This window comes from Humidesulfovibrio sp., assembly GCF_031082295.1.
In the GTDB taxonomy this organism is placed as follows: Bacteria; Desulfobacterota; Desulfovibrionia; order Desulfovibrionales; family Desulfovibrionaceae; genus Humidesulfovibrio.
In genome coordinates this window covers 1-56,196 of record NZ_JAVHLD010000011.1, presented here as the reverse complement: position 1 = coordinate 56,196, position 56,196 = coordinate 1, and the positions used below count along the sequence as shown (strand labels likewise).

The window sequence follows — 56,196 nt, the reverse complement described above, 5'->3', positions numbered from 1 at the left end:
GGGTCCGGCGAGAAGGACACGCCCGGCAGGTTCTTCAGCACCCGCACCGCGCCCGTGAGGATGAGCCCGGCCAGGAGCGCCACGCGGGCCAGGCCGAAGGGCGTCAGAGCGTGGTCGCGCCGCCATTCGAGCAGCCAGCGGGTGGCGAGGTAGCTCACCAGGGTCAGCAGCGCGATGGCCCCAAGGTAGTGCAGCTTGTGGGTGAGCCAGAAATCCCCCAGCCAGGCCAGGCCCGGCACGGCCACAATCCGGTAGCGGCTGGCGATGGGCATCTGCATGGTGCCGCTGACGGCCAGCAGGGTCACGATGAGGACATAGGCCCAGGGCAGGCGTCGCGTAATGGGCAGGCTCATGACCAGGGCTCCTTGCTGTCGGCCGGCTTGTCTGTGTCCAGTGGGATGGACGGCGGCCGTTCGTTCTTGTCGCCATCCGGGCGGTCATCCTTGTCATCGCCCGCCAGGCGCGAGCCGATGCGCAGGGCGCCGGCCACAATGCCGGCCACGGGCGCGAGCAGGGCGGCGTAGGCCATGCGGGTCTCGTCGGCCATCATGTCCGGCGCCTTGGCGAAGTCCGGTTTGCCCGGCCCTGTCGTCACCGCGGCGTCCAGGATGTCGAACGGCACGGGCGAGACGTAGAGCGAATTGGTGCCGCCGTTCTCGGTCTCGCCGTAAATGTAGCCGTTCATGTTGCGGGCCAGGGCGCGGGCCTTGGCCACGATCTCCGGGCGTGGCCCGATCTCCTGCACTCCGTAGGGGCAGGCCTCGATGCAGGCTGGTTGCTGCCCCTTGGCCAGTCGGTCGTGGCAGCGGTCGCATTTGTACATGACGCCGTTGCCCGCAAGGCTTGGCAGCAGCTTCAGGTACAGGCCAACGCCGGTCTGGCGCATAGGAATTTTCCAGGGGCACACGGTCTTGCATTTGGCGCCGCCCAGGCAGATTTGGTCGTCGATGCGCACCACGCCGTTCTTTTCGCGGGCGGCGGCCCCCCAGGGGCACAGGTTGGCGCAGGGCGGGTTCTGGCAGTGCATGCAGCGCCGGGGGATGTGCACCTCGAAGGGCTGGCCCAGGTACTGGCCCCGCGCAGACTGGATGTACAGCCAGTTGTACGGGGTGAGGCGCTCCGTGACCTGCCGCTTGGTTGACCAGTCTTCCGCCTTCACTGTGGATGGGTACATTGTGGGGAAGGGGCGCGTCGGCTCGGGAAACTTGTGGGCGTTGGCCTCGCGGCAGGCATCGACGCACGCCCCGCAGCCCACGCACTTGCTGAGGTCGTGCAGGGTGGCCAGTTCTTCTGTCCCGGCGGTGGCGCCCGCAGGCGTCTGGGCCGAGGCGCTCCGCGGCAGCACGAGCCCCAGTCCGCCAAGGCCAAGGGAGGCCAGGAAGCGGCGACGCGAGAGGTCTGGCTTTGCTGGTGAGGTCTTTTTCACGACAGCTCCTGTTGGTTGGTCTCGATGACCAGCAAAGTATAAGCCTAAATATCCGGAAGGCAACCCCCCGGGGGTATGCATTCTTTGGAAGGCGGGTTCCTCAGGTAAAAGTGACAAAATTGTTAACGTTTGCGAGTGGGTGCGCTGGACAATCGCAACGAATCCGAGTACGCAGGCCATTGAGTTTCCGGGTTTGCCCGGAGGAGGGCGCGAAGAATCGTCGGCGTCCTGCCACAGCATACTGAAGTGAGTGTAGAGACTATGACCAAGACTGCGCAACTGATCATCGACGGCAAGACAATCGAGCTGCCCATCGTCGAGGGCACCCTGGGCGACCGCGCCCTGGACATCACCAGGCTGCGGGCCGACACCGGGTTCATCACCTATGACCCGGGTTACGTGAACACCGGGCCGTGCAAGAGCGCCATCACCTTTGTGGACGGCGAAAATGGCATCCTGCGCTACCGCGGCTATCCCATTGAGCAGATAGCCGATCGGGGGTCCTTCACCGAGACGGCCTGGCTGCTCATCTTCGGCCAGCTGCCCACGCGCGACCAGCTTTCGCGCTTCTCCGCCGGACTCTGCGCCGAGGAGCTTCTGCACGAGGACCTTCGCCACCACTTCGAGGGGTTCCCGCCCAACGGGCACCCCATGGCGATGCTCTCGGCCATCATCAACTCCCTTGGCTGCTACCACCCGGACCTGCTCGAGATCGAGAGCAGGGGCGAGTTCTACCTCGCGGCCTCCAAGATCATCAGCAAGGTGCGCACCATCGCCGCCTTCAGCTACCGCAAGAGCATGGGCCTGCCCTTCATGTACCCGAATCCGGCCCTGTCCTACTGCCGGAACTTCCTGCACATGATGTTCTCCATCCCGAACAGGCCGTATGACCCCTCGCCCGAGGCCGTGCGCGCCCTGTCCCTGTTCCTGACCCTGCACGCGGACCACGAGCAGAACTGCTCCTGCTCCACGGTGCGCATGGTAGGCTCCACCCAGGCCAACCTCTTCGCCTCTGTTTCGTCCGGCATCTGCGCGCTCTGGGGGCGGCTGCACGGCGGCGCCAACGCGGGCGTGGTGGAGATGCTTGAGCACATCCGCGACGGAGAGAGCTCCCCGCGCGAGGTGCTGGAAATGGTCAAGCAGAAGAAGTTCCGGCTTATGGGCTTCGGCCACCGCATCTACAAGAACTTCGACCCGCGTGCCAAGATCCTCAAGCGGGCGGCCCACGATTTGCTGCTCAAGCTGGGCAAGCTGGACGAGCTCATGGACATCGCCATGGAGCTGGAGCAGCTGGCCCTGGCTGATCCGTACTTCGTGGAGCGCAAGCTTTACCCCAACGTGGACTTCTATTCGGGCATCATCCTGCGCGCCCTGAACATCCCGGTGCAGATGTTCCCGGTGATGTTCGCCATCGGCCGCATGCCCGGCTGGATCGCCCACTGGTACGAGGAGCACCTGGAAACGACCAAGATCCACCGCCCCCGGCAGGTTTATACCGGCCAGGTGCTGCGCGATTACGTGCCCATCGACGAGAGATAGGCGGAGAAGAACGGGCTGAAGTCCGGCGTCTGGCAGGAAAATTCGCCCACTGGAAAAAAAGTCCTTGCCAAGCATGCCCGATGCGGCTAAATGCTTCTCTCGCAACAACGGCTCAGCACTGTCTGGCCGATGAATGCCGAAGTGGTGGAATTGGTAGACACGCTAGGTTCAGGGTCTAGTGGTCGCAAGGCCATGGGAGTTCGAGTCTCCCCTTCGGCACCAAAAGAACAGAGCCGCAATCCGAAAGGGTTGCGGCTTTTTCGTTGTGCGGGCGTGTCATCGCAGCGCGCTTCTCCTCCGCCTTGCCGCATCCGGCAAGTGTTTGCGGGAAATATCACAGGCAAGCCTTTACGTGGTCCTGTTCTCAGGCTAATATCTCCAAGATGAATGATGCTGGAGGTTCCGTCATGCTGCGCCCTGTCCATCACGCCCTGTTGTTTGCAATTTTCCTCCTCATGCTTGTGACTGGAGCTTGCGCCCCAGCCCCGGAGCCCTGTGCCGACAAGTTGGGGTGTGTGGACCTTGAGCCTGATGAGCCCCTGAAGCTCGGCGTCATCCAGGCCCTCACCGGCAAGGTGTCGGCCCTGGGCCAGGAGCAGATTCGCGGCTTGGAGCTGGCGTTGGCCCGGCGCGGCGACAAGATCTTGGGCCACAAGGTGCAGCTCTTGACCGAAGACTCCGGGTGCAACCCCGAGGGAGGCGCCAACGCCGCCCTCAAGGTCGTGGCCGACCCGAAGGTTCTGGCCATCTTCGGCACCACCTGCTCCGGCGCCGCAGCCTCGGCGGCGGCGGTCATGTCCAAGGCCGGCCTGTCCATGATTTCCGGCAACAACTCCGCGCCATTCCTCACCGCCATCGGCGGCCACCGCGCGCCGAAGTGGCAGGCGGGCTATCTGCGCACCGCTCCCAACGAAGAGTCATCCGGCCCTGCCGCCGCCCGCTTCGCCTTCGAGAAGCTCGGCATTCGCACCGCGGCCACCATCAACGACGGCGACATCTACACCCGTGGCCTGACCGACGGCTTCAGCCAGGAGTTCATGAAGCTCGGCGGAAAGATCGTGCTGGAGGCCACGGTGAACAAGAACGACACGAACATGGAGCCCGTGCTCACCTCCGTGGTCAATGCCAAGGCCGAGCTGGTGTTCTTCCCGCTGTTCCAGCCCGAGGGAAACCATGTGCTGCTCCAGGCCAGGAAGATGCCGGCCCTGGGCAAGACCGTGCTTATGAGCGACGGCTCGCTCATCGAGGACAGCTTCCTTAAGGACGTGAAAGATGCTGCCGTGGGCATGTATTTTGTGGGGCCGACCCCGCCGCGCAAGACCCCTGGACTGGAAAAGCTGGTGGCGGAGTATGTGGCCAGGTACCACATCTCGCCGCCCACCGATTATTACGTAACCGCTTACGACGCTGCGGACATCCTCTTTGCGGCCATTGAGAAGGTGGCGGTGAAGGGCAAGGACGGGCGTTTGCGCATCGGTCGCCAGGCCCTGCGCGATGCCCTGTATGCCACGTCGGGCAAGGCCGGGCTGTCCGGCCAGCTCACCTGCAACGAGTTTGGGGACTGCGCGGCCCAGAGCTTCAACGTTCTGCGGTTGGCTGACCCCGCTGGCGGCGTGGAAGAACTCAAGCGCAACGTCGTCTTCACCTACGCCCCGGGACAATGAGCTGGCTCAATTCCTTATCGCGCTTTTGGCACAGCCTGAGCATCACCGTCAAGTTCAGTTGCGCCTTTTCCCTTTTCCTTGGCCTGCTGCTGCTTGAGGCATTGGTTGGCTATGGCGCGATGAAGCTGGTCTTGCAGGCCGAGGACGAGATTCTGGCCAGCGTGGAGATCCGGCAGCGGGTCTTTGAAATGGACGGCGAGCTGGAGAAGGCCCGTCGGATGCATCGCGACTTTTTCCTTCAGTACCCTGAAATGGGATACGAGCGGGCTCATGAGCGGTATTTCCTTCCTGCCAAGGCGGTCATCGCCCGGGTTGTCGCCTTGAGTGAGAACCTGCGCCAGTTGGTGGCGGTTTCAAGCGTCAGCGTGGCCCTGCGCGAGCGCAACAAGGACATCACCCTGTACCTGTCCACGGCACAGCGCTTCGGCGACAGCTTTGAGGAGATCGTTCAGCAGGTGACGGTCCTTGCCGCTCCTGGCACCGGGCTGCTGGGCCAGTTGGAGCAGCTGGGCGAGAGGCTGGCGGTCCTGCTTAGGGGCTCGGGCGCACCCTACGGTCTGTTTATGGAAATGGACCACCACTCCCGCGAGTATCTTATTACGCATCAACGCCCGAAAATGCAGATGGCCTTGAACGATGGCTTTCGGCTTGGGCAATCGCTTGCCGCCGCGCCGGGCATCAGCTCCCCGCAGAGGGCCGAGGCTGAACGGTTGCTGCGCGAATACCTTGCCGTGGCCGGGCGCATTCCGGACGTGGACGTGAAGATACACGGCCTGTTCAACGATTTTGCGCTGCAGGCCCAGTCAGTCGATCCCATTTCCCGCGACCTCAAGGCCCTGGCCGCCATTGAGGTTGACCGGGCCAGGGCGCGCATTGAGAGCGTCAGCCGTCTGGCGACGGTGACCATCGCGGGCACGGCCCTGGTGGGGCTGGCGTTCGCCCTGGTGATGGCGTGGCTCATCCGCGGCACGGTGACGCACAAGATCGTGGCCTTGACCCAGGCTGCCTCGCGCCTGCGGGCGGACACGTTGGAGCCGCTGCCCCAGGCGCAGGAAGGCGATGAAATCAGCGTCCTGAACGGGACCTTTGGGTCGATGGTCATGCGCATGCAGGATCTTGTGGCGAACCTGGAGCTGAAGGTGGACCAGCGCACGCTGGAGTTGGCCGCCGCCAACGAGAAGTTGGAGCAGGCCGTGCTGGAGCTTGACGAGAAGAACAAGGCCTTGGAGGTCATGACCCGCACCGACCGCCTCACCGGCCTGGCCAACCGCCGCAGGCTTGAGGAGGCTATGCAGACCGAGGTGCTGCGCGCCCGGCGCTACGGCAAGCCCTTTTCCATCATTCTGCTCGATATCGACCACTTCAAGGAGGTCAACGACATGTTCGGGCACCAGGCCGGCGACAACGTGCTCATCGCCATTGCCGGCTTGCTCACCCGCACCGCCCGCGAGACGGACGTGGTGGGCCGTCATGGCGGCGAGGAGTTCCTGCTGGTCTGCCCGGAAACGGAGCTCAAGGTCGTGGCCGCACTGGCCGAGCGCCTGCGCCTGGAGTTCGCCGCAACGGACTTCCCGCTGGTGGGGCGCATCACTTCAAGCTTCGGCGTGGCGGAGTTCATCCACGGCGACAGCGTGCAATCCCTGGTCGAGCGCGCGGACAAGGCCTTGTACCGGGCCAAAAACGCGGGACGAAACTGCGTTGAGGTGGATGTGCAGCAAGGCTGCTAGGGGTTGCCGACAACCATGCTTTTGCCATCCTGTTTTGACGTGCTTGCAACCTACCGTTTTATTTAGCATAAAAAACATCTTTCCCCGCCGCATGGTTTTGGGGTAAACAGATTGGTTCTGATGTTTGAGAATCCGGCCTGGCGGGATGATTGTTCCCTCCACGGCTTTACGAGCGAGGTTCACCCATGCCCCTGTGCAGCATTGAGGAAGCCATCGAGGACATCCGGCAGGGCCGGATGGTCATCATGGTGGATGACGAGGATCGCGAGAACGAGGGTGACCTCGTCATCGCCGCTGAGAAAACCACCCCTGAAGCCATCAATTTCATGGCCAAGTTCGGACGCGGGTTGATCTGCCTGGCCATGGAGCCCGCCATGATCGACCGGCTGGAGCTGCCGCTCATGGCGCAAAGCAACCAGTCCAAGTTCGGCACCAACTTCACCGTGTCCATCGAGGCGCGCGAAGGCGTCACCACCGGCATCAGCGCCTTTGACCGCAGCCACACCATTCTGACGGCGGTGGCCGACGGCGTGAAGGCCACGGACATCGTGACCCCCGGCCACATCTTCCCCCTGCGCGCGAGAAGCGGCGGCGTGCTGGTGCGCGCCGGGCAGACCGAGGGCAGCGTGGACATCTCGCGCCTGGCCGGGTGCAAGCCCGCCGGAGTCATCTGCGAGATCATGCGCGAGGACGGCCAGATGGCCCGCATGCCGGACCTGGAGCTCTTCGCGGTCGAGCACGGCCTCAAGATCTGCTCCGTGTCCGACCTCATCAAGCACCGCATGAAGTTCGGCGGCAAGGCCGTGACCAAGATCGCCGAGGCCGAACTGCCCACCCGCTGGGGCCAGTTCAAGACCGCGGCCTTCACTTCCGAGGCCGACAACCGCACCCACATCGCCCTGTTCAAGGGTGATATCAGCCCGGACAAGCCCGTGCTCGTGCGCGTGCACAGCGAGTGCCTCACCGGCGACGTGTTCGGCTCCATGCGCTGCGACTGCGGCGACCAGCTGGGCGCCGCCATGTGCATGATCGAGAAGGAAGGCTCGGGCGTGCTCCTGTACATGCGCCAGGAAGGCCGGGGCATCGGCCTGGGCAACAAGATCAAGGCCTATCACCTGCAGGACGCGGGCTACGACACCGTCGAGGCGAACGCCAAGCTGGGCTTCCAGCCCGACCTGCGCGAGTACGGCACCGGCGCGCAGATCCTGGTGTCGCTCGGCGTGTCGCAGATGCGGCTGATGACCAACAACCCCAAGAAGATCGTCGGGTTGGAGGGCTACGGCCTGAAGGTCGTGGAGCGCGTGCCCATCGAGATGGCCGCCTGCGAGGTCAACCAGCGCTACCTGCAGACCAAGAAAGACAAGATGGGCCACATGCTGCACAATCTGGGCGACGCGGAAAAATAGCGCAGCCCACGCAATAACTTTGACCTTTCCTGAACGGAGGACGACCATGGGCCATATCAAGACCGTCGAAGGACAGCTGGACGCCAAGGGGCTGAAAGTGGCCATTCTGGCCAGCCGTTTCAATGATTTCATTGTGGACAAGCTGGTGGGCGGAGCCGTGGACGCGCTCGTCCGTCACGGCGCCAGCCGCGAGGATCTGACCATCGTGCGCATCCCCGGCGCGTTTGAGATGCCGGTGGTGGCCCAGAAGCTCGCCAAGTCCGGCAAGTACGACGGCCTGGTGTGCGTTGGCGCGGTTATTCGCGGCGCCACCCCGCATTTTGACGTCGTGGTCAACGAATGCGCCAAGGGCCTGGCCCAGGTGAGCATGCAGCACGGCATGCCGCTGGGCTTCGGCGTGCTCACCACGGACAACCTTGAGCAGGCCATCGAGCGTTCCGGCTCCAAGGCCGGGAACAAGGGCGTCGACGCCGCCATGGCCATGCTTGAGACCGCGCGCGTTCTCGCGCAGCTCTAGGCCGAGGAGTCATTGGTGACAGCAGCGCCGGACAAGCGCAAGGGCTCGCGCAGACAGGGCCGCACCCTGGCCTTCCAGGTTCTCTTCGGCATGGGCTTTGTGCCCCAGGAGAGCGAAGCGGCAGTGCGCCTGGCCTTCAAGCGCAACCCCGCCGTGGAGGAGTGCGAGCTGGAGGACGCCAAGAGCTTCGCCTCGCAGCTGGTGCAGGGAGTGAGTGAGCATCTGCCGGAGATCGACAAGATCATCGGCAAGCATTCGGACCATTGGAAGATCGGGCGCATCGGCAAGGTCGAGCTGGCCATCCTGCGCCTTTCGCTCTTTGAGATTCTGCACCGCTCCGACATCCCGCTCAAGGTGGCCATCAACGAGGCCATCGAGCTGGCCAAGGGCTACGGCGACGAGAGTTCGCGCGCCTTTGTCAACGGCATCCTGGATGCCGTGGCCAGGGCCGTGGACGAGGGGCGCTTCGGCATTGAAAAGAAGATCGACAAGAAGGCCGAGGCGAGTTCGGGCGCCACGTCGAAGGACACGTTGACCAGGGCGGCAAAGTAGCCGCCTGTTTCCGGGAGTAGCAGATGGGCTTCGGCAAATACGATCCGCAGCAGGTTGAGGACAAGTGGCAGGAGCGCTGGACCGAGTCCCGCTGCTTCGAGGTGGAGGCCGACGCCTCTCGCCCCAAGTACTACGTTCTGGAGATGTTCCCCTACCCCTCGGGCAAGATCCACATGGGGCACGTGCGCAACTACTCCATCGGCGATGTGGTGGCGCGCTACAAGCGCATGCGCGGCTTCAACGTGCTGCACCCCATGGGCTGGGACGCCTTCGGCCTGCCCGCCGAGAACGCCGCCATCAAGAACAAGACCCACCCCGCGGCCTGGACCTACTCCAACATCGCCGACATGCGCACCCAGCTCAAGCGTCTGGGCTACTCCTACGACTGGCGTCGCGAGATCGCCACCTGCCGCCCCGAATACTACAAGTGGGAGCAGCAGTTCTTCCTCCAGATGCTGGAGAAGGGGCTCGCCTACCGCAAGAATTCGCCCGTGAACTGGTGCGAGAACTGCAACACCGTGCTGGCCAACGAGCAGGTGGAAGAGGGCAAGTGCTGGCGCTGCGACGGCGAGGTGGAGCAGAAGCAGCTGGAGCAGTGGTTCTTCAAGATCACCGCCTACGCCGAAGAGCTCATCGACGACCTGAAGCTGCTTGAGGGCGGCTGGCCCGAGCGCGTCATCACCATGCAGCAGAACTGGATCGGCAAGAGCGTGGGCGCGCAGCTGACCTTCCAGGTGAAGAACTCCGACACCACCATCGAGGTGTTCACCACCCGGCCCGACACCCTGTGCGGAGCCACCTTTATGAGCCTGGCCGCCGAGCACCCGCTGGTGGAGAAGCTCATCAAGGGCTACGGCAAGGCGGACGAGGTCCGCGCCTTTTGCCGCGAGGTGGCCAATATGGACCGCATCAAGCGCGGGGCCGAGGACCTGGAGAAGGAGGGCGTGTTCACCGGCGCGTACTGCGTGAACCCCCTCACCGGCAGGGACATGCCCATCCACGTGGCCAACTTCGTGCTCATGGGCTACGGCACCGGCGCGGTCATGGCCGTGCCCGCGCACGACCAGCGCGACTTCGAGTTCGCCAAGAAGTACGACCTGCCCATGCAGGTGGTCATCCAGCCCAAGGGCGAGACCTTGGATCTTTCCGCCATGACGGCCGCCTACGTCGACCCCGGTGTGCTGGTGAATTCCGGCCAGTTCGACGGCCTGCCCAACGACCAGGCCAAGCAGGCCATCGTGGAGCACCTAGCCGCCACCGGTCTGGGCAAACCCACGGTGAACTATCGGCTCAGGGATTGGGGCGTCTCGCGCCAGCGCTTCTGGGGCGCGCCCATCCCGGTGGTGCATTGCGACGCCTGCGGCGTTGTGCCCGTGCCGCTCGACCAGCTGCCCGTGCGTCTGCCCGAGGACGCCCAGGTGCGCGACGACGGCCGTTCGCCCCTGCCCCTGCTCGAGAGCTTCGTCAACACCACCTGCCCCAAGTGCGGCGGCGCGGCCAAGCGCGAGACCGACACCTTCGACACCTTCATGGAGTCCAGCTGGTACTTCCTGCGCTACACCTCCGCCCGCAGCATCGACGCGCCCTTCGATGCCGATGCGCTCAAGTACTGGACGCCCGTCGACCAGTATATCGGCGGCATCGAGCACGCCATCCTGCACCTTTTGTACTCGCGCTTCTTCGTCAAGGCCCTGCGCGACCTGGGCTACACCGACCAGGCCGAGCCCTTCAAGCACCTGCTGACCCAGGGCATGGTCTTGAAGGACGGCGCCAAGATGAGCAAGAGCAAGGGCAACGTGGTGGACCCCAACTCCATGATCGGCCGCTACGGGGCCGACGCCACCCGCCTGTTCATCCTGTTCGCCTCCCCGCCGGAGAAGGACCTGGAGTGGAGCGACGCGGGCATTGAGGGCGCGTACCGTTTCCTTGGGCGCATCTGGCGCCTTGCCGAGGAGCTTTCCGAGGCCGGCGCGCTCAAGCCCATCGGGCCGGTGGCGCCCCTGTCCGAACTGGGCGGCGAGCTCTCCGGTCCGGCGAAGGATCTGCGCCGCAAGGAACACGACACAGTGCGCAAGGTCACGCGCGACATGGAGAACAAGTTCCAGTTCAACACGGTCATCGCCGCGCTCATGGAACTGGTCAACGAGATCTACGCCCTGAAGGACGGACTGAAAGGCACGCCGCAGGGCGATGGGATGCTGTCCTCGGCCCTGTCCACGGTGCTGACCCTGCTTTCGCCCGTGGCCCCGCACCTGTGCGAGGAACTCTGGGGCTGCATGGGCCACAAGGAGCACCTGGCCACCATGCCATGGCCTGACTTCGAGGAGTCCGCCCTGGTGCAGGACGAGATCGAGCTGGTGCTCCAGGTGAACGGCAAGGTGCGCGGGCGGCTCATGGTGCCTGCGGACGCCGACCAGGAAGCCGTGCGCCAGGTGGCCATGACCCACGAGAACGTGTTGCGGCACCTGGAAGGCAAGTCCATCAAAAAGCTCATCGTGGTGCCGGGAAAGCTGGTCAACGTGGTGGCCAGCTAAAAAGCGCCGGGGAGGTGCCGCATGCGCGGGATGAAGCGTGTATTTGGCCTTGTGCTGCTGCTTGCGGCCACGTGGACCCTGTGCGGCTGCGGCTACACCTTCACCGGCCAGGGGACGGTTCTCGGGCCGGACCCGGACGCGGTTTCGCGTCTGGACCCCGCTTTCCGCAGCATGGCCATCGCTCGGGTGGAGAACCCCACCGTCGAGCCCTGGCTTGAGCCGCGCCTGCGCTCCCTCATCCGCGACGAGTTCACCAAGCGCAGGTTCATCACCTGGACGGACAAGGACAAGGCCACCTCGCTGCTGACGGTCGTCATCAAGAAGTTCACGCGCTCGACCATGGTGGCAGGCCAGCAGGACCAGTCCGTGAAGCTCAGCACCGGGCTCACCTTGACCTTCCAGGTCAAGCGCGCCAGCGACGGCGCGGTCCTGTGGGACTCCGGCGAGCAGGCCCAGACGGAATCCTTCTTTCCTGGCGACTCCGACGGCGCGGACCTGCGCGTCACGGATCTGGCCGTGCGCCGCATGGCCGACCTCATGACCGAGAACTACTAGGAGCCTGCCCATGCTCCGACCTCCGGGCGCTTCAAAGCCGCCTCGACAAGCATCGGCCAGCCCGGCATCGGCCAGCCCGGCGCTTGGCCGCCACGGCATCCGCTTCCTGGTCTGCCCGGACGCGGAGCTGCTGCGGCGGCAGGCGGCGGCGCTGGTGGACGGCATGGGGCCTGGTTGCGTCCGAAAGCTATTTTGGGGCGATGAGGACCCCTTTCCCCCGGCCTACTGGGGCGAGCTGACCACCCAGAACCTGTTCTCCACCCCCACCGTGCTCCTGCTGCGCCGGGCCGAATCCCTCAAGGCCGAGGTGTGGGACCGTTTGGGCGAGAACCTGAAGAATACTGCCAGCACGGTGCTGCCGGTGTTCTGCCTGGAGGGCGCGTGGAAGGAGGGCAAGGCCGCTGTGCCGAACTTCCTGCCCAGGCGCGCCTTTTGGCAGGCCGCCGAGCAGAACAAATGGGTTTGGCAGTCCCCCGGCCTCACCGACGCCTCCCTGCCGAAATATCTCGACGCTTGGGCCGCGGAGCGCGGCCTGACCCTGAACCCGGCCGCACGCACGGCGTTGGCGGAGGCGCTCCCTCGCGACGGCCTGGCCGCCGGGCTTGAACTCGACAAGATCGAACTGGCCGCCGGGGACGGGAAGATCATCACCCCGGACTTGGCGCTTCTTGTGGCCCCTCACGGCGACATGGAGTTCTTCGATTTCATGAAGGCTCTGGCGGAGTCGTCCAAGAGCCCCCGCGCCGCCCGGGAGGTCTGGGCGCGCGTGCTGGACGACCACCTGCGGCCCTCGGGCGACAAAATCCTGTTCCAGCTTTTGGGCTATGTGGCCTGGCAGGCGCGCCAGCTGTGGATGCTCTGCGAAGGCGAGGGCGCCAAGGTGCGCATGCGCCCCAGCGACAAGCCCGCCATGCAGAAGATGGCGCAACGTCTGGGCCGCGCCGGCATCGCCAGGATCATCGAGCTGACGCTGGACGCCAACCTGGGGGTCATCGGCGGCACCAGGCGGCCCGATGACGCCCTGGAGAGCTATGTGGCCGAGCTGGCCGAGCTCATGGGCGGCGGGATGCCCCAGGCCACGCCGGGGAGGCGTGGGTGAGCCCGCCCAAAAAGGTCGCGGCCAAGGCGCTCAAGGCCGCCGAGAGTCCCCCCCCGCATTACCTGGGACATCGCCAGCGCCTGCGCGAGAAGCTCCAGGCCGAGCCCAAGGCTCTTGCCGACTATGAACTCCTTGAACTCCTGCTGGGGCAGGTGCTGCCCCGGCGCGACACCAAGCCCCTTGCCAAGGAGCTGGTGGCGCGTTTCGGCTCCCTGCGCGAGGTCATGCTCGCCGCGCCCGAGGCCTTGAGCGAGGTGTCCGGTTTCGGTGAGTCGCTGTGCGGGCACTGGGCGCTGCTGCGCGAGGTGTTCACCCGCGTGGGAGAGGCGCCGGTGCGCGAGAAGCAGGTGTTCTCCGGGCCGGAGGTGGTGGCCGAGGCCGCGCGTGCGCGCATCGGGCATCTGAAGGTGGAGGAGTTCTGGGTCGCGCTGGTGGACAACAAGAACCGGCTCATGGCCTGGGAGCGCGTGGGGCGCGGCACCGTGGACCAGACCGCGGTGTACCCTCGCGAGGTGCTGGCCCTGGCCCTCAAGCACTCGGCCTCGGGGCTCATCCTTGCGCACAACCATCCCGGTGGCGACCCCAAGCCGTCCCAGGCGGACCTGGACCTCACCCGGCGCATCAAGCGCTCGGCGGAGGAGCTTGGCCTGCGCGTGCTGGACCATCTGGTGGTCACGGAGGGCGCGCACTTCAGTTTTCAGGACGCCGGGTTCTTGTAGGCGGATAACACTTGTGCTGCCGAATGTTTCGCTGCGATTTAAGCGCGATGTAAAACGAGTGATAAATTATAAATTTAAAGTTTCTTGTCATTGCATTGCAGGTGCATATAAAAAATCAGTTTTGTCTCACGTGATTCTTGCTGAGGCATAAGTGCTGTGTCAAAGATATTTGCATTGGCATGTTAACAAAGTAAAACGGTAGCCAGGAATTCTTCCTGCCTACCGTTTTTTCGTCAAATTCCAGTGCACGTGTCCGACGCAAGAGTCGTATCGTCTATCTCAATGAATCTGCAAGAAACTGCTATTTGAGCACTAAAGCCGCTTTTCCTTGTACGCAGAAGCCTCGAAACCTTTGCGGCCAGCCTATTCTAGAGAAAGACTAGAAAATCTCAAAGTTCCCTTCTAGATATTTTCCCCGCCCTCGATCATCTTCAGGCGCTCTTCGATGCGTGGGGCCGCGCGGCGGTAAACGTCGTCGGCCAGGCTTTCGCCGACCTTCTCCAGTTCCACGGCCAGCTTCGGCTGCAGCTTCACGACCTTCTGCATGCGCGGGTCGCGACCCACGCTGATGAGGAAGTCCACGTCAGCCTGGGTCAGGTGGCGCTGGAACACGGCGGCCATGTCGCGCAGGGAGCGCTCCGTGGCGCTGGCAAGCTCCTTGCGCAGCTCCTCCTGGATGATCTCCAGCGACCGGGCAGGAACCTCCTCGCGCTGGGACCGGATGAAATCAACGATGGCCGCCAGCTGGCGGTCCACGGAGATCTCCATCATCTCGCGGTAGCCGAACAGGTCGATGTAGGTCAGCACGTCCTCCACGCGAGGCAAGTCCTTTTGGGACTGGGCCTTGGGCGTCTGGGAGACGGCGGCCAGGGCAGGGGCGGCCAGGCTCAGGGTCAGGGCAAGGGCGAAAAGAGTGCGACGCATGGAACCTCCGGATATTTTCCGCAGGCAAACATGTATTGGCGCGGAAGGCAAGGCCGGGAACGCCATGGCGACTAGCGCAGCACCGGAAGGATGAGCCTGCTCGGGTGCTCGGCGTCGTGGTGGATGGTTATCACCGCTTTGCGCACGGCGCTTGAGGTGGTTTCATCCTTTCCGGTCTGGAGGTTGCGGGCCATGCCCGGATACCAGCTGGCGCACAGGACCACGCGGATGCGGTCGCCCTTGCGGAAGGTGTTGGCGGTGAGCAGGTTGTCCAGGTTCAGGCGATAGATGCGGCCCGGCTCCAGCAGGCGCTTTGCGTTGCGCTGGCGGGGCGTTGCCTCGCGCAGGCTCGCGCGGATGACCTCCGCGCCGGAGTCCATGAGGTTGTAGACCTCGCCCTTGGTCTCCACATCAAGGAGCTTGACGTAGAGGTCGATGTCCGGCGCGTCGGTGGAGACGTAGATTTCCGCGCGGATGTGCCCGGCCACGGCCATGTCCCGCTTGAGGGGCCGGGTCTGGAAGAGCAGGATGTCGCCGCCGGGGGTCAGACTCCGTTGGTCCGTGGGGCCCAGCTCCGAGCCGGGTATCTCGCGCACGGGCTTGTCCGGGTCGGCCACGAAGGAGCTTGAGGAGGGGCCGGGCGGCGGCTCCGCGTGGGCGAGCCGGTTCACGACGCTGCCCTCGCGCCGTGGGCCGAGGTGGATCGCATAGGGCTTGGCGCTTGCCGGGGGCCAGGTCGACTCCTCGCGCCAGCGGTTTTCGCCCATGAGGAAGTAGCGCACGGGCTTGGGCGGCGGGCTCTGCGGTTTCTGGTCGCGCACGTGGCGGTCCATGAAGTCGAGCACCAGCGCGTCGTAGTCCAGGTGCGCCGTGGTGTCGAATTCGCGGGTGCCGTAGTCGCGCTCGCCGGTGACGGCGGGGATGCCGTGGGACCAGGGGCCGAGCACGAGTTCCGTCCGCGCATCGTGCTGGCCCATGCGGGCGGCCAGCAGGCCCAGGTGGTTGGCGATGGCCCCGTGGGTGCTGAAGGCGTCGTCGTGCCAGCCCGAGAGGTTCAGCACCGCCGCGGTGACGCGGCCGTAGCGTCCGGCCATGTCCGCGAAGTCCCACCAGCGGTCGCCGCGCGGGTGGCGCAGCCATTCGGCGTAGAAGGGCGGAGCGCCGCTGGCGGGTTGGGTCAGGTCCGGCTGGGTGAGCAGCGGCAAATGTCCCTCGAAATATTCCGTGCCGCGCCGACGCCAGTCCGCCCAGGCCTCGCGCGCGGTCTTGGGGCCGGGCAGGCGCTTGCGCGCGCGCAGGTCCGGGGCGATGGCCAGAAGCGCCCAGCGCGCCCAGTCGGTGTCGAAAATACCGGCGGGATACACGGCCTCGCGCAGGCTGGCGTAGGTCATGGCCGGGGCCATGGCCTTGAGGTGCGGCGGCTGTTCCAGGGCGGCCAGCCACTGGACCGAGCCGGGATAGGACAGGCCGAAGGTGCCGACGCGGCCGTCGCACCAGCCTTGGCGCGCCACCCACTCGATGGTGTCGTAGCCGTCGCGTCCCTCGTTCCTGTGCGGCTCGAACTCGCCGCCCGAGTCGAAACGGCCGCGCACGTCCTGAATCATGACGGCGTAGCCGCGCTTGAGCGCAGCGAGCGCAAAGCGGTGTTCGTCCTTGTCCGTGGCCTTGCCGTAAGGAGTGCGGCAAATGAGCGCCGGGAACGGGCCTTCGCCGGCGGGCCGCCAGAGGTCCGCGCGCAGGATCACGCCGTCGCGCATGGGAACAGCCACATTGGTTTCGTGGATCATGGGCGTCTCGGCGTGGCCGCCAGCGATGGCCAGGGTGGTGCGAAGGAGCAGGGCGAGGCCGCAGAGCAGGGTCCTGGCGAGAAGGGATGCCAGGCATGGAGATGCGCGGCTCGTCACGGTGGACCTCCGCCGTGGTCGGCTCTAAGTGGCGCGCTCCAGCTGCTGGCCGGTTTTGCCGAAGCGGCGCTGGCGGCCCTGGAAGTCTTCCAGGGCGCGCTCCAGTTCCTCCGGGCCGAAGTCCGGCCAGAGGGTGTCGGTGAAGTAGAACTCGGAATAGGCGGCCTGAAAGAGCAGGTAGTTCGACAGCCGGAGCTCGCCGCTGGTGCGGATGATGAGGTCGGGGTCGGGCTGGCCCGCTGTGTAGAGCTCCGCGGCGAAGGCCTCCTCGGTCAGGGCTTCGCCCTGGACGCCCTTGGCCGACAGGGCGCGGGCGGCGCGCAGGATCTCCTCGCGCCCGGAATAGTTGAGCGCCAGGTTGAGCGTCATGGTGGCGCATTTGGCGGTCTTCTGCATCACGTGGGAAAGGGCCTGGCGGGCGATGAAGGGCAGGCCGTCGAACTCGCCCAGCACCTTCAGGCGGATGTCCTGGTCGAGCAGGTTCTTGAGTTCGCCCTTCAGGTAGTCCACCAGCAGGTCGAAGAGCAGCCCGACCTCTTCCTTGGGGCGCGACCAGTTTTCACGCGAGAAGGTGTACAGGGTCAGGTGGCGCACCCCGAGCTCGCGGCAACGCGTGACGATGGCCTTGGCCGCGCGGGTTCCCGCTCGGTGGCCTTCGCTGCGTTGCAGACCACGGGCGGTGGCCCAGCGGCCGTTGCCGTCCATGATGATGGCGACGTGCGCAGGCACGCCAGCAGGGTCGAGCATCAGCTACAGCTCCAGGATTTCCTTTTCCTTGGCGGCGAAGACCTCGTCGCATTTCTTGATGGTCTCGTCGGTGAGCTTCTGCACTTCATCGGTGAGCCTGTGCTGCTCGTCCTCGGTGATTTCCTTGTCCTTCTGCAGCTTCTTCAAGAGCTCGTTCAGGTCGCGGCGGACGTTGCGCGCAGCCACCTTGGACTCTTCGGTGAACTTCTTGGCCACCTTGACCAGGTCCTTGCGGCGGTCCTCGGTCAAGGGAGGCATGCTGATGCGGATCATCTTGCCGTCGTTGACCGGGTTAAGCCCCAGATCGCTTTTCAGGATGGCCTTTTCCACTGCCCCGAAGGCGGCTTTGTCCCAGGGCTGGATGGTGATGGTGCGGGCGTCGGGCACGGAGAGCGAGGCGATCTGGCTCACCGGCGTGGGGGTGCCGTAGTAGTCGGCCATGATGGGCTCGATCAGGGACACGGAAGCCCGGCCCGTGCGCAGCCGCGCGAATTCCTTGGAGAGGCTGGCGAGAGCCCCGGCCATGCGTTTTTTTCCGTCTTCGATGACAGCGTGCATATCAGTTCCCTCCTTCGACAATTGTTCCGACGGTTTCGCCCTTGATGACGCGGCGGATGTTTCCCTGTTCAAAGAGGTTGAATACAATGATCGGCAGGCGGTTGTCACGCGCCAGCGAGATGGCCGTGGCGTCCATGACGCCCAGGCGCTTCTCCAGGGCCTCCATGTAGGTCACGGTGTCGTAGCGCACGGCGTCCATGAACTTGCGGGGATCCTTGTCGTACACGCCGTCAACCTTGGTGGCCTTCAGGATGGCCTCGCACTTGAGTTCCGACGCGCGCAGGGCGGCCGCGGTGTCGGTGGTGAAGTAGGGGTTGCCGGTGCCCGCCGCGCAGATGACCACGCGCCCGCGTTCCAGGTGCCGCACGGCCCGGCGGCGGATGTAGGGCTCGGCCACTTCCTTCATGGAGATGGCGGTCATGACGCGGGTGTCGCAGCCGATCTTCTCCAGCGCGTCCTGCACGGCCAGCGCGTTCATGACCGTGGCGAGCATGCCCATGTAGTCGCCCTGGGCGCGGTCCATGCCCTGCTCGCTGGCGGCCATGCCACGGAAGATGTTGCCCCCGCCGATGACAAGGGCCACCTGCACGCCCATGCTGGCGATGTCTGCGATCTCGCCGCAGAAGATGCCGCTTGCCTTGGGTTCGATGCCGAACTTCTGTTCACCTGCCAGGGCCTCGCCGCTGAGCTTGAGCAGTACGCGTGAGTAGCGCAGCTTATCCATGTCATCTCCTGGCTTTTGCGGGTTGATGCGGCCTGGGGCGGCGGCATGAAAAGAAACGGGCCTTGCGGCCCGTTCCAGATTTCCTATTCCTCCGCTGCATCCGCCTCGGCGTCCTCGCCAAGGACCATGCGCGTAAATCGCCCTATCTGCATGTTCTCGCCGAGCACGGCGATGAGCTCGTTCAGGAGCTCCTTGATGGTCTTCTTGTCTTCCTTGATGAAGGGCTGCTCAAGCAGGCAGACCTCGGAGTAGTACTTCTTCAGGCGGCCTTCCACGATCTTCTCGGCGATGGCTTCGGGCTTGCCCTCTTCCATGGCCTGGTTCTTGAAGATTTCGCGCTCTTTGGCCAGCAGGTCGGCGGGCACCTGGTCGGGGCTCACGCACAGGGGGCTGGCGGCAGCGATCTGCATGGCCAGGTCCTTGGCGAACTCCTTGAACTTGTCGCTCTTGGCAACGAAGTCGGTCTCGCATTTCAGCTCGACCATGACGCCGATCTTGCCGTTGTTGTGGATGTAGGAGCCGATGATGCCCTGGCTGGTGGCGCGGCCGGCCTTCTTGGCGGCCTTGGCCAGGCCCTTCTCGCGCAGGTAGGCGATGGCCTTCTCTTCGCTGCCGCCGCACTCGACGAGGGCTTTCTTGCAATCCATCATGCCTACGCCGGTCTTTTCGCGCAGGACTTTCACCGCATTGGCGCTGATCTCAGCCATGGCTTACTCCTCTCCGCCTTCGGCGGCCTTCTCTTCGGCCTCGGGGGCGATGTCCTTCGGGGCGTTCTTGGCGCCGCCGGGGGTGTTTTCCTTCAGCACCGCGGCGCCCTCGATGCAGGCGTCGGCGATGTGGGTGGCGAACAGCTTGATGGCGCGGATGGCGTCATCGTTGCCGGGGATGACGTAGTCGATCAGGTCCGGGTCGCAGTTGGTGTCGACCACGGCCACGACCGGGATGCCCAGCTTGCGGCATTCCTTGACCGCGATGTGCTCGCGGTTGGGGTCGATGATGAAGGCGGCGCGCGGGGCTTCGGTCAGGTCCTTGATGCCGCCGAGGGCGTCGTTCAGCTTGACCACTTCGCGGCCCATCTGGACGATTTCCTTCTTGGGGAACTTGTTGATGGTGCCGTCGGCGAACATGGCCTCCAGGCTCTTCAGGCGGTCGATGCTCTTCTTGATGGTCTGGAAGTTGGTGAGCGTGCCGCCCATCCAACGCTGGGTCACGGCGTGCATGCCGCAACGCTCGACTTCGGCCTTGATGGCCTCCTGGGCCTGGCGCTTGGTGCCGATGAACAGCACCTTGCCGCCGGAAGCCACGGTCTCGACGATGAAGTCGTGGGCCTTCTGGAACAGCTTCACGGTCTGCTGCAGGTCGATGATGTGGATTCCGTTGCGCGCGCCGAAAATAAAGGTGCGCATCTTGGGATTCCAGCGACGGGTCTGGTGACCGAAGTGGACGCCGGTTTCCAGCATCTGCTTCATGGTAACGTAAGCCATGATTCCTCCTGGGTTTTTCCTCCGCCCTGGCGCTTGGCCATTCTCCGGACCATCCGGAGCACCCAGTATGTGGCCAGGGCGTGTGATTTGTGAAACGCGTGCTTTTACGTCGGATGGCCGCGTTTGGCAAGCGGAAAGATGATGCCGCGGGGGGCGCGGGGCTACTGCATGGTCGTGGGAGCGCTGGAGCTCTCGCTGAGCACGGGGTTCAGCAGGAAGCCCACCCGGTCGATCTCCACGCTGACCTCGTCCCCGGCCTGGATGGGGCCGACGCCTGCCGGGGTGCCGGTCAGGACCACGTCGCCGGGGTGCAGCGTCATGATGCGCGAGATATGGCTCACCAGCAGGTGCGGCGGGAAGACCATGTCCGCGGTGTTGCCTTCCTGGCGCACCTCGCCGTTGACCACTGTGCGCAGGCTGAGCGTGCCCAGGTCGCCGGGGTCGGTTTCGATCCACGGCCCCACCGGGCAGAAGGTGTCGAAGCTCTTGGCGCGCGTCCACTGGCCGTCCTTCCTCTGCAGGTCGCGGGCGGTGACGTCGTTGGCGCAGGTGTAGCCGAAGATGTGCCTGGGGGCGTCGGCCTCGGTTATGTAGCGCGCGGTGCGGCCGATGACCAGGGCCAGCTCGGCCTCGTAGTCGACCTGGCTGGAGCAGCCGGGCAGCACGATGGCGTCGCCGGCGCCGATGACAGCGGAGGGCGGCTTGAGAAAGATGATGGGCTCCTCCGGCAGCGACAGGCCCAGTTCCTGGGCGTGGTCCAGGTAGTTCAGGCCCACGCAGACGATCTTGCTCGGCCGCACCAGCGACAAAAGCTCCAGTTCGGCCAGGGGGATCTCATCCGGCTCGCCGTTCTCCCTGTTCAGGGGGCGCACCGTCTCCGGGCTGGTGATGGCTGCGTAGAAGGCCTGGCCCTTGTGGCGGACGCGGATGATGCGCATGCGTTGACCTTAGATTCCTTTCGCCGTCTTGCGACGGTCATAGGCGATGTGGATGATGCCCAGCAGGTCTTCCATGGGGTAGGGCTTGAGCAGGTAGTCCGACCCTCCATGGGCCATCATCTCCGCGGCGATGTCCACCGAGGCGTGGCCCGTGAGGATGATGACCTCGATGTCCGGGTCGATCTTCTTGATCTCCGGCAGGGTCTGCTGTCCGCTCATGCCCGGCATCTTCACGTCCAGCAGCACGATGTCGTGAGGCTCGCGCCGAAGGATTTCAAGGGCCTCGGCGCCGCTGCCAGCGATGGTCGCGGTCATGCCGTGGGAGGCCAGAAGCTTGCCCAGGGTGTTGCGGAAACGCTCTTCGTCGTCGCACACGAGAACCTTGATCACCTCGCCCATGTCCGCGCTCCTTGCCTGCGTTTGCGGTAAGATGTGACGCCCGCTCACGATCTACATGCCAGATCAGCGGACGTTCGTCGAGGGGGGGGCGATTGCTCGTCGCCTAGGCCGGGCCGAGGGGCTTGAGCCGCGCCACGGCCTCCTGCAGGTGCTCCAGCCAGATCTCGGCCAGGGCCTGGTGCTCGCCCGCGCCCTTGACGTGGGCCGCGCAGGAAAACCCAGCGGCGGTGAGCCCGGCCTGCCAGGAGTTCTTGCCCTCCCCGGCCATGTCGCGGAGTGCGTGGACCCCGCGCGCGAACAAGAGCGGCATGAGGTGCACCCGCTTGGCGCCAAGCGTGCGCAGTTCGTCGACCTTGGCCGCCAGCCCGGGCTCCGCCTCCAGCGCGCCGATGAGCACAAGGGGGTCCAGGGTGCGCAGCTCGTCGGCAAGGTCTAGGTAGACCCCGTTGGCCTTGCCGCGCGTGCCGTGGCCCATGAGCAGCACGGCTTCGGCGGGCGCGCGTTCCGGCGGCAGCACCGTGAGGATGGTCTGGGCCACGCGGCGGATGTCCTCGCGGTTGCCCAGGAGCGGGCGGCCCAGCTCGATGCTCTCAAAGCCCTTGGGGCCGCGCAGGGAGTCCACCAGTCGCTCCAGGCTGCGGTATTCGTCGCCGGGGATGACGTGCAGGGACTGCACGGCCAGGCGCGTGACGCCCTCCTTGCGCAGGGCCCGCAGGATGTCTTCCGGCGAGCGGCCGTGGCGGCTCTGGACGCCCTTGTGGCGGCGCACCACGCCAGAGGTCAGCGCCGTTTCCACCCGGTAGTCCGGGTACAGGGCGCTTGTGCGTTCGCGCATGCGCTCCAGCGCCTGGGAGGCGTCGGGCAGGCGCGAGCCGAAGGCTGCGAGGAGGATGGCGGTGTGCGGGGACTGCATGGACCCTCTTCCTAGCGCAGTTGCGCCCGGTCCGAAAGGTGTTTGTGGCGAGCGGGCATGCGCCAGCCGCGCATCAGTGCGCTTCGGCCCAGGTTTTGCCGGTGCCCAGGTCAACCTTGAGCGGCACCAGCAGCGTGGTCACGTCCTGCATGAGCTGGCGCAGGATGGGCGCGGCTTCCTGTGCTGCGGCCTCCGGGGCCTCCAGCAGCAGTTCGTCGTGCACCTGCAGGATGAGCCGGGCGTCCAGCGCCGCCAGGCGCTCGTCGGCGTTCACGCGCAGCATGGCCAGCTTGATGATGTCCGCCGCGGAGCCCTGGATGACGGTGTTCACGGCCTGCCTGCGGGCCTGGGCCTGGGCCTGCTGGTTGCGCGAGTGCAGCTCCGGCAGGAGCCTGCGCCGGCCCGCCAGCGTGGTCACGTAGCCGCGCATGAGCGCGTCCTCGATGAGTGCTTCGTAGAAGGCCTTGAGGGTGCCGAGCTTCTCGAAGTAGCGGGCGATGAACTCTTTGGCCTGGTTTACGCTGATGGACAGTTCGCGCGCCAGCTTCTGCGGACCCATGCCGTAGATCAGCCCGAAGTTGATGGTCTTGGCCCCGCGCCGCTCGTCCGGGGTGATCTCGGCCGCGTCCTTGTCGAAGAGCAGGGCCGCCGTGCGGCTGTGGATGTCCTCGTCCTTGCGGAAGGCGTCGATGAGCGCCGGGTCCTGGGAGAAATGGGCCAGCACGCGCAGTTCCACCTGGGAGTAGTCCGCGCCCACGAAGAGCCTGCCCGGCGCGGCGATGAAGCAGGCGCGCATGCGCGTGCCCTGCGGTCCCCGGATGGGGATGTTCTGGAGGTTCGGCCCGGAGCTGGACAGCCTGCCCGTGGCCGTGGCCAGCTGGTTGAAACGCGTGTGCAGGCGGCCCTCGGCGTCGGCCAGGCGCGGCATGGGCTCCAGGTAGGTGCTGCGCAGCTTCTCGGCCACGCGGAAGGCCAGAATCTCCTCGATGATGGGGTGCTGGCCGGCCAGGCGTTCCAGGGCGTCGCTGCCAGTGGACAGCGCCCCGCCGGGGGTCTTGCCAGCGGGCTTGAGGCCGAGCTTCTTGAACAGCACCTCGGCCAGCTGCTGGCTGGAGCGAACATTGACGGGTCCGCCCGCCAGCTCCTGCACGCGCGCGCCGTGGTGCTCGATCTGCTGGCTGACCTCGGCCAGGAAGCTCTTGAAGGCCGCGAAGTCGATGCGCACGCCCAGGCGCTCCATGCTGGCCAGCACCGGGACGAGCGGCAGCTCCAGGTCGCGCATGAGGTCCGCGAGCCCGGCCTTGGCCAGGCGCCTCTCCAGCGACCGCATGAGGGCCAGGGCCGCCAGGGCACGGGCCTCGGGATGCGGCGCTGGCTCGGTGTCCTCAATGGCTGGCGCGACGTCGGCTGTGTCGGCCAGGTTCGAATCAGAAAGATCGGCATCGGGCAGGCCCGAATCGCCCAAGCCCTGCGGCGCATAGAGCGACAGGCGCAGGCGCTCGAAGGTGTAGTTGCGGTCCTCGGGCCGGAGCAGGTAGGCCGCCAGCCCCAGGTCGAACCAGAGGGGCAGCGCGGGCTTGTCCCAGGCCGGGCCTCGGCGCAGCAGTTCCTGCAGGCTCGGCGCGGCGATGCGCGCGGCCTGGGACAGGTGCGCGGCCAGGGCGTCTTCCGGCCCGGTGTAGGCGATCTCTCCCGCATCTCCTTCCAGAGCCAGGCGGAACGGCTCGCCGGGGCTCTCCGGCGGCACCAGACCGACGTTTTTCCCGGCCACCGGGGGCAGGGCGGCGGGATCGGCCACGGTGCGCAAGGGCAGGTCGCTGGCGGGCTTGGGCGTAAGGGGCGCGGCCTCGGGCGTGGCGCCAAAGAGTGAGAACTGCCCGGTCTTGGGGGCGGCGGGGCGCTTCGGGGCGGGCTGAGCGGCGGGCGCAGGCGCGGGGGCCGAGAGGGCGGGCGCAGGCTGGTCCTCCCAGGGGGGCGGGCCGGAATACGCGGCCACGGCCAGCTCGGCCTGGGTTTTCGGCTGGGGCGGCTGGGGTATCTCGCGCAGCAGGCTCTTGAATTCGTAGGCGCGCAGGAACTCGGCCAGGCGCTCCATGTCCGGCGGGCGCACGGCCAGGGTGTCCAGGTCCAGGTCCGGGCAGCAGTCCGCCTTGAGCCGGGTCAGCTCGCGGTACAGGAAAATATCGTCGACGCGCCCTTCGAGCTTTTTGCGGAAGCTCTCGGGGAGCTTGTCCCCTCCTGCAAGATAGGCGTCGCGCACGGCTTCCAGGGTCGGGAACTCGTGGATGATCTTGAGCGCGGTCTTGGGGCCCACGCCGGGCAGGCCGGGGATGTTGTCCGAGGCGTCGCCCATGAGGGCCTGGAGGTCCGGCCACTGGGCGGGCGTGATGCCGTTCTCTTCCACGAATTCCTTGATGCCGCTGACCTTCTCGTTCTTGCCCGCCGGGTCCCACATGTAGACGTTGTCCGTCAGGCACTGCTTCAGGTCCTTGTCCGAGGCCACGATGATGACCGGGCGCGTCTCGTGGTGCGCGGCGGCCAGGCTGGCGATGCAGTCGTCGGCCTCCACCCCGTCGCTGACGGTGAGCGACAGGCCGAGGAGGCGGATGGCCTCGCGCAGGGGCTCGATCTGGGCGGCCAGGTCTTCCGGCATCTTGGGGCGCTGGGCCTTGTACGGCTCGAACAGGCCGTGGCGGAAGGTCGGGCCTTTGCCGTCCATGAAAAAGCCAAGGTGCCTGGGCCGTTCGTCCTTCAGGATGCGCAGGAGGATGCGCAGCACGATGTAGATGGCGCCCGTGGGCATGCCGTCGGAGCGCTTGAGGTCCGGGAAGGCGTAGAACCCCCGGTACAGGAAACTGGTGCCGTCGACGAGGAACAGCGGGTCGCGGTCGTCGAGGTTCAGGCGGTGCTTGAGGGACATGCGGCTAGATCCGCTGGACGCTGGCGGTCTTCCCGCGCGAGAGCTTTTTCAGCACGAACATTTCCGGGTCCTTGCCGTCCAGCGCCTCCATGGGCACCTCGGCCCGGGCCGCGCCCTTGTGCCCGCCCGCGGAGCCGATGTCGCCGAAGTGCGAGGCCGCGAACTTGCCCATGTCCTTGCGGATGCCGTCGCCCCGGAAGATGACCACCAGGGTGTCGCCGAACACGCCGCTCACCGCGTCCCAGGAGATGGAGTGCACGCGCATGAAGAAGTCGGCCACGACCACCAGGATGTCCGGGCTCTGCACCTTGCCCAGGTGCGCGGTGAGCCCCGAGCCGATGCGCCGCAGGTTGTAGAACGCGCGCGAGAAGTAGCGCATCCACTCCAGGTGGTATTCGCTGCGCACGATGCGCGTGATGAGCGTGTGGTCGGCGTACTTGGAGAGGTATTTGAACGCGTTGATGTCCGCGTCGATGAACTTGCGCTGGAAACTTTGGGTGTCGGCCTTGATGCCGTAGACCAGGGCCGAGGCGAGGAGCTTGGGCGGGCGTATCTGCAGGCGCTGCAGGTATTCCGTCAGCATGGTGCAGGTGGCGCCGTACTTGGGCCGGATGTCGGTCAGCGGCGCGTTGACGGGCTTGTCCGGCAGCAGCGGGTGGTGGTCGATGACGATGGAATAGTCGAGCTTGCCGAGTTCCGGGTGGTGGTGGGGCTGGGAGTCCACCAGGGCGAAGCGGTCGTACTGGGCGATGAGGTTCGGGATGAGCCTGCGGGTGGGCACGCGCAGGTAGCGGATCATGGCCAGGTTGTCCGGGCGGTTGATCTCGTTGACGTGCCCGATGCCGATGTCCAGGACCTTGCGCGAGAGGATGGCCTTGAGCGCAAGGGCCGAGCCCATGGAGTCCGGGTCGGCGTTGATGACGATGAGCCAGCGCTCGTCCTTGTTCAGGAGCGAGAGCAGGGTCTGGACTTTTTCGTCAATCAGCTTTGGGATCGCCATGTTCCGCCTTTTTCAGCGCCAGGGGCAGGCCAGCCACAACGAGATACGCCTCGTGGGCCTGGGCCGCCACGGCCTGATTCAACCTGCCGAGCCTTTTGAGAAACGTTCTGGCCTCGCTTGAGCCCGGCAGCGGGGCGAACCCGATCTCGCAAGACACGAGGATGAGCTCCGGACCCTGCCAGATCTTCAAGATATCGAGCAAAGCCTGGGTCAGGTCGGCCTCGCGCTGCTCCTGCACGCACAGGTACAGCCAGAAATCCAGGCTGTCCACGAGCACTGCAGCATGTCCCTTCTTAGCCTCCAGCAGCGCCCGTGGCAAGTCCCAGCCGACCTCCACCACGGGCAGCGCCGGGTCGCGGCGGTCGCGGTGCCGGGCGATCTGCTTGCGGAAGCTCATGTCTTTGGCCTGGCCTGTGGCCAGAAAAAGTTTCGGCCCGGGCGTGCGCTCCAGGATGCCCATGGCGAAATCGGACTTGCCGGACTTGTTGCCGCCGATGACGAAAGTGATCACGCAGACTCCTTGTGGCTTGCGCCAAGTCCGGCCCAGAAGCCGGAGAGGTAGCGCAGCGAATCGAACAGTTCGCGCGGGCTGAACAGCTCCAGCAGCACGCTGCCGCCGGGGGCGAAAGACGAAAGCATCCGGCCCAGGACGGCGCGCCCGGCGTCGTCGAGCCGGTCGAGCGGCGCGTGGCGGACCGGCCTGGCGGTGTCCGGGGCGTTCAGGTGCAGCATGCGCGCATGCGCCCAAAGCCCGGGCAAGTCCAGAAAATCCTGCTGGCCGTGCTCCAGCATGTGGCCCAGGTCCAGGCACGCGCCAAGGTCCAGTTCGCGCACCACGGGCCACATCCGCTCCAGGTCGCGGCCCTGGATGTTCTCCACCACCAGGGACCCCGGCGGCAGGCCGCCTGCGGCCAGGGCCAGCGCCAGGTCGCGAAGGGTTTCCGGCTGCCGTGGCGGGTGCAGAACATAGGCCCAGGGCGCAAGTTCCGCAACTTTTTCCGCCAGGGCCAGGATGACCCCTGCCACGGCGGGCGTGCCTTCGCCCCAGGGCAGGTCGAGGGGCAGGTGCAGGTGCCAGCGCACCGGCAGCGCGGCCAGGCTCCGGGGCAGGTCGGCCTCGCCGTAGGCCAGGCAGGCCGCGGTCTCGAAAAAGCACAGGCCGAGTTCCGGAAAAAAGGGCGCCAAGGCAGTGCAGTTTCTGCCCACGTCCGCAGGCAGCACGCAGGAAGGCGCTGCCAGGCTCCAGGGCGGGGAAGCCGCGCCAGCAAAGGCTTGCGGGACGTCCAGCGCAAGGGCGGCAAGCTCCGCTGCGGCGGAATTTCGTCGCCCCGGCGGCGGGCCGGGGGCCGCTCCATCGAGATTTGCAGCGCTTTTCATTTCGGGCATGGCAATTGCTACACTCCTGGCAGCAGACGATCCCCGGCAAGGAGGGGGACATCATGAAAAACATGCGCTGCCAACTGCAACATTATCTGAATCCACTGCACGTCTATTGCCGACTGCAACAGGCCGGGCTGGCTGAACCCCTGGCGCGCCGCCTGTGCGAAGTCTACGAACGCTCCGTGTATCGGCACATCCTGGCCTGAGCGCCGCCCCGGTCCTTGAGCATACCCCGCCCCGGCCCCAGGCGCAACGTGCGCCCCGCCCCTCGGAGCACTATGCGGCCATTGGCCGCAGCGGGCTAGGGCAGCGGGCAGGACATGCCGCTTCCGCCCGCCATGAGCTCCGGCAACATAGCCCTGATGCGCAGGAAATCCTTGACCACGCAGGGATCGAACATGCTCCCCGCGGAGGCCTCGATCTCCCGCACCGCGTCATCCAGGCACATCCCCCGCCGATAGGGCCTGTCCTCGGTCATGGCGCTGAAGGCGTCGGCCACGCTGACGATGCGCGCCCCGAGAGGAATGTCGCGCCCGCACAGCCCGCGCGGATATCCCTTGCCGTCGAACCGTTCGTGGTGCGAGTGCACCATCTCGCATACGCTGTGCGGCCCGCGGAACACGCGCACCGGACAGAGTATCTCGGCCCCCAGGCGCGGGTGCTCGCGCACCAGCGTCCACTCCTCGGGGGAGAGGGGGCCGGGCTTGTGCAGCACTGCGTCGGGCACGCCGATCTTGCCGATGTCGTGCAGGTGTCCGGCCATGTGCACCAGCTCGGCCTGCCGGGGCGTGAGGCCGTGGGCTCTTGCCAGCAGGCCGGAGAGCTCGGCCACCAGTTCCGAATGTTGCTGCAGCCGCTGGTCGCGCGCGTCAACTGCCCTGCCCAGCGATTCCGCCAGCTGGTGCGCGGTGTTCATGGCGCAAGCGCCCAGCCCGCCGCATTTTCCCGCGCAGCCGCCGGGTTCCGTGCCTGCGCATGTCCCTTTGCCGCTGCCGCCGCTAGTCAATAACAGCATCGCAAACCTCCCTCTGCGCCGACCACTCTCGGGCCAGCTGCTGGCTCATGAAATTCCCCTGTGGGGATGTTGTTCCCCGTTCGCAAAGGCTCATAAGATAGATTGAAAATGAATGTCAACATCAATTAGGTGCCTTGCCGCCGCAGTCGGTGATTGGCGGGGCGCTTTAAGTCTGCTATGGTGTTTGGGAGCGCGGCCACGCTGCCCGCGACAATCGCAAGTGGAGTGCAGACATGCCAAAGCGGCCAGAGCGGAACGACGTGCTCGTCATCATCGACATCCAGAACGACTATTTTCCCGGCGGAGCCATGGAGCTTGTGGGCGCGGACGCGGCAGGGCAGGTCGCCGCCGCCACGCTTGCCCGGTATCGCGCGGCGGGGTTGCCCGTCGTTCATGTGCGGCACGAATCCGTTCGCCCCGTCTCGACGTTTTTTTTGCCCGGCACCAAGGGGGCGGACATCCACCCCTGCGTCGCCCCGCTGCCCGGCGAGCCGGTGGTGCTGAAGCACTATCCCAGCTCCTTCCGCGACACGAACCTGCTGGAGCTTTTGCGCGCTTTGTCCGCCGCACGGTTGACCGTGTGCGGCATGATGACGCATATGTGCGTTGACACCACCGTGCGCGCGGCCTTTGACCTTGGCTTCGCCGTGCGCCTGGCGGCCGACGCCTGCGCCACCCGCGACCTCTCGTTCGCCGGTCGCACCGCCGCCGCCGCCGATGTCCAGACGGCCTACCTGGCCGCCCTGGGCGCCGTCTTCGCCCAGGTGGCCCCGGCGGCGGAGCTTGAGCTGCCCTGATCTTTCCCGTCACCACTTTCGGAGGAACCTCAATGCGCCTGAAGACGAGCCTCGCCTGCCTCTTTCTCGCCCTTACGCTTCTTGGCGGCTGCCTGCCCAAGTCCAAGGCCTGGACCCACCCCAGGCAGCCTGACCCGCGCAAGGAGGACATGCTCTTCGTGGACGACACGAAGTTCTGCGACGACAAGATCGGAGCCCAGCCCCAGGGCGACGCGCGGGAGGCGGCCATGGCCGACTGCCTGAAGCGCCTTGGCTGGGTGCCCAAGGAAAAGGACTAGCGCGTGGCGCAGGACGCCGTGTTCATCGCCGGGGCCACCGGCTACGTGGGCGGTCGGCTGGCGCCGCTGCTGCTCTCGCGCGGGTACACCGTCCACGCGGCGGCGCGCAGCCCGCGCAAGCTCCAGGCCCGGCCCTGGGGATCGCACACGAACCTGCGCGTCCTGCCCGCCGACGTCACCGACAAGGCCAGCCTCGTCGCCGCGATGAAGGGCTGCTCGGTGGCCTACTACCTGGTGCATTCCATGGGCGCGGGCGGGGATTTCGCACAGGCCGACCGCCTGGCCGCCACCAACATGGCCCAGGCCGCCGCCGAGGCCGGGGTGGGGCGCATCATCTACCTGAGCGGGCTGGGCGACGACGCCCCGGGCCTGTCCGAGCACCTGCGCTCGCGCTCCGAGGTCGGACGCATCCTCGGCGAGGGCGCGGTTCCGGCCACTGTTTTGCGCGCGGCGGTCATCCTGGGCTCCGGCAGCGCCTCGTTCGAGATCATCCGCAGCCTGGTGGAGCGGCTGCCGCTCATGATCACCCCGCGCTGGGTGCGCACGCGCTGCCAGCCCATCGCCGTGTCCAACGTGCTGGGCTACCTCCTGGGCTGCCTGGAGAATCCCGCCACCACCGGCCTGACGCTGGACATCGGCGGGCCGGACGTCATCACCTATGGCGATCTTTTCCGCAGCTACGCCAGGGCGGCGGGCCTCCGCGCCCCGCTGATCATCCCGGTGCCGTTTCTGACGCCGGGGCTCTCCGCCTTCTGGGTCAACCTCATCACCCCCGTGCCCGCGCACCTGGTGCGCCCGCTCATCGAGGGCCTGAGGAACGAGGTCGTCTGCCACGACAAGCGCATCCTGGAACTGGTGCCGCAAAAGCTCCTGGGCTGCCAGGAGGCCATCGCCACGGCCCTGTCCGAGACGCGGGAGGGTGGCGCGGCGACCTGCTGCTTCGACGCCGGCACCCCCTGCGCCCCCCCGGAGCTGGGCCAGGCCGCGTCCTGCCCTGCGGAGTGGACCAGAGCCGGAGACGCCGGGTTTGCGGGCGGCACCGTGTTTCGGGCCGACTACGCCGCCACCCTGGACGCCGACCCTGCGCGGGTCTGGGACACGGTGCAGCGCATCGGCGGCGACACCGGCTGGTACGCGGGCAACCTGCTCTGGCGCGTGCGCGGCTTTGTGGACAAGCTCCTCGGCGGACCTGGGCTCACGCGCGGGCGCCGCGCCGCCACGACCCCGGCCGTGGGCGACGCCCTGGATTTTTGGCGCGTGCTGGCAGTGGAGCCCCGCCGCCGCCTGCTCCTGCTGGCCGAGATGAAAATGCCCGGCGCAGCCACCCTGGACCTGCGCCTGGAGCCGAAGGACGGCGGCACGGAGCTGCTGCTGCTGACAAGCTTCCAGCCGCGCGGAATCTGGGGGCTGGCCTACTGGTGGGCCATGTGGCCCGCCCACGGGGTGCTGTTCCCGGCCATGCTGCGGAGCATCGCCCGGGCCGCCGGGGCGCGTGTCCTCGCCGGGCCGAGGGCTTTGGACAAGAGGCCCGCCGCGTGAGTCGAGGCCAGAGTCCGGGTGCGCAGGAACCGTTGCGCGAGGGCTTCACCACGGGTTCCGCCGCCGCCGCCGCCGCCCGCGCCGCCACGCTGTTCGCCCTCACGGACGAGGCCCCGCAGGTGGTGGACATCCCCCTGCCACGCCCGCATCTCGGGCGGCTGAGCATCCCCATCGCCTCGGTGGTCAACGACGAGCTCGGCGTGCGCGCGGGCGTGGTCAAGGACGGCGGCGACGACCCCGACGCCACCCACGGCGCCCTCATTGAGGCCCACGTGACCCTGGACCCGGCCTTTTCCGGAGTGGGGCCGCATGTGCTCATCGGCGGGGGCAGGGGGGTGGGCCGCGTGACCCTGCCCGGCCTGCCAGTGGCCGTGGGGCAGGCGGCCATCAACCCCGGCCCGGAGGAGCAGATCCGCCAGAGCGTCCTTGAGGTGCTGCCGGACTATTTCAAGGGCATCGCGCTGGTGGTCATCGAGGTGCCGGACGGCGAGGCCATCGCCCGGCACACCCTGAACGCGCGCCTCGGCATCCTGGGTGGCATTTCCATCCTGGGCACGGGCGGCATCGTGCGGCCCTACAGTCACGAGGCCTGGGCCGCGTGCGTCGATTCCGGATTGGACGTGGCCCGCGCCGCCGGGTTTGGCGCCGTGGTGCTGACCACGGGCCGCCGCAGCGAACGCCTGTTTCTGGAACGCCACCCCTTTGTGCCTGAAGTCTGCCTTGTCCAGGCCGCGGACTTCTATGGACACGCCCTGCGGGCGGCGCGCGCGCGCGGGTTCACCGAGGCGGTCTGGGCCGTGTTTCCCGGCAAGCTGGTGAAGCAGGCCCAGGGCTTCGAGAACACCCACGCCAGACAGGCCGAGCTGGATTTTGCGCTCCTGGCCCGCTGGGCGCGGCAGGCCGGAGTGGACGAATCCACCGCCGCTGCCATGGCCCAGGCCAACACAGCCGCCCAGGCCCTGGCCCTGGCAGGGCAGGGGGATGCGGGGCGGGCGCTGCTGAAGCTTTTGGTGGACCGAGCCCGCGAGGCCGCGCACGGCTTTGCGGGGCCGGGCCTGAACGTGCGTTATGTGGTGTTTGACATGGCCGGGTCGTGCCTGTTCGCGGATCCTGTGCCGGAACCCAATTTTGCTCCCGCCGACCCCCTTCACCCAGGCGCGGGTTCGCGCTAAAGGGGACCCATGTTCGACAAAAGCCAAAACCCGGTGCATGTGATAGGCCTGCGGCCAGGCATCCTGACCCCGCCGCCCGGAGTGGACGATCTGCTCATCCGCGCCCAGGTGCTTGTGGCCGGACGAAGGCTGCTGGACGCCGCGCCGCGATCCTGCCGCCCGGAGAAGGTCATCCCCGTGGCCGGGCCGCTCACCCCCATCATGGAGGAGATCGGCCGCGACCTGGACGCGGGCAAGGCCGTGGTGGTCCTGGCCGACGGCGATCCGCTGTTCTTCGGCCTGGGCAAGCGGCTCATCGAGCACCTGGGGGCGGAGCGCGTGCACGTGCACCCCAACCTCTGCACCCTGCAGATGGCCGCGGCCCGTGTGGGCCTGCCCTGGCACGAGGTGCGCGTGGTCTCCCTGCATGGCCGCACCGATTTCAACCCGCTTTTCGCGTCCCTGGCGCGTTTCGAGCGCCTGGCCGTGTTCACGGACCCCGAGAACTCCCCCTCCGTCATCGCCCAGGCGCTCTTGGAGCGCGGCGTGGTGGACGCCCAGCTCATCGTGCTGGAGAACCTGGGAGCGCCCAACGAGACCGCCCGGCGCCTGCGCCTGGAGGAGGCCTGGGACCTGCCCTTCGCCGACCTCAACCTGGTGCTGGTGGAGCGCACCGCCCCCCCGGAGATTCCCCTCATGCTGGGCATCCCCGACCATTACTACCTGCACGAGAAGGGGCTCATCACCAAGCAGGCCGCCAGGGCCACCGGCCTGGCCATGCTCGGCGTCATGCCCGATTCCGTGGTCTGGGACCTGGGCGCGGGCTGCGGCTCCGTGGCCATCGAGGCCTCGCACCTGGCGCACGAGGGGCGCATCTTCGCCGTGGAGCGGGAGTCTCGCCGCGCGGCCATGATCCGCGAGAACGTGCGGCGCATCGGGGCCTGGCTGGTGGACACCGTGCAGGGCGAGATGCCCGACTGCCTGACCGACCTGCCGGACCCGGACCGCGTGTTCATCGGCGGCGGGCTGGGACAGAACACCCGCGCCCTGGCCCATGCCTGCCTGCGCCTCAAGCCCGGCGGGCGGCTGGTCATCCACGCCATCCTGCTCGACACCCTCATGCGCGTGAAGGACTACTTCCAGGCTCAGAACTGGAACTTCGGCATCACCCAGATCCAGGCCTCCACCGCCGACCGCCTGGCCGGGGACCTGCGCCTGCGCGCCCAGAACCCCGTCTTCATCATCTGGGCTGACAAGGGGTGAGCACGGCCCTCTACGCCTTCAGCGCCCAGGGCCTGGCCCTGGCCCTGCGCCATGCCGCCCGGCTTTGCGCGGATGTGTACGCCCCCCAGCGCCTTGCCGGGCCGGGCGCGCGGCCCTTCGCCAGCATCCACGACCTTGTGGCCGAGACCTTTTCCCGCTACCGGCGCCATGTGTTCATTGGCGCGGCGGGCATCGCCGTGCGCGCCATCGCGCCGCACCTGCGCGGGAAGGCCCAAGATCCCGCCGTGGCGGTCATGGACCACGCGGGCCGCTTCGCCATCAGCCTCGTGTCCGGCCACATCGGCGGCGCCAACGAGCTGGCGCGCGAACTGGCCGAGCTCACCGGAGCCACCGCCGTCATCACCACCGGCACCGACGTTTCGGGCCTGCCCGCAGTGGACGAGCTGGCCCGGGCGCGCGGCATGGCGCTGGCGAACCTGGCCGCGGCAAGGACCGTGAGCGCGGCGCTGCTGGAAGGCCGCACCGTGCAGGTGTTCGATCCCGAGGGGCGGCTGTTCGACGGTGAGGACTTCGGAGGGCTGCTTGTGCCCACCGATTCCGCTGACTGGGACGCCGAGGCGCCCGGGATATGGTGCCACTGGCGTGCGGGCGGGGAGTTCCCGGCCGCCTTCCGGGCGTATCCGCGCTGCCTGTGCCTGGGGCTGGGCAGCCGCAAAAATGTGCCCGAAAGTGAAATCCTTGCGCACATTGCGACCGTGTTTGCGCAGCAGGGCCTATGTCCGCAGAGTGTGGCGCAGGTCGGCACGGCGATCTTAAAGCGAGATGATCCGGGGCTTTGCGCCGCGGCTGCGGCCCTTGGTCCGGAAGTTGTATTCCATGAATTGGAGGACTTGGCGGCGGTTGCGTCCGCCGGGCAGTCCGAGACGGTCAAGCGCCGTACCGGCACAGGCAGCGTGAGCGAGGCTGCGGCCCTGCTGCTCTCGGGCGGGGGGGAGCTGATCTCGCCAAAGTCCAAGACCGGGCGCGTCACCTGCGCGGTGGCGCTCAAAAGGCGCAAGGGAGATTGAGTGGACAGACGCATCACAGTGGTTGGTCTCGGGCCGGGCGACGCGGCCCTTCTGCCCCCCCTGGCAAAGGCGGCGCTCCTGCGCGCGCAGGCCATCGTGGGCTACAAGGGCTACATCGAGCTTGTGGAGCCGGAAGTCCTGGCCGGGCGCCAGGTCTTGTCCACAGGCATGACCGGAGAGGTGGAGCGCTGCAATGCGGCCATCGATCTGGCGTGCTCCGGGGTCGAGACGGTGGTGGTCTCAAGCGGCGACGCGGGCGTGTACGCCATGGCCGGGCTGGTGCTCGAGCTGGTGGAGGCGCGGAACCTGGCGCGGGAACTGGAGGTCGAGGTGGTGCCGGGCATTCCGGCTTTGTGCGCGGCGGCGGCGCTCCTTGGCGCTCCGCTCATGCACGACTTCGCCGTGATCAGCTTAAGCGACCTGCTGACCCCCTGGGAGGTCATCGAGCGCCGCGTGGCCGCGGCGGCCGGGGCCGACTTCGTCATCGTGCTCTACAACCCGCGCTCCACACGGCGCAAGGACCACCTGCCGAAGGCGTTGGCGGCCATCGCGGCGCATCGGTCCGGGGGCACGCCGGTGGGATTGGTGAAGCGCGCCTTCAGGCCCGGGCAGGAGGTCATCGCCACCAGCCTGGGCGGCCTTGAGCCGGAGGATGTGGACATGCAAAGCATCCTGGTCGTCGGCAACAGCGCGACGAGGTTCGTTGCCGCAGCCTCTGGTCCGCGCATGCTTACGCCGCGCGGTTATGCCGGGAAATACGGGCTTTCGGGAAAGGATGTTCCCGTAGGTTCGTGAAAAAAATCCCGGAAAAGTGTGCCGCCTCCCTTGCCAGGAAGCGCTGTTTGGGGGTATCTGGCTTTTGTTCGTCTTTGATAGGTTCCTGCGAATAGCGGGACCGGTTTGATAGGCAGAGGATAACGAAGTGTTCACGTACGTGAAAGGAGGATTGAGGAGCATGAAACGTTCTCTCTTTATGACCCTGATGGTTGCCGCCCTGGCCGTTGCCCTGGCGCTGCCCCTGTATGCCGCCCCGAAGGCCCCGGCTGATGGTCTGGCCATGAAGCCGCCCGCCGGCGCCAAGCAGGCTGCCGTGAAGTTCAACCACGGCACCCACAAGTCTGCCAAGTGCGCTGACTGCCACCACAAGAAGGCCGGCGCCAACGAGTTCGCCAAGTGCGACAGCAAGGGCTGCCACGGTGACTACGCCGCCAAGACCGGCAAGGAATCCTACTACGCCGCGTTCCACGGCAACAACGCCAAGAGCTGCCTGGGCTGCCACAAGGCCGCCAAGGACAAGAGCCCCAACATCCCCACCGCTTGCCCCAAGTGCCACGTGAAGTAATTGACTGATGCTCATTCAGGGGGCTGCGAAAGCGGCCCCCTTTTTTAACGATTCCCTGCGGAGGAGGAGACCATGACGCCGACTCCCCCCTCTCCTGAAGACGACATCCTCGACCTGGTCGGACTTGGTCTTGAGCCTAAAAAGGCCAAGGCCTCGACGCCTGAGAGCGATTTCGAAAAGGAGCTGGAGGCCCTCTTTGCCGAGGACCTGACCGAACCTGAGGTGAAGTCCCCCGTCGTCGGCGCCGCCGTCGAGGAGGACATCCTCGTGCTTGATGACCTTGTGGCCGAGCCCGCGTCTGCCTCGGCGCCCACCCCCGCCCCCGCCACAGGCCCGGACGATATCCTTGACCTCGGCGATTTTGCAGCCGAGCCAGCCCCCGCTGCCGAGGACGACGTCCTCGATCTCAGCGCTTTTTCCGCCTCCGCCGCAGATGCTTCCGGCGACGAAGACGTGCTTGACCTTGGCGCCTTCGCAGCTGGCGGCGAGCTGGACATCACCCCTCCGGACGAGACCGCTGGCGGCAAGGATGGCAACATCGACACAGCCGCCCTGGACGACCTCATCTCCGGCCTGGGCGAGACGAAGGAGCCTGAGCCGCAAGTCCAGCAACTCGCCCCCCATGACGACACCGACATGAGCGATCTGCTGGAGTCGTTGAATGTGCCCGCGGCGAGCGCGCGCCCTCCCCTGGACCAGCCCATGGCGGAGACGACGGACGAGCTGCTGGAGCTTTCCCTGGGCGACCTCGTCGAGGACGCGCCCGTTGTCGAGCTTTTGTCCGAGCCCGAGCCCGCTTCGGCCCCGGAGTTGCCCGACCTTGATATTTCCCTGCCCGACCTTTCCGACCCGGAGCCCGAGCCTGCCGCTGCCCCGACCCTCGTGGCCGAGGAGATGCTCGCCGAAGACATGGGCGGAGACATGAACCTCTCTCTCGCCGAGGACAGCCTCGACGCAGCCCCGGCCGAGGCCGCCGATCTGAACCTGGACTCCGGCGATCTCGACATCAGCGACCTGATGGGCGACGGGTTGCTGGAGGGGGGCATGATGGAGGGCCTGGAGGCCCCGGCGGAAGAGCCCACGCCTGAACAATCGCTCGACCCGGCGGAGCTGCTGGGCCAGATCGCCGACGGTCCTGCTGACGCCGCCGCAGCCGACGAGGAGCCGCAGGGCGGCCTGCTCGACGGACTGTCTCTCGGCGATGTGAGCATCGGAACCGCCGCAGTGGCGGCGTCCGTCGCGGCCACCGCACCGGCTGAGCCTGTTTCTGCTGAGCCTGAGTCGGCCGAGCCCGTACAGGCCATCCCGGCCGCCGCCTTGCAGGAGTTGCAGGAGAAGCTGGCGGCTCTGGCCACCCAGGTCATGGGCGGCAGCGTCGCCGTCGTGCGCCTGGAGGGGCAGCTGGCCGAGAAGGACCAGGCCCTGGCCGCCATGGAGCAGCGCTTGCAGGCCTCCCACGACGAGGCCCACTCCCTGCGCCGCGAACTGTCCGACCTGCGCGCGCAGCTTGAAGAGAGCCTGCGCCAGCGCGCCCAGGACAGCGAGAAGTCCGCAACCGAGTTGAAGGAGCGTCTGGCCCTTGTGGAAGACCGCCAGATCCAGATTGACCGCGACGTGCGCACCGAGATTGAACGCGCCGTCCCGCGCGAGGCGGCCCGCGTCATCCGTGAGGAGATCGCCGCCCTGGCAGCGAGCATGCACGAGGAATAGCGCCCATTCACAATCGCCATTGCAGGGAGCCGCTTCTGGAAGGAGGCGGCTCCTTTTTTGTCGCGCGCGCCGGTCACGGGCGACGCAGCCCGGCTTCCCGCGGGCCAGTCTGCGGGATTTCACGTCCCTGCCAGACTCGACGAGGCGGGGGGGAGCGTGCTAGTGTCCCGCGAAACAAAGGGGGAGGGGCCTAACCGGTTTCTTTCCTTTTCCCGCCCGGGGTCCCCGCGTGGTGCGGTCACGGCCATTTCCCACCGGGCGGGTTTTTCTGCACAGAGCCGGGTCTATTGCGCCCGGAAAAGGGAGAGAAGGCATGGAGTCGCTACAGAAGCAGGCCCTGCAGGTGGCCAAGGAAATAGTGGTGAAGTTCATTGAGGTGGGCCGCATCTCCCCGGCCAACTTCGCCGAGCATTTCGACGAGATCTACACCGAGATTCTGAAGACCGTGGGCGGCGAGCGCGATGTGGCGCCCAAGGCCGACAAGAAGAAGGGCAAGGCCGAGTAGCCCATGCAGCGTTCCCCCGCTTCGGACAAGGACCTTGACCAGCGCGACCAGCTGCACGGGCGCCAGGTGGCGGCCATGTTCGGCCGCATCGCCGGATGGTACGATTTTCTCAACCACGCCCTGAGCCTCGGGCTGGACATCTACTGGCGCTGGCGGCTGGCCCGCGCGGCCCGGCCCGAGCCAGGCTCCGTGGCGCTGGACCTCGCCGCGGGAACGCTGGACGTGGCAGTGGCTTTGTGCCGCCAGTACCCGGACGTGCGCGTGGCAGCAGTGGACTACACCCTGCCCATGCTGGAGCGCGGCCTGAAGAAGCTCTCGGGGGGGCTCGACCAGCGCATCCTGCCCGCCCAGGGCGACGGCCGGAAACTGCCCCTGCCCGACGAAAGCGTGAGCGCGGCCACCATCGCCTTCGGCATCCGCAACATCCGCCCGCGCTTGAGCGCGCACCGCGAGGTGCTCCGGGTGCTCAAGCCCGGCGGGCGCTTCTGCATCCTTGAGTTCGGCACCGGGCGGCGCAAGGTCTGGGGCGGGCTGTACAATTTTTATCTGGACAAGGTGCTGCCCGGACTGGGCAAGCTGATCTCAGGCGATCCCGCCGCCTACCGCTATCTGGCCGAGACCATCCGCGAGTTCCCCGACGAGCGGCAACTGGCGCGGGAGCTTATGGACGCCGGGTATGCGCGCGTGTTTCACGTTGCCATGCTCTCCGGCATCGTGTACCTGCATGTGGCGGAAAAGGCGGTCGCCGAGGAGGCTGGAAAGGCCTCTCAGCCGGGCGCGGAGGCTTTCTGAGGCGGGCTTTTTAGAAGCAGCGGCCCAGGGCCACCAGCAGCACTCCCAGGATCATGGAAGTGAGCCCCAGGACGCGCAGGGCGCGCGGCGGGCGGCTGGCCAGGATCAAGAGGACGGACGGCATGCGTTCCGCCAGGATGAAATAGGGCAGCCCTTCCAGCAGGAAGGCCAGGCCCAGAGCGATGAAGATCAGCTGCCAGTTGAGTTCCATGCGGCCCCTTGTATCCGCGCAGGCGCGGGTTGTCCACAGGCGGCTTGGGCGAGCTGACAAAAACCCTTGAGGGTAATGATGACCACACTCGAAGAACTGAAGGCCCGTCGGGCCAAGATCGCCGTGGTTGGGCTGGGCTATGTGGGCCTGCCTCTGGCTGTGGCCCTGGCCCGGCATTTCGCCGTCATCGGTTTCGATATTTCGCAGAAGCGCGTTGATGAACTCGCCGCCGGACGCGACCGCACCGGAGAGATCTCAAGCGACGGCCTGGCCTCCGCCACGGTGGACTACACCTGCGACCCCGCGCGCCTGAAAGAGGCCGCCGTGGTCATCGTGGCCGTGCCCACGCCCATCGACCAGCACCGCGCGCCGGACCTGACCCCGGTCATCGGTGCCAGCCGCACCGTGGGCGCAAATCTCGCAAAAGGCGCGGTGGTGGTCTTCGAGTCCACCGTGTACCCCGGCCTCACCGAGGAAGTCTGCGTGCCGCTTCTGGAGCAGAACTCCGGGCTGGCCTGCGGCACCGACTTCTTCGTCGGCTACTCGCCGGAGCGCATCAACCCCGGCGACAAGGAGCACACCCTCGAGACCATCGTCAAGGTTGTGGCCGGACAGAACCGGGCAACCGCCGACCTGCTGGCCGGAGTCTACGGCAGCGTGGTCCGCGCAGGCATCTACCGGGCTTCAAGCATCAAGGTGGCCGAGGCCGCCAAGGTCATCGAGAACACCCAGCGCGACCTGAACATCGCGCTCATGAACGAACTGGCCATGATATTCGACCGCATGGGCATCGACACCTGCGAGGTGCTCGAGGCCGCGGGCACCAAGTGGAATTTCCTGCCCTTCCGGCCCGGCCTCGTGGGCGGGCACTGCATCGGCGTGGACCCCTACTACCTGACCTTCAAGGCCCAGGCGCTGGGTTTCGCCCCGCGTGTCATCCTGGCTGGCCGCGCCATCAACGACGGCATGGGCCAGTTCATCGCCCAGGCGGCCATAAAGGGCCTCATCGACGGCGGCGTGCTGGTCAAGGGCGCGCGTGTGGGCATCCTGGGCTTCACCTTCAAGGAGAACGTGCCGGACCTGCGCAACACCCGCGTCATCGACGTGGTGGGCGCCCTTGCCGACTACGGGGTGCAGGTTCTTGTGCACGACCCCATGGCCGATGCCGACGAGGCTCGCCATGAGTACGGCATCGAGCTGTCCGAGTTCGAGGCCCTGCGGGACCTGGACGCGCTGATTCTGGCCGTGCCCCACGCCCAGTACCAGGCGTTCGGGCTGGCCGAGCTGCGGAAGATGTACCGCGACCAGGCGGCGCCGCTCCTGCTGGACGTCAAGGGCCGCTTCTCCCAGGCCGAGGCCGGGGCCGCTGGCTTCCGTCTCTGGCGGCTGTAGGTCCGGCATGTCCATTCTTTTCATAGCCGCCACCGAGCGGGAACTTTCCGCTGCCCTCGGCAGCACGGTCAGGCAGCCGCAGGGGGTTGTGGCGCCGTGCACGGCTCATGGGCGCGAGGCGCTTGCCTGCGTCAGCGGCCTCGGAGTCATCAACGCTTCGCTGGCCCTTGGCGCTGCCTTGGCGCGGGGCGACGTGGACGGCGTCGTGTGCCTGGGCGTTGCCGGGAGCTTTGATCTTTCCGCGCACCCGCTTTGTTCGGTGCGGCTTGTCGATCGCGAGGTGTGGCCGGAGTACGGGTTGCTCGCCACAGGCTGGTGTTCCGCCGACGCCGCGGCTCTGGGTTTTGCGCTGGGCCAGGCCCACCGCCCGGACGACGAGCCCGGCCCGGATGCCGAGATTTGGGACCGAGTGGTCTGGGACGCGTCCATCAACCTGGCGCGGTTGGGGCTCTGCCTCGGCCCCTGGGACACGGCCAAGAGCCTCACCGTGAGCGGCGTCACCGCCGACCCGCAGCGCGCAGGACTGTTGCGCGGCCGCCACCAGGCGGGGCTGGAGAACATGGAGGGCTTTGCCCTGGCTTATGGCTGCGCCGTGGCCGGCGTGCCGTTTGTGGAGCTGCGCGCGGTCAGCAACGCCGTGGGCGCGCGCCCGCCGGTGTCCTGGGATCTGCCGGGCGCGCTCGCTGCTCTGGGGCAGGCCACGGCGAGGCTTTTTGTTGAACCAGGCAGCGCCAAGGGCCTCCTGGCCGAGACCGGGAATTGATCTGACACCTCAACTGCGTGAGCGGACGGGAGCGATGAACGAACTACGGGCCTATTTCATGCGGGAGATTCCCGGCATTGACGCCTTTCTGGCAGCCGAGGCGGACAAGCTCGACGGCTTGGTGCGCGAAGTGGCCCGCCACGTACTGCTCTCCGGGGGCAAGCGCATCCGGCCCATGCTGACCATCCTCTTCGCCCGCGCCATGGGACACAAGGCCGACGACATCCTGTCCATCGCCTGCGCCCTGGAGATGCTGCACACTGCCACGCTGCTGCACGACGACGTGCTGGACCAGGCGCTGGTGCGCCGTGGCAAGACCTCGGCCCATGTGGCCTTCGGCACCACCGAGACCATCCTCGCCGGAGACGTGCTCCTGGCCCTGGCCAACAAGCTCGGCGCGGACTACGACATCCCGCGCCTGAACGCGCTGCTGGCCCGGGGCATCATGGCCACGGCCGACGGCGAGATCCGCGAGCTGGCCCACACCAAGAATCCTACCGCCGACCGCGGCGCCTACATGGACATCATCATCGGCAAGACGGCAAAGCTCATCGAGACCGCCTGCCGCTGTGGCGCGGCCCTGACCAGTCGCGACCGCGCCCAGGAGGAGCTTGCCGGAGCCTACGGCCTGAACCTTGGCATAGCTTTTCAGCTGGTGGACGACGCGCTGGACTATACCGTGAGCGAGGACGAGATGGGCAAGCCCGCCGGGGGCGACCTGCGCGAGGGCAAGATGACCCTGCCGCTGATCCTGCACCTGGAAAGCCTGACCAAGGAAAAGGCTGATGATATATTGGCCGCGCTCAAGGAAAACCGATTGACCGCGGAACAGGCCGAAGGCATAGTGATGGATGTGCGGGAAAAGGGCTTGGCCGAGGAGACCCGCAAGGCCGCCGCAGGATATGTGGCTGCCGCGGTGAAAGAGCTGGAGGCGCTGCCAGCCTCCCCGGAGCGTGAGGTTCTGGCCCAGGCTGCGGAGTATGTGCTGACTAGGCGCAAGTAAACGGGGGGGAGATGGCCGAAAATCTGCTGCTCAATTCGCCGCATCTACTCCAGAAAATTTCCCTTTCTCCGGTGATGCTGCGTCTTATGCAGGAGGCCGTCAAGCCCGAGCCTGACTTCGCCGTCATGGCCGACACCATCCGCCTTGATCCGGCCCTGGCCACCACCGTCCTGAATCTCGTCAACTCAGCCTTCTACGGCCTGCCCCAGAAAGTCACCGACCTGCACCGCGCTGTTTCGGTGCTCGGCAGCCGCGAGCTGCTCAAAGTGGCCGTGGCCATGAGCCTGCAGAAGGACCTGGAGCACGGCTTCCCCGACTGCGAATATGATTTCTTCCCTGACTGGCGCCTCATCGTCTGGTCGGCCATCGCCGCCGAGCTTCTGGCCGCGCGGCTGTGTCCGCGCCAGGCAGACCAGGCTTATCTGTGCGCGCTGCTGAAGGACGTGAGCCTGCTCTTTCTGCGCTGCGCCGCCAAGGAACTCCTGGCCGACCCGGACCGCCGCGACCGCATCACCGTGCTGGAAAAGGGCCAGCTGGCCTTCGAGGAAGAGCGCTGGGGCATGCACCACGGCGCCCTGTCGCAGATGCTCCTGACCCGCTGGGGCATCCCGGCCGAGATGTGCGAGAGCATCCGCGCCCACCACGCCATGGAGACCTTGTCCGAGCAGTCCCCGCTCACCCAGGCCGTTATTCTGGCCACGCAATGGTCGGAGATGGAGTTGGGGCACGCCTCTGGACCGTTCAGCGTGGTGCAGTTCGAGGTGCTCCTGCGGGGCGTGCTCGGCATGAGCGAGCGCGAGGTGGACTCCCTGCGCAGCGAGTGCCTGGAGAAGTTCCGCTCCATGCTGGAGTCTCTCGGCATCGGCGAGGGCGACCAGAACCGGGCCTACTACCGCCACTCCGTGAAGGTCATGCAGGGCTACTGCTTCCTCAGCATGGACCTCCTGACCGCCGAGGGTGGGCTCATGTCCGTGGCGCGCACCATGGGCAAGCACATCAAGCTCAACTGGGACGTCAAGTCCTGGGATCTTGCCCTGCGCACTCCCCACGGCAATTCCTACAGCCTTTTCCACCTGACTCAGGAGGGCATCCTGGAGCAGGCCCAGAGCCGCGTCTCCGAGGGGCGCCTGCCCTGGCGCATCAAGCGCCCCGGGGTGGAGTTGACCAGTTCCGGCAAGCGCCTGGGCGAATTGCGCCTGGGCGAGACCAGCCTGCCGCAGGACGAGATGGACAACCTGGGGCTGTACCTGCGTTTCTTCAGCCAGGGCTACGAGTACTACTGCGCCAGGCAGGCCGTGCTGGAGGAGAAGGCCCTGGCCTTCGACAAGATTCCCATCGGCGTCGCCCGCGTCGACGGGGCCGGGATCGTGGTGGAGGCCAACAAGCGCATCGGCGAGTACCTGGGGCTCGACACCGCGCCGCGCGGCCAGGCTCTTGCGGAGATGCTCTCCATGAGGCTCTCCAGGGAAACCGTGGCCGAGGTCTCGGCTTTTCTGGCCGACACCTCCCGCGCGAGCTTCGGCAAGATCGTCTATTTCGTGGAGCAGAAGCGGGGAGGGCGCTCGGACGGCTGCCTGTATCTCTCCGCCCACCGCAGCCAGGACTCCAAGGGGCACGGGGTGCTCCTCCTGCTCGAGGATCTGCGCGAGCTCTCCGAGGTTGAGGTGCAGACCCTGCGCCGCAAGAATTTCCTGGAGCGGCTCGTGGGCTCCATGCAGGAGCTTGTCCTCACCGTCAGCGCCAAGGGCGTGGTGGATTTCTGCTCGCACCAGGAACTTGGGCTCACAGGCCGGGAGTTCTTCAAGGTATTCACCCCGCAGCAGCCCTTTGACGGGGTGTGGGGGCCGGAACTGTTCGCCGTGGACCAGCCTTCCCCGGTGGAGGCCCTGCTGACCACCCAGGGCGGCTCGCAACTGCCCTACGAGCTGTCCCTCGCGCCGCTGACCGGCAAGCCCGGCACAGCGAGGGAGTACCTTGTGGTCGGCCGCGACCTGACCCAGATCCGCCGCCTTGAGGCCAAGCTCAAGGTGCGTGCCCTGTTTGACGGGCTCACCGGGCTGTTCAATCACTACCAGTTCCACACCACCCTTGAGCGCGAGGTGGTCCGCTGCCGCCGCACCGGCCGCAGCATGGGCATGGTGTTCTTCGACCTGGACAAATTCAAGGCCGTCAACGACACTCAGGGCCACTTGGCCGGAGACGCCCTGCTCAAGGGAGTGGGAGCCATGCTCTTGCGGCAGGTGCGCCAGGGCATGGACTACCCCTGCCGCTATGGCGGGGACGAGTTCGTCATCATCCTCACGGAGGTTGATGAGGAGGGGTTGCACGCCATCGGCCAGCGCATCCTTGTGGATGTGCGTGAGCTGTTCAAGGGGCTTGTCACCGTCAGCGTCGGCGCGTCCATGCTGCGGGAGGACGACACCCCCGAGACCCTGCTCAAGCGGGCGGACAACCTGGCCTACGCATCAAAGACCGCCGGGGGCGACACCCTTACCGAGGGTTGATCCCATTGACTAACGGCCGCGCCCAAAGCAGACGGGCGCGGATATTCCAAGGAGTGCATCCTATGCTTTTGCGTTTTGAGGTGGGCCTGAAGCCCCATGTGCGCGATGTGGTGGGCGAGCGCGTGGCTCGCAAGATCAAGGGCGAGCTCGGCCTGGAACTTGAAGGCGTGGGCATCGTCCGCGTGTACACGGTGGAGGGCGTGAGCCCCGCCCAGGCCCGGACCGTGCTGGACGCGGGCGCCCTGCACGACCCCGTGCTGCATCAGGTTTCCCTCTCGCCCCTGCCGCTGGCTCAGGCCGCTGATTTCGACTGGGCGCTCGAGGTGGGCTTCCGCCCCGGCGTCACCGACAACGAGGCCCGCACCGCCCGCGAGACCATCGCCCTGGTGCTGGGCCTGCAGAAGGCCGAAGCCAAGGCGCTTGCCGTGTACACCAGCATGCAGTACCTGCTGCGCGCCAAGACTGGCCCGGGCATGGCCGACCTGGACGAAAAGACCGTGCTGCACATCGCGCGCGACCTGCTGGCCAACGAGCTCATCCAGCGCTTCGAGATCAAGAGCGCCGAGCAGTGGCTGAAAGCCCCGGGGTTCGAGCCCAGGGCCGCTCGCGTTACCGGTCAGGCCAGCGACGAGGTGGCGGTGATACCGCTCACCACCATGACCGACGACGAGCTTGTGGCCTTCAGCCGCGCCAACACCCTGGCCCTGTCCCTGGGCGAGATGAAGACCATCGTGGACTATTTCAAGGACCCGGCCACCCGCGCAGCCAGAAAGGCCGCCGGGCTCACGCCCGAGCAGGTGGACAACCCCACCGACGCCGAAGTGGAGGTGCTGGCCCAGACCTGGAGCGAGCACTGCAAGCACAAGATCTTCACCGCCAAGATCGACTACGAGGACGCAGAGACCGGCAAGAGCCGCACGGTGGACAGCCTGTTCAAGACCTGCATCCAGGGCAGCACCAAGGCCATTCGCGCCGCCAAGGGCAAGGACGACTTCTGCCTGTCCGTGTTCAAGGACAACGCCGGCGTCATCCGCTTCAACGACAACCTGAACGTCTGCATCAAGGTGGAGACGCACAACTCGCCCTCCGCGCTTGACCCTTACGGCGGCGCGCTCACGGGCATCGTCGGCGTCAACCGCGATCCCATGGGCACGGGCCTGGGCGCCAACCTGCTCTGCAACACCGACGTGTTCTGCTTCGCCTCGCCCTTCTACGAGGGCGAGCTGCCGCCGCGCCTGCTGCACCCCCGGCGCGTGCTGGAAGGCGTGCGCGAGGGCGTGGAGCATGGCGGCAACAAGAGCGGCATCCCCACCGTCAACGGCTCCATCGTGTTCGACGAGCGCTACCTGGGCAAGCCCCTGGTCTATTGCGGCACCGTGGGCACCATGCCCGTGAAGGTGGCCGGGCGCCTGAGCCACGAGAAATGCGCCCTGCCCGGGGATGTCATCGTCATGAGCGGCGGGCGCATCGGCAAGGACGGCATCCACGGCGCGACGTTCTCGTCCGAGGAGTTGCACGAGGGCAGCCCGGCCACGGCCGTGCAGATCGGCGACCCCATCACCCAGCGCAAGATGTACGACTTCCTCATGCGCGCCCGCGACCTGGGCCTCTACAACGCCATCACCGACAACGGCGCGGGCGGCCTGTCCTCCAGCGTGGGCGAGATGGCCCAGGACTGCGGCGGCTGCGACCTCGACCTTTCCAAGGCCCCGCTCAAGTACGACGGGCTGAAGCCCTGGGAGATCCTCATCTCCGAGGCCCAGGAGCGCATGACCTGCGCCGTGCCGCCGGACAAGCTGGAGCAGTTCCTGGCCCTGTCCGAGGAGATGGACGTGGAGAGCACGGCGCTCGGCACCTACACCGACTCCGGCGTGTTCCACGTGCGCTACGGAGCCAAGGCCGTGACGCACCTGTCCATGCACTTCCTGCACGAGGGCCTGCCGCAGATGGAGATCAAGGCTCGTTGGGAGCGCCCGCAGGTTCCGACCAATCCGCTGCCCATGGACGTCGACCATGAGGCGCTGCTTGGGCGCATGCTTTCGCGGCTCAACATCTGCAGCAAGGAATACGTCATCCGCCAGTACGACCACGAGGTGCAGGGTAAAAGCATCGTCAAGCCGCTGGTGGGCGTGGAGCGCGACGGCCCGGCCGACGCCGCCGTGATCCGGCCGGACTTCAGCTCCGACGAGGGGCTGGTCCTGTCCCACGGCATCTGCCCAAAGTACAGCGACCTGGACACCTACTGGATGATGGCCGCGGCCATAGACGAGGCAGTGCGCGGCGCGGTGGCGGTGGGCGGCGATTTGCGTTTCATGGCCGGCACCGACAACTTCTGCTGGTGCGACCCCGTCAAGAGCGAGACCACGCCCGACGGCGAGTACAAGCTGGCCCAGCTGGTGCGCGCCAACGAGGCGCTGGACCACTTCTGCCGCGGCTTCGGCGTGCCCTGCGTGTCCGGCAAGGACTCCATGAAGAACGACTACAAGGGCGGCGGGGTCAAGATCTCCATCCCGCCCACGGTGCTCTATTCCGTGGTGGCCAAGATGCCGGACGTGAAGCTGGCCGTGACCTCGGACTTCAAGGCCGCGGGCGACCTGGTGTATGTGCTGGGCCTGACAAAGGCCGAGCTTGGCGGCTCGGAGCTGGCGAGCGAGCTTGACGTCTCGCGCGGTGCGGTGCCCCAGGTCGACCTGGTCAGCGCGCGCGAGCGCTACCTGGCCTATTTCGAGGCCACGCAGCAGGGGTTGGTCTCTGCCTGCCACGACTGCTCCGATGGCGGGCTGGCCGTGGCCCTGGCCGAGATGTGCATCGGCGGGCGCTTGGGCGCGGAGATCGACCTTGGCGCGGTGCCGCAGTGCGGCTGCTCCGGGGCGCTTGAAGTGCTCTACAGCGAATCCGCCAGCCGATTCGTTGTCAGCGTGGCGCCGGACAAGCAGGCCGCTTTCGAAGCGCTGTTCGCTGGGCAACAGTTCGCGCGGATTGGCATTGTTGGCGGCGCGTCTTTGATTGTTGGCGTGGGTGGGGCCGAGCTGTTCAGCGCTCCGGTTCAGTCATTGACCAAATCCTTTAAGACCCCACTAGATTGGTGATCCTCCCTTAAGTTTCTGTAATAGCGACCGATGAAGTAGCGGCAGTCGTGGAGACATGACTGCTGTTTACTTTTGCAAGCGTTTACAAAATCACAAGGTTTGTGTAATGTCGTGTTTAGTCATGTACGAAATGTGCTACGCAATAGGCTCTGGGACCCAAGGAGGTGCTTGGTGAAAAGGAAAGTCATATTCAGCTCCCTGCTGGCTGGCCTTGTCTTGTTGGCAGGAGCAATCCTCCAGCCTTCGACTGTCCAGGCCGCCAATACCTTCGTTGGAACGGCCACTTGCGCAGGCTGCCACGACAAGGAATATTCGAATTTTTCCAAGTTCGCCAAGAAGGCCCATTCTGATCGCAGCATCAAAATCATGGCCAAGAAGCTGACGCCGGAAGAGCAGAAGGAATGCTATGCCTGCCATACCACAGGCTACGGCCAACCCGGCGGCTTCGTGAGCTTTGAGAAGACCCCGGACCTGGCCCACGCCGGTTGCGAAGTCTGCCACGGTCCCGGTTCGGCGCATGTTGACTCCGGCGGCAAGAAGGACCTCATCAAGGGCAAGGGCCGCATGAACGTCAAGGAGTGCGAGAAGTGCCACAACTCCGAGCGGGTTTCCAATTTCCGCTTCAAGCCCATGCTCTTTGGCGGAGCCCACTAGGAGGTATGGAATGAAATTATCCGAAAGATTCAACACCTCCCTGACCTTCCGCATCCTGGTCCTCACCTGCGCCGTGTCCGGCGTGGTGTTTCTCGGTTTGTTCCTGGCCACCTCCTTCTGGCAGAAGAAGGCGATGCTTTCCGAGGTCAAGGCCAACGCGCTGCGCTCCGCGCAGATGATCTCCATGGCGGTTGAGGAGCCCATGCGACTGGGCGACAACAAGGCCACCCGGGAGCGCTTCGCCGACCTGGACAAGCAGCACAAGACCATTGAAGTCTACATGGTGGACTACAAGGGCAACATCACCTACGCCACGCAGAACGCCACCGAGCGCAAGGACGCCAAAGACGTGCTTGTGCATGAAGAATGCAACGCCATGATTGAACGCGCCCTGAAGGAGAAGTACGAGGGCGGTGACGTCATGACCATGAACGGGTCGCGCTTCTACACTGAAGTGAAGACCATCGCCAACGAGCCGGAATGCCATCACTGCCACGGCAAGAGCAAGCCCATTCTCGGCGCCATGATCATGCAGCAGGACCTGTCCGAGCAGTTCAGTTCCCTGTATCTGACCCAGGTCATGACCGCGCTGCTGTCTTTGGGCGGCATGGTGGCCTTGAGCTTCGTGCTGTTCAGCTTCTTCAAGCGCGTGGTCATCCGCCGCATCACCTCCATTGAGCAGAGCGCCGACCAGGTTCTGCAGGGCGACCTGAACGCCCAGTTCAAGGTGCCTGGCGAGGACCGGCTTGCTCGTTTGGCCGATCACCTCGGCGTCATGGTCGGGCGCATCAAGGACCAGCTGGAGTACAGCAAGGGGCTGCTCGACGGCATCATCGTGCCCATGTACGTGGCCGACAAGGACGGCAACCTGAACTACGTCAATGCGCCCATGCGGGCCATTCTGGGCAAAGCGGATGACGAGACGCTCGGGCAGTCCGTGTCCAAGGTGTTCTATAACGACCCCAGCAAGCCCTCAAACGCAAAGAAGGTGCTTGACACCGGCAAGGCCGCCAGCGGCAAGCTCTCCTACACCCGCAAGGACGGGGTGACCTTCCCCCTCTATGCCGAGGCTTCTCCGCTTAGGGACGCCAAGGGCGGTTTGGTGGGCGTGGTCTGCGTCCTGGTGGACCTGACTCAGGAAGAGCAGGCCAGGACACGCATCGAGGCCAACCGGCAGAACCTGCTCAACGTGGCCAATGATGTCACGCAGGTGGCGCTGAAGCTGGAGCAGGCCTCCCATGTCATCAGCGGGCAGATGGAAGACCTTACCAAGGGCATGGATTCCGCTGCCGACCGCACGACCCAGATGGCCACCGCCATGGAGGAGATGAACTCCACCGTGCTTGAGGTCGCGAGAAACGCGGGCGAAACCTCCGAGGCCTCGAACAAGGCCAACAGCGTGGCCCGCGAGGGCGGGGAGATGGTGCAGAGCACCCTGGCCGAGATCCAGCACGTGGCCGATACCGCCGAGAGCCTGTCCCAGGCCTTGGGGCAGCTGTCCCTGAGCGCCAAGGACATCGGCCAGGTCATGAGCGTCATTAACGACATCGCCGACCAGACCAACCTGCTGGCGCTGAACGCCGCCATCGAGGCAGCCCGCGCGGGCGACGCCGGGCGCGGCTTCGCCGTCGTGGCCGACGAGGTCCGCAAGCTGGCCGAGAAGACCATGACCGCCACCAAGGAGGTCGAGTCGGCCATCAAGCATATTCAGCAGAGCACGGCGGACGCTGTGCGTGAGATGAACACCGCCAAGGAGCGGGTGGACAAGACCACGGAGCTTGCTGGCGGCGCTGGCGGCGTGCTCAAGCAGATTGTGGACGCCTCTGACCATATCGCCGACATGGTGCGCTCCATCGCCACCGCGGCGGAGCAACAGTCGGCCACGAGCGAAGAAATCAACATGAATGTCAGCGAGATAAATCACCTCTCCGGGCAGATGTCGCAGGATGTCCAGGGCGCCAATGACCGCATCCGCGAGGTGGCGGAGATGTCGAAAGATTTGGCAAAGCTTGTTGAAAAATTCCGCGCGAACGAGTAGAGTACTTCCTTAGCCCTCTTGCTAAGGAGGAAATGCACATATGGAGACACACGAAGAGCGTCGGAAATACGTCCGCATCCAGCTATGCGCCTACGGAATCGAGACCGTTTGCGTAATCGTGCAGGGGGCGAAGCGCTGCAAGTTGGGCCTGGTTGACATCAGCTCCGGCGGAGCTCGCCTGAAGGTCCTTGAGTCTGTTGCGGAGTTCGCCGATTCCCCTCTCACCCTGTCGCTACAGGGCGTACACGATGGGGGCAGGCTGCAGAACCTGTCGGCAATGATCCGCTGGAAAGCGGGGCAGGAGATCGGAGTCCAGTTCCTTCAGCCGGTCGAGATGGCATTAAGCGAACTTCAAGGCCTCATCAGCTGAGAACACAAGGCCCGTTGCTTGCAGCGGGCCTTGTCGTTTCCGAATATAGCCCGTGTTAATGGCATATTGCCGACCTTTGGCAGCATTGGCAACGTAGTCCGATTCGGATAAAGGTGCCGTATGTGGTCTTGACATTACCACTCAACGATACTAGTAATTATTCTCAGCACTGAGAGGTAAATATGAAGTCTGATGAGAACAAGGGGGCGCGCCTGTCCCGCCAGCGTGAGACGATTCTAGCGGAGCTGCGCAAGGTGAAGACGCACCCCACCGCTGACGAGGTCTACGACATGGTGCGCAAGATCCTGCCCCGCATCAGCCTGGGAACCGTATACAGGAACCTGGACTTCTTGAGCAGCAGGGGGGTTGTGTTGCGCCTGGGCGGGGCCGGAACGCAGAAGCGTTTCGACGGCAACCCGGCGGCTCATCCCCATTTGCGTTGCTCAGTCTGCGGCCGGGTGGATGACCTTGAGTATCCTCTTGACTTGCCAGAACTTCCTGTGGAGCAGTCCATGGGGTATTCGAGCCTGCGGTGCGACGTGGAGTTTGTTGGCGTGTGTCCAATCTGCGCCGGAAAAGACTGCTGAGCAGGTTTTATTATCAGTCATTTTTCTCTGGTGCTCTCTACGTATTGTGTTAGGGTTTGAAAAGTAGGCATTTGCCGGACCAAGCGGAACGGCACAGAACAGGAGAGAATCAATGAGCATTCGTGGAACGCGCACCGAGAAAAACATCCTCGCCGCCTTCGCCGGGGAATCCCAGGCCCGCAACCGCTACACCTACTTCGCAGCGGCTGCCAAAAAGGAAGGCTATGTCCAGATATCCGCCGTGTTCGAAGAAACCGCCAACCAGGAAAAGGAGCACGCCAAGCGCCTGTTCAAGCTCCTTGAGGGCGGCGAAGTCGAGATCACCGCGGCCTTCCCGGCCGGCACCATCGGCAGCACGCTGGAAAACCTGAAGGCTTCCGCCGGTGGCGAGAACCACGAGCAGGTCAGCATGTACCCCGAGTTCGCCGCCATCGCGCGCGAGGAAGGCTTCCAGGACATCGCTTGCATCTTCGACGCCATCGCCGTGGCCGAGCGCTTCCACGAGAAACGTTTCAACGCCCTGGCCAAGAACATCGAGACGGGCAAGGTCTTCAAGAAAGACACCGCCGTCGCCTGGCGTTGCCGCAACTGCGGATACGTTCACGAGGGCCAGGCCGCGCCCAACAAGTGCCCGGCTTGCGACCACCCGCAGGCCCACTTCGAAGTGGCCGAAGAAAACTGGTAAGCAAACAAAATCAAAATAATTGAGGAGGGCTTATGGCGACAGAATGCGGTCAGATCTATAAATGCGACCTCTGCGGCAACATTGTCTGCGTCGTGCATCCCGGCGGCGGAGATTTGGTCTGTTGCGGCCAGCCCATGGTGCTCCAGGTCGAGAACACCGTTGACGCGTCCAAGGAAAAGCACGTGCCGGTCATCGAGAAGGTAGCCGGCGGCTACAAGGTGAAACTCGGCTCCGTGCCTCACCCCATGGACGAGAAGCATTACATCGAGTGGATCGAGCTGGCGGCGGGCCAGGACATCCTCATCCATTGGCTCAAGCCGGGCGATGCCCCGGAGGCGACGTTCAAGACCGACGCCGTTGGCGTTACGGCCCGTGCCTATTGCAATCTGCACGGCCTCTGGTTGGCCAAGGCCTAGTACCCGGCCAAGCGAAGCAAAGGAGATCGCCGCATGGCCCAGCCTGAAGAAATGTACCAGTGCCAGACCACCAACTGCGGCTATATCTACAACCCTGACAAGGGCGACCGCAAAGGCAAGATCCCGGCGGGGACGAAGTTCGAGGACCTTCCGGACGAGTGGCGCTGCCCCGTCTGCGGCGGCACCAAGAAATGCTTCCGACCCCTGGCCGGGCCTGGCTCCACCCGCGAGGTGGCCTGCCCCACGCCGGTCGCAGGAGAAACGTCCATGCAGAAGTACGTGTGCAACATCTGTGGCTACGTCTACGACCCCGCCTCCGGCGACCCTGACAACGGCGTGAAGCCCGGCACCAAATTCGATGACGTGCCGTCCTCCTGGTCCTGCCCCATCTGCGGCGCCAGCAAGGACAACTTCAGCCCCGAGTAGCCGCGCCAAGCGGCCAAGCTGCCCAAAAGCCAACGGGAGCGCCTTCTTGACAAGGGGGCGCTCCCCATGTTTCCACTTCAGTAACGATATTTTGGACTCCCCGCTGCAACCGGGGCTGCTCTTTGTTTTTACCCAACGCATGGAGAAAATGCATGAAGCCCGTTGAGATCAAAAAAGACATCTTCTGGGTGGGCGCAGTTGATTGGGACAGCCGCGATTTTCACGGCTATTCCCTGTCGCCGCGCGGCACCACCTACAACGCCTTCCTGGTGCGCGATGAAAAGACCGTGCTCATCGACACCGTCAAGAGCGACTACCTGTCCGAGCTTTTGTGCGCCGTGTCCCAGGCCTGCGGCGGCATGCCCAAGATCGACTACCTGGTGGTGAACCACCTGGAGCCGGACCACGCGGGCTGCCTTGACTGCATCGTGGACCGCTTCAAGCCGGAGAAGATCTTCTGCTCGCCCATGGGCGAAAAGGCCCTGCGCTCCTTCTATCACAACTCCGCGGACTGGCCCATCGAGGTCGTGCCCACGGGCTCCTCCATCAGCATAGGCAAGCGCACCATCCAGTTCATCGAGACGCGCATGCTGCACTGGCCCGACAACATGGTTTCCTACATCCCCGAAGACAAGATCGCCTTCTGCTCCGACGCCTTCGGCCAGAACTGGGCCACCACCGAGCGCTTCGCCGACGAGGTGGACCGCAGCATCCTGAAGCGCCTCATGGCCGACTACTACGCCAACATCGTGCTGCCATACTCGCCCATGGTCCTGAAGACCCTGGACGCCCTGGCCGCCATGAACCTGGACATCGACATGCTCTGCCCGGACCACGGCCTCATGTGGCGCGGCAAGGATGACGTGGCCTTTGCGCTGAACTCCTACCGCGGGTTCGCCCTGCAGAAGCCCGCCAACAAGGCCGTCATCGTGTACGACACCATGTGGCACAGCACCGAGAAGATGGCCCGGGCCATCTGCGACGGCCTGATGTCCGAGGGCGTGAGCGTGCGCATCATGAGCGTCAAGCACAACCACCACAGCGCCGTCATGAGCGAGGTCTTCGACGCCGCGGCGGTCATCGTGGGCTCGCCCACGCACAACAACGGCATTCTGCCGCTGATGGCCGACGTGCTGACCTACATGAAGGGCCTGCGCCCCCAGAACAAGATAGGCGCGGCCTTCGGCTCCTTCGGCTGGAGCGGCGAGTGCGTGAAGATTCTGAGCGAGCACCTCACCGGCATGGGCATGGAGCTGGTAGAGCCCGCCGTGAAGGTGAAAAACCGCCCGGATCACGAAACCTTCCAGGCCTGTTACGAGCTGGGCCAGAAGGTCGGCCAGGCCATCAAGGCCAAGCTGGCTGCCGCCTAGGCTTAGCGTCCATCTCGGGGGAGGGCCGCGCGCCCTCCCCTTTTTTTCTTCAGCTTGTCCGTGAGCGGGGGAGGGGCAGTGGCCCAAGGTAAAGTCTGGTTCATCGGCGCCGGGCCCGGCGACCCCGAGCTCATCACCGTCAAGGGCGCGCGGCTCATCTCCAGCGCCGACCTCATCGTCTACGCCGGGTCGCTCGTTCCGCGCCAGGTGCTGGCCGTCGCCCGGCCCGGCGTGCCGCTTATCGATTCCGCGCCGCTCTCCCTGCCCGAAACCCACGCCCTGCTGCGCGACTGCGCCAAAGCCGGCGGCCTGGCCGCGCGGGTGCACACCGGCGAGCCAGCCCTCTTCGGCGCCGTGCGCGAACAGGCGGCCCTGCTCGACGCCGACGGCATCGACTGGGACGTGGTGCCCGGCGTATCCTCGGCCTTCGCCACCGCCGCCGCCGCCAAGGTCTCCCTCACCGTGCCAGGCGGGCCGCAAAGCTTCATCGTCACGCGCCTGTCCGGCCGCACCCCGGTGCCCGAGACCGAGGCCCTGCCAAAGCTCGCCGCCCACGGCGCGGCCCTTGCCGTGCTGCTCTCGGCCTCCGAGCCTGAGCGCGTCCAGGCCGAACTGCTCGAAGGAGGCTACGCACCGGATACCCTCGTGGTGCTGGGCCACAAGATCGGCTGGCCCGGTGGCGAGGTGGTGCGCACCAGCCTGGCCAACCTGGCCCAGGCCGCCCGCGCCCACGGCTTCACCCGGCAGACCGTCTTTCTCGTCCTGCCCGGCCAGGACCTCCCGGCCGAGGACTCGCAGTCCAAACTCTACGCCCCGGACTTTTCCCATGGTTGGAGGGGCGGCTGGAGCGAAGGCCAGGACGTAAAAGAGGAGGATTGATGCGGCAGTTCACGCTCTCCACCACCCGGCGCGAGGAATTTCTGGACATCACCGCCGAGGTCGCCCAGGCCGTGCGGGAGTCCGGCCTGTCTGACGGCGCCGCGCTCGTCTACTCGCCGCACACCACCGCTGGCATCACCATCAACGAGGGCGCGGACCCGGACGTCAAGCGCGACATGCTGGCGCATCTGGCCCACCTCGTGCCCAATCGCGCAGACTTCCGCCACGCCGAGGGCAATTCCGACGCGCACATCAAGACCAGCCTCATGGGACCCTCGCAAATGGTGCCGGTCAGCGGCGGGCGGCTGCAACTGGGCACCTGGCAGAAAATCTATTTCTGCGAGTTCGACGGCCCCAGGCGGCGCACCGTCCTGGTGCAGTTCCTGCCCTCCGCCATTGCCGCCGGGGAGGACCAATGAGCGAACACTTCAAGCACGTGCAAAACACCGCCTGCGAATACTTCCCCTGCCACAAGAACGCCGATCCGGGCTCCTTCAACTGCCTGTTCTGCTACTGCCCGCTCTACTTCCTCAAAAATTGCGGCGGCAACCCCGGCTGGCGCGGACTCGTCAAGGACTGCACCGGCTGCCAGCTCCCCCACGCGCCAGGCGGCTGGGAGGCCGTGCAACAACGCCTGCTCCAAGCCTTCGCCGACCTGCGCGAAGGCCGCGCGCCCGTGACCCTTGGGCCGACGAAAGCCGAATAGCCTCCGGCGGCCGGTGGCCTGAGGCCCATCTATGCTGTCGACAGCCGTAAGATT

At 66.0% G+C, this 56,196-nt stretch carries 56 protein-coding genes, 1 tRNA gene and 1 pseudogene (1 of these 58 only partly in view); 40 read left to right on the top strand and 18 right to left on the bottom strand.

The genetic code is table 11. The annotated features are described in order from the left end of the window. Both RDU24_RS08005 and RDU24_RS08000 read right to left on the bottom strand, forming a co-directional pair. Nucleotides 1-353, bottom strand: the 5' portion of a protein-coding gene (locus RDU24_RS08005) for a 4Fe-4S ferredoxin (RefSeq protein WP_308735234.1). Its footprint begins 103 nt before the window's first position; the window shows 353 of its 456 coding nt (coding positions 1-353); the start codon lies at nt 351-353; its stop codon lies off the left edge, out of view. Further along, nucleotides 350-1,426 carry a 4Fe-4S dicluster domain-containing protein gene (locus RDU24_RS08000; protein ID WP_308735233.1) on the bottom strand — a complete coding sequence of 359 codons (1,077 nt, stop codon included), beginning with the start codon at nt 1,424-1,426 and terminating at the stop codon, nt 350-352. The genes RDU24_RS08005 and RDU24_RS08000 overlap by 4 nt, the downstream gene beginning before the upstream one ends. Before the next feature lie 261 nt (nt 1,427-1,687). On the opposite strand from RDU24_RS08000, the gene RDU24_RS07995 reads away from it, so the two are divergent. From RDU24_RS07995 to radC, 11 genes are all read left to right on the top strand, one after another. Continuing rightward, nucleotides 1,688-2,965, top strand: a complete 1,278-nt coding sequence (locus RDU24_RS07995) for a citrate synthase (protein WP_308735232.1) — start codon at nt 1,688-1,690, stop codon at nt 2,963-2,965. Between the two features lie 135 nt (nt 2,966-3,100). Further along, a tRNA-Leu gene (locus tag RDU24_RS07990) sits at nt 3,101-3,187 on the top strand. A gap of 293 nt (nt 3,188-3,480) precedes the next feature. Beyond that, nucleotides 3,481-4,629: a branched-chain amino acid ABC transporter substrate-binding protein gene (locus tag RDU24_RS07985; protein ID WP_308735231.1), complete on the top strand. Its 1,149-nt coding sequence runs from the start codon at nt 3,481-3,483 to the stop codon at nt 4,627-4,629. Beyond that, nucleotides 4,626-6,356, top strand: a complete 1,731-nt coding sequence (locus RDU24_RS07980) for a GGDEF domain-containing protein (protein WP_308735230.1) — start codon at nt 4,626-4,628, stop codon at nt 6,354-6,356. Before RDU24_RS07985 ends, RDU24_RS07980 begins: the two co-directional genes overlap by 4 nt. Before the next feature lie 185 nt (nt 6,357-6,541). Next, complete coding sequence (locus RDU24_RS07975; RefSeq protein WP_308735229.1) at nt 6,542-7,762, top strand: bifunctional 3,4-dihydroxy-2-butanone-4-phosphate synthase/GTP cyclohydrolase II; 1,221 nt, start codon at nt 6,542-6,544, stop codon at nt 7,760-7,762. A 46-nt stretch (nt 7,763-7,808) separates the two neighbouring features. Then, nucleotides 7,809-8,279 carry a 6,7-dimethyl-8-ribityllumazine synthase gene (ribH, locus tag RDU24_RS07970; protein ID WP_308735228.1) on the top strand — a complete coding sequence of 157 codons (471 nt, stop codon included), beginning with the start codon at nt 7,809-7,811 and terminating at the stop codon, nt 8,277-8,279. 15 nt (nt 8,280-8,294) lie between these two features. Then, complete coding sequence (gene nusB / locus RDU24_RS07965; protein WP_308735227.1) at nt 8,295-8,831, top strand: transcription antitermination factor NusB; 537 nt, start codon at nt 8,295-8,297, stop codon at nt 8,829-8,831. A gap of 23 nt (nt 8,832-8,854) precedes the next feature. Beyond that, entirely contained in the window at nt 8,855-11,365 is a 2,511-nt protein-coding gene (gene leuS / locus RDU24_RS07960; RefSeq protein WP_308735226.1) for a leucine--tRNA ligase, read from the top strand. 21 nt (nt 11,366-11,386) lie between these two features. Then, nucleotides 11,387-11,920, top strand: coding sequence for an LPS assembly lipoprotein LptE (gene lptE / locus RDU24_RS07955; RefSeq protein ID WP_308735225.1), 534 nt, complete (start codon nt 11,387-11,389; stop codon nt 11,918-11,920). Nucleotides 11,921-11,930: 10 nt separating this feature from the next. Then, the gene (locus RDU24_RS07950; protein ID WP_308735224.1) at nt 11,931-13,019 is read left to right on the top strand and encodes a DNA polymerase III subunit delta; all 1,089 of its coding nucleotides are present in this window, start codon (nt 11,931-11,933) and stop codon (nt 13,017-13,019) included. Next, a complete protein-coding gene (gene radC / locus RDU24_RS07945; RefSeq protein ID WP_308735223.1) occupies nt 13,016-13,738 on the top strand; it encodes a RadC family protein in 723 nt (240 codons plus the stop codon). Before RDU24_RS07950 ends, radC begins: the two co-directional genes overlap by 4 nt. A 402-nt stretch (nt 13,739-14,140) precedes the next feature. Here radC and RDU24_RS07940 read toward each other — a convergent pair whose 3' ends face one another. The 14 genes from RDU24_RS07940 to cbiR form a co-directional block, all read right to left on the bottom strand. Further along, nucleotides 14,141-14,662: a hypothetical protein gene (locus tag RDU24_RS07940; protein ID WP_308735222.1), complete on the bottom strand. Its 522-nt coding sequence runs from the start codon at nt 14,660-14,662 to the stop codon at nt 14,141-14,143. Between the two features lie 71 nt (nt 14,663-14,733). Continuing rightward, complete coding sequence (locus tag RDU24_RS07935; RefSeq protein ID WP_308735221.1) at nt 14,734-16,566, bottom strand: CocE/NonD family hydrolase; 1,833 nt, start codon at nt 16,564-16,566, stop codon at nt 14,734-14,736. Nucleotides 16,567-16,590: 24 nt separating this feature from the next. After that, nucleotides 16,591-17,313 carry a polyprenyl diphosphate synthase gene (gene uppS, locus RDU24_RS07930; RefSeq protein ID WP_308735220.1) on the bottom strand — a complete coding sequence of 241 codons (723 nt, stop codon included), beginning with the start codon at nt 17,311-17,313 and terminating at the stop codon, nt 16,591-16,593. A 3-nt stretch (nt 17,314-17,316) separates the two neighbouring features. Beyond that, nucleotides 17,317-17,871, bottom strand: coding sequence for a ribosome recycling factor (gene frr / locus RDU24_RS07925; protein WP_308735219.1), 555 nt, complete (start codon nt 17,869-17,871; stop codon nt 17,317-17,319). Nucleotide 17,872: 1 nt separating this feature from the next. Then, nucleotides 17,873-18,595: a UMP kinase gene (gene pyrH, locus RDU24_RS07920; protein ID WP_308735218.1), complete on the bottom strand. Its 723-nt coding sequence runs from the start codon at nt 18,593-18,595 to the stop codon at nt 17,873-17,875. A gap of 83 nt (nt 18,596-18,678) precedes the next feature. After that, nucleotides 18,679-19,302 carry a translation elongation factor Ts gene (tsf, locus tag RDU24_RS07915; RefSeq protein ID WP_308735217.1) on the bottom strand — a complete coding sequence of 208 codons (624 nt, stop codon included), beginning with the start codon at nt 19,300-19,302 and terminating at the stop codon, nt 18,679-18,681. A 3-nt stretch (nt 19,303-19,305) separates the two neighbouring features. Next, complete coding sequence (gene rpsB, locus RDU24_RS07910) at nt 19,306-20,079, bottom strand: 30S ribosomal protein S2 (protein ID WP_308735216.1); 774 nt, start codon at nt 20,077-20,079, stop codon at nt 19,306-19,308. A 161-nt stretch (nt 20,080-20,240) separates the two neighbouring features. Continuing rightward, entirely contained in the window at nt 20,241-21,017 is a 777-nt protein-coding gene (locus RDU24_RS07905) for a fumarylacetoacetate hydrolase family protein (RefSeq protein WP_308735215.1), read from the bottom strand. Between the two features lie 9 nt (nt 21,018-21,026). Continuing rightward, nucleotides 21,027-21,416 (bottom strand): response regulator, encoded by a 390-nt coding sequence (locus RDU24_RS07900; protein ID WP_308735214.1) that lies wholly within the window; start codon nt 21,414-21,416, stop codon nt 21,027-21,029. A gap of 103 nt (nt 21,417-21,519) precedes the next feature. Continuing rightward, complete coding sequence (locus RDU24_RS07895) at nt 21,520-22,329, bottom strand: sirohydrochlorin cobaltochelatase (RefSeq protein WP_308735213.1); 810 nt, start codon at nt 22,327-22,329, stop codon at nt 21,520-21,522. A gap of 73 nt (nt 22,330-22,402) precedes the next feature. After that, nucleotides 22,403-25,249 (bottom strand): DNA polymerase I, encoded by a 2,847-nt coding sequence (gene polA, locus RDU24_RS07890; protein ID WP_308735212.1) that lies wholly within the window; start codon nt 25,247-25,249, stop codon nt 22,403-22,405. Between the two features lie 4 nt (nt 25,250-25,253). After that, nucleotides 25,254-26,249, bottom strand: a complete 996-nt coding sequence (locus RDU24_RS07885; RefSeq protein WP_308735211.1) for a DHH family phosphoesterase — start codon at nt 26,247-26,249, stop codon at nt 25,254-25,256. Beyond that, nucleotides 26,227-26,760 carry a bifunctional adenosylcobinamide kinase/adenosylcobinamide-phosphate guanylyltransferase gene (locus tag RDU24_RS07880; RefSeq protein ID WP_308735210.1) on the bottom strand — a complete coding sequence of 178 codons (534 nt, stop codon included), beginning with the start codon at nt 26,758-26,760 and terminating at the stop codon, nt 26,227-26,229. Before RDU24_RS07880 ends, RDU24_RS07885 begins: the two co-directional genes overlap by 23 nt. Then, on the bottom strand, nt 26,757-27,635 hold the full coding sequence (gene cbiR, locus RDU24_RS07875; protein WP_308735209.1) for a cobamide remodeling phosphodiesterase CbiR: 879 nt from the start codon (nt 27,633-27,635) through the stop codon (nt 26,757-26,759). Before cbiR ends, RDU24_RS07880 begins: the two co-directional genes overlap by 4 nt. 53 nt (nt 27,636-27,688) lie before the next feature. On the opposite strand from cbiR, the gene RDU24_RS07870 reads away from it, so the two are divergent. Further along, entirely contained in the window at nt 27,689-27,835 is a 147-nt protein-coding gene (locus tag RDU24_RS07870) for a hypothetical protein (RefSeq protein WP_308735208.1), read from the top strand. A gap of 95 nt (nt 27,836-27,930) precedes the next feature. On the opposite strand, the gene RDU24_RS07865 is transcribed toward RDU24_RS07870, so the two are convergent. Next, complete coding sequence (locus RDU24_RS07865; protein ID WP_308735207.1) at nt 27,931-28,644, bottom strand: HD-GYP domain-containing protein; 714 nt, start codon at nt 28,642-28,644, stop codon at nt 27,931-27,933. Nucleotides 28,645-28,877: 233 nt separating this feature from the next. Between RDU24_RS07865 and RDU24_RS07860 the strand changes: the two genes are divergently transcribed. The 11 genes from RDU24_RS07860 to RDU24_RS07810 all read left to right on the top strand — a co-directional run bounded on the left by RDU24_RS07860 (nt 28,878) and on the right by RDU24_RS07810 (nt 39,049). Continuing rightward, nucleotides 28,878-29,441: a cysteine hydrolase family protein gene (locus RDU24_RS07860; protein WP_308735206.1), complete on the top strand. Its 564-nt coding sequence runs from the start codon at nt 28,878-28,880 to the stop codon at nt 29,439-29,441. Between the two features lie 32 nt (nt 29,442-29,473). After that, nucleotides 29,474-29,719: a hypothetical protein gene (locus RDU24_RS07855; protein ID WP_308735205.1), complete on the top strand. Its 246-nt coding sequence runs from the start codon at nt 29,474-29,476 to the stop codon at nt 29,717-29,719. A gap of 3 nt (nt 29,720-29,722) precedes the next feature. Then, nucleotides 29,723-31,258, top strand: coding sequence for an SDR family oxidoreductase (locus tag RDU24_RS07850; protein WP_308735204.1), 1,536 nt, complete (start codon nt 29,723-29,725; stop codon nt 31,256-31,258). Beyond that, nucleotides 31,255-32,430 carry a cobalt-precorrin-5B (C(1))-methyltransferase CbiD gene (gene cbiD / locus RDU24_RS07845; RefSeq protein WP_308735203.1) on the top strand — a complete coding sequence of 392 codons (1,176 nt, stop codon included), beginning with the start codon at nt 31,255-31,257 and terminating at the stop codon, nt 32,428-32,430. The genes RDU24_RS07850 and cbiD overlap by 4 nt, the downstream gene beginning before the upstream one ends. Before the next feature lie 9 nt (nt 32,431-32,439). After that, on the top strand, nt 32,440-33,672 hold the full coding sequence (cbiE, locus tag RDU24_RS07840) for a precorrin-6y C5,15-methyltransferase (decarboxylating) subunit CbiE (RefSeq protein WP_308735202.1): 1,233 nt from the start codon (nt 32,440-32,442) through the stop codon (nt 33,670-33,672). Then, nucleotides 33,669-34,700, top strand: coding sequence for a cobalt-precorrin 5A hydrolase (locus RDU24_RS07835; protein ID WP_308735201.1), 1,032 nt, complete (start codon nt 33,669-33,671; stop codon nt 34,698-34,700). The genes cbiE and RDU24_RS07835 overlap by 4 nt, the downstream gene beginning before the upstream one ends. Then, complete coding sequence (gene cobJ, locus RDU24_RS07830; protein WP_308735200.1) at nt 34,701-35,495, top strand: precorrin-3B C(17)-methyltransferase; 795 nt, start codon at nt 34,701-34,703, stop codon at nt 35,493-35,495. A gap of 160 nt (nt 35,496-35,655) precedes the next feature. Continuing rightward, complete coding sequence (locus tag RDU24_RS07825) at nt 35,656-36,042, top strand: cytochrome c3 family protein (RefSeq protein ID WP_308735199.1); 387 nt, start codon at nt 35,656-35,658, stop codon at nt 36,040-36,042. A gap of 72 nt (nt 36,043-36,114) precedes the next feature. Further along, complete coding sequence (locus RDU24_RS07820) at nt 36,115-37,752, top strand: hypothetical protein (protein ID WP_308735198.1); 1,638 nt, start codon at nt 36,115-36,117, stop codon at nt 37,750-37,752. 313 nt (nt 37,753-38,065) lie between these two features. After that, nucleotides 38,066-38,257, top strand: a complete 192-nt coding sequence (locus RDU24_RS07815; protein WP_308735197.1) for a hypothetical protein — start codon at nt 38,066-38,068, stop codon at nt 38,255-38,257. A 3-nt stretch (nt 38,258-38,260) separates the two neighbouring features. Continuing rightward, on the top strand, nt 38,261-39,049 hold the full coding sequence (locus tag RDU24_RS07810; protein WP_308735196.1) for a ubiquinone/menaquinone biosynthesis methyltransferase: 789 nt from the start codon (nt 38,261-38,263) through the stop codon (nt 39,047-39,049). A gap of 10 nt (nt 39,050-39,059) precedes the next feature. Here RDU24_RS07810 and RDU24_RS07805 read toward each other — a convergent pair whose 3' ends face one another. Beyond that, the gene (locus RDU24_RS07805; RefSeq protein ID WP_308735195.1) at nt 39,060-39,260 is read right to left on the bottom strand and encodes a DUF2065 domain-containing protein; all 201 of its coding nucleotides are present in this window, start codon (nt 39,258-39,260) and stop codon (nt 39,060-39,062) included. A gap of 78 nt (nt 39,261-39,338) precedes the next feature. Here RDU24_RS07805 and RDU24_RS07800 point away from each other — a divergent pair, with 78 nt between their 5' ends. The 17 genes and pseudogenes from RDU24_RS07800 to RDU24_RS07720 all read left to right on the top strand — a co-directional run bounded on the left by RDU24_RS07800 (nt 39,339) and on the right by RDU24_RS07720 (nt 56,142). Beyond that, entirely contained in the window at nt 39,339-40,652 is a 1,314-nt protein-coding gene (locus RDU24_RS07800) for a nucleotide sugar dehydrogenase (protein WP_308735194.1), read from the top strand. A 7-nt stretch (nt 40,653-40,659) separates the two neighbouring features. Beyond that, a complete protein-coding gene (gene mqnB / locus RDU24_RS07795; protein WP_308735193.1) occupies nt 40,660-41,415 on the top strand; it encodes a futalosine hydrolase in 756 nt (251 codons plus the stop codon). 34 nt (nt 41,416-41,449) lie between these two features. Beyond that, nucleotides 41,450-42,418, top strand: coding sequence for a polyprenyl synthetase family protein (locus RDU24_RS07790; RefSeq protein ID WP_308735192.1), 969 nt, complete (start codon nt 41,450-41,452; stop codon nt 42,416-42,418). 11 nt (nt 42,419-42,429) lie between these two features. Next, nucleotides 42,430-44,922, top strand: coding sequence for a GGDEF domain-containing protein (locus RDU24_RS07785; protein WP_308735191.1), 2,493 nt, complete (start codon nt 42,430-42,432; stop codon nt 44,920-44,922). Between the two features lie 62 nt (nt 44,923-44,984). Beyond that, complete coding sequence (locus RDU24_RS07780; RefSeq protein ID WP_308735190.1) at nt 44,985-48,011, top strand: AIR synthase-related protein; 3,027 nt, start codon at nt 44,985-44,987, stop codon at nt 48,009-48,011. A 168-nt stretch (nt 48,012-48,179) separates the two neighbouring features. Continuing rightward, nucleotides 48,180-48,665, top strand: coding sequence for a cytochrome c family protein (locus tag RDU24_RS07775; protein WP_374989748.1), 486 nt, complete (start codon nt 48,180-48,182; stop codon nt 48,663-48,665). A gap of 10 nt (nt 48,666-48,675) precedes the next feature. Next, nucleotides 48,676-50,703, top strand: a complete 2,028-nt coding sequence (locus RDU24_RS07770) for a methyl-accepting chemotaxis protein (RefSeq protein ID WP_308735189.1) — start codon at nt 48,676-48,678, stop codon at nt 50,701-50,703. A gap of 40 nt (nt 50,704-50,743) precedes the next feature. Further along, entirely contained in the window at nt 50,744-51,073 is a 330-nt protein-coding gene (locus RDU24_RS07765) for a PilZ domain-containing protein (RefSeq protein ID WP_308735188.1), read from the top strand. A 182-nt stretch (nt 51,074-51,255) separates the two neighbouring features. Then, nucleotides 51,256-51,660 (top strand): Fur family transcriptional regulator, encoded by a 405-nt coding sequence (locus RDU24_RS07760; RefSeq protein WP_308735187.1) that lies wholly within the window; start codon nt 51,256-51,258, stop codon nt 51,658-51,660. Between the two features lie 112 nt (nt 51,661-51,772). After that, nucleotides 51,773-52,345 (top strand): rubrerythrin, encoded by a 573-nt coding sequence (rbr, locus tag RDU24_RS07755; protein WP_308735186.1) that lies wholly within the window; start codon nt 51,773-51,775, stop codon nt 52,343-52,345. 32 nt (nt 52,346-52,377) lie between these two features. After that, entirely contained in the window at nt 52,378-52,761 is a 384-nt protein-coding gene (locus RDU24_RS07750; RefSeq protein WP_308735185.1) for a desulfoferrodoxin, read from the top strand. A gap of 33 nt (nt 52,762-52,794) precedes the next feature. Beyond that, nucleotides 52,795-53,010, top strand: a pseudogene (locus tag RDU24_RS07745) (rubredoxin); the annotation flags it as partial. An 18-nt stretch (nt 53,011-53,028) separates the two neighbouring features. Beyond that, the gene (gene rd / locus RDU24_RS07740) at nt 53,029-53,187 is read left to right on the top strand and encodes a rubredoxin (RefSeq protein WP_308735270.1); all 159 of its coding nucleotides are present in this window, start codon (nt 53,029-53,031) and stop codon (nt 53,185-53,187) included. 152 nt (nt 53,188-53,339) lie between these two features. Then, entirely contained in the window at nt 53,340-54,557 is a 1,218-nt protein-coding gene (locus RDU24_RS07735) for an FprA family A-type flavoprotein (RefSeq protein WP_308735184.1), read from the top strand. A gap of 78 nt (nt 54,558-54,635) precedes the next feature. Continuing rightward, on the top strand, nt 54,636-55,436 hold the full coding sequence (gene cobM / locus RDU24_RS07730) for a precorrin-4 C(11)-methyltransferase (RefSeq protein WP_308735183.1): 801 nt from the start codon (nt 54,636-54,638) through the stop codon (nt 55,434-55,436). Next, a complete protein-coding gene (locus RDU24_RS07725; protein ID WP_308735182.1) occupies nt 55,436-55,855 on the top strand; it encodes a secondary thiamine-phosphate synthase enzyme YjbQ in 420 nt (139 codons plus the stop codon). Before cobM ends, RDU24_RS07725 begins: the two co-directional genes overlap by 1 nt. Continuing rightward, nucleotides 55,852-56,142 (top strand): cysteine-rich small domain-containing protein, encoded by a 291-nt coding sequence (locus RDU24_RS07720; RefSeq protein ID WP_308735181.1) that lies wholly within the window; start codon nt 55,852-55,854, stop codon nt 56,140-56,142. The genes RDU24_RS07725 and RDU24_RS07720 overlap by 4 nt, the downstream gene beginning before the upstream one ends. Nucleotides 56,143-56,196: the final 54 nt, after the last annotated feature.

Coding starts and splice junctions, on each gene's coding strand:
- RDU24_RS07750 (WP_308735185.1), top strand. CDS start 52,378: ATGGCGACAGAATGCGGTCAGATCTATAAATGCGACCTCTGCGGCAAC.
- mqnB (WP_308735193.1), top strand. CDS start 40,660: ATGTCCATTCTTTTCATAGCCGCCACCGAGCGGGAACTTTCCGCTGCC.
- leuS (WP_308735226.1), top strand. CDS start 8,855: ATGGGCTTCGGCAAATACGATCCGCAGCAGGTTGAGGACAAGTGGCAG.
- RDU24_RS07885 (WP_308735211.1), bottom strand. CDS start 26,249: ATGGCGATCCCAAAGCTGATTGACGAAAAAGTCCAGACCCTGCTCTCG.
- RDU24_RS07905 (WP_308735215.1), bottom strand. CDS start 21,017: ATGCGCATCATCCGCGTCCGCCACAAGGGCCAGGCCTTCTACGCAGCC.
- rbr (WP_308735186.1), top strand. CDS start 51,773: ATGAGCATTCGTGGAACGCGCACCGAGAAAAACATCCTCGCCGCCTTC.
- RDU24_RS07760 (WP_308735187.1), top strand. CDS start 51,256: ATGAAGTCTGATGAGAACAAGGGGGCGCGCCTGTCCCGCCAGCGTGAG.
- uppS (WP_308735220.1), bottom strand. CDS start 17,313: ATGCTCGACCCTGCTGGCGTGCCTGCGCACGTCGCCATCATCATGGAC.
- rd (WP_308735270.1), top strand. CDS start 53,029: ATGCAGAAGTACGTGTGCAACATCTGTGGCTACGTCTACGACCCCGCC.
- RDU24_RS07950 (WP_308735224.1), top strand. CDS start 11,931: ATGCTCCGACCTCCGGGCGCTTCAAAGCCGCCTCGACAAGCATCGGCC.
- RDU24_RS07995 (WP_308735232.1), top strand. CDS start 1,688: ATGACCAAGACTGCGCAACTGATCATCGACGGCAAGACAATCGAGCTG.
- RDU24_RS07820 (WP_308735198.1), top strand. CDS start 36,115: ATGACGCCGACTCCCCCCTCTCCTGAAGACGACATCCTCGACCTGGTC.
- pyrH (WP_308735218.1), bottom strand. CDS start 18,595: ATGGATAAGCTGCGCTACTCACGCGTACTGCTCAAGCTCAGCGGCGAG.
- RDU24_RS07815 (WP_308735197.1), top strand. CDS start 38,066: ATGGAGTCGCTACAGAAGCAGGCCCTGCAGGTGGCCAAGGAAATAGTG.
- rpsB (WP_308735216.1), bottom strand. CDS start 20,079: ATGGCTTACGTTACCATGAAGCAGATGCTGGAAACCGGCGTCCACTTC.
- RDU24_RS07765 (WP_308735188.1), top strand. CDS start 50,744: ATGGAGACACACGAAGAGCGTCGGAAATACGTCCGCATCCAGCTATGC.
- RDU24_RS07900 (WP_308735214.1), bottom strand. CDS start 21,416: ATGGGCGAGGTGATCAAGGTTCTCGTGTGCGACGACGAAGAGCGTTTC.
- RDU24_RS07780 (WP_308735190.1), top strand. CDS start 44,985: ATGCTTTTGCGTTTTGAGGTGGGCCTGAAGCCCCATGTGCGCGATGTG.
- RDU24_RS07975 (WP_308735229.1), top strand. CDS start 6,542: ATGCCCCTGTGCAGCATTGAGGAAGCCATCGAGGACATCCGGCAGGGC.
- RDU24_RS07810 (WP_308735196.1), top strand. CDS start 38,261: ATGCAGCGTTCCCCCGCTTCGGACAAGGACCTTGACCAGCGCGACCAG.
- cbiR (WP_308735209.1), bottom strand. CDS start 27,635: ATGCCCGAAATGAAAAGCGCTGCAAATCTCGATGGAGCGGCCCCCGGC.
- RDU24_RS07825 (WP_308735199.1), top strand. CDS start 35,656: ATGAAACGTTCTCTCTTTATGACCCTGATGGTTGCCGCCCTGGCCGTT.
- lptE (WP_308735225.1), top strand. CDS start 11,387: ATGCGCGGGATGAAGCGTGTATTTGGCCTTGTGCTGCTGCTTGCGGCC.
- RDU24_RS07940 (WP_308735222.1), bottom strand. CDS start 14,662: ATGCGTCGCACTCTTTTCGCCCTTGCCCTGACCCTGAGCCTGGCCGCC.
- RDU24_RS07865 (WP_308735207.1), bottom strand. CDS start 28,644: ATGCTGTTATTGACTAGCGGCGGCAGCGGCAAAGGGACATGCGCAGGC.
- RDU24_RS07870 (WP_308735208.1), top strand. CDS start 27,689: ATGAAAAACATGCGCTGCCAACTGCAACATTATCTGAATCCACTGCAC.
- RDU24_RS07800 (WP_308735194.1), top strand. CDS start 39,339: ATGACCACACTCGAAGAACTGAAGGCCCGTCGGGCCAAGATCGCCGTG.
- ribH (WP_308735228.1), top strand. CDS start 7,809: ATGGGCCATATCAAGACCGTCGAAGGACAGCTGGACGCCAAGGGGCTG.
- cbiE (WP_308735202.1), top strand. CDS start 32,440: ATGTTCGACAAAAGCCAAAACCCGGTGCATGTGATAGGCCTGCGGCCA.
- frr (WP_308735219.1), bottom strand. CDS start 17,871: ATGCACGCTGTCATCGAAGACGGAAAAAAACGCATGGCCGGGGCTCTC.
- RDU24_RS07980 (WP_308735230.1), top strand. CDS start 4,626: ATGAGCTGGCTCAATTCCTTATCGCGCTTTTGGCACAGCCTGAGCATC.
- RDU24_RS07725 (WP_308735182.1), top strand. CDS start 55,436: ATGCGGCAGTTCACGCTCTCCACCACCCGGCGCGAGGAATTTCTGGAC.
- RDU24_RS07735 (WP_308735184.1), top strand. CDS start 53,340: ATGAAGCCCGTTGAGATCAAAAAAGACATCTTCTGGGTGGGCGCAGTT.
- RDU24_RS07860 (WP_308735206.1), top strand. CDS start 28,878: ATGCCAAAGCGGCCAGAGCGGAACGACGTGCTCGTCATCATCGACATC.
- RDU24_RS07805 (WP_308735195.1), bottom strand. CDS start 39,260: ATGGAACTCAACTGGCAGCTGATCTTCATCGCTCTGGGCCTGGCCTTC.
- polA (WP_308735212.1), bottom strand. CDS start 25,249: ATGTCCCTCAAGCACCGCCTGAACCTCGACGACCGCGACCCGCTGTTC.
- RDU24_RS07790 (WP_308735192.1), top strand. CDS start 41,450: ATGAACGAACTACGGGCCTATTTCATGCGGGAGATTCCCGGCATTGAC.
- RDU24_RS07770 (WP_308735189.1), top strand. CDS start 48,676: ATGAAATTATCCGAAAGATTCAACACCTCCCTGACCTTCCGCATCCTG.
- RDU24_RS07855 (WP_308735205.1), top strand. CDS start 29,474: ATGCGCCTGAAGACGAGCCTCGCCTGCCTCTTTCTCGCCCTTACGCTT.
- RDU24_RS07895 (WP_308735213.1), bottom strand. CDS start 22,329: ATGCAGTCCCCGCACACCGCCATCCTCCTCGCAGCCTTCGGCTCGCGC.
- RDU24_RS07785 (WP_308735191.1), top strand. CDS start 42,430: ATGGCCGAAAATCTGCTGCTCAATTCGCCGCATCTACTCCAGAAAATT.
- RDU24_RS07720 (WP_308735181.1), top strand. CDS start 55,852: ATGAGCGAACACTTCAAGCACGTGCAAAACACCGCCTGCGAATACTTC.
- tsf (WP_308735217.1), bottom strand. CDS start 19,302: ATGGCTGAGATCAGCGCCAATGCGGTGAAAGTCCTGCGCGAAAAGACC.